Raw genomic sequence first — 57671 nt, 5'->3', positions numbered from 1 at the left:
AACCGGCCTCACCCGAATGCCCGCCAAAACTGAAGGGCATCACTTGGAGTGTGACGTTGGGCTGTTCCGACATTTCGATCAGATGCCGCAATTGCCCGCGCATCACTTCACGGTCGCCGTACGGCCGGCGCAGTGCCGCCTCGTCCAGTACGGCGTGGAAACGGGGCGCGCGTTCGGAGACGAGGACCTTCTGGCGCTCCAGACGAAGCGCCACGCGGCGGTCGATCTCGACGGCGGGCGCGTCGCCCATGCCCCGGGTGACGACCGCGTGCGCATAGGCCTCGGTCTGCAACAGGCCGTGGACGAACTGGACTTCGTACACCCGAATGAGCGATGCCGCGCCCTCCAGGCCGACGTACGTCTGGAACCACCCGGGCAGCACATCTCCGTAACTGTGCCACCAGCCCGCCACGTTGGCCTCGCGGGCCAGGCCGAGCAGAGCGTCGCGCTCCGCCTCGTCCGTGACGCCGTAGAGCGTGAGCAGGTCCTCGACATCCCTGGCCTTGAAGCTCACCCGTCCCAACTCCATGCGGCTGATCTTCGATTCGGAAGCCCGGATGGAGTAGCCGGCCGCCTCACGCGTGATCCCGCGCGAGTCACGCAGCCGCCTGAGCTGCGAGCCCAGCAGGATGCGCCGCACCACCGATCCACTCGACTCTCCTGCCGCCACTGGTCCGGTCCTCCCCAATCGCTTCCTGGACACCGGAGCTCCCCCCTGAACCCCAAGTGCCGGATTCTGCCATCAAAACGCTTCAGCCCGTACTCATTCGATTACGGAAATGAGAAGGCTCCCACAAGGCCAGGAAAATACACACAGGAAGAAATGACCAAGAACCGGCACGGGCTCGGACAGGTCCGGCGCGTGCACGTGCATCTGCCCTTGCATCTGCTCTGCGCATTCGGAAGCATGGCTGTCGCGCACCTGCGTGCTCGTTCGTGTTGTGCCGCTGTACCGCAGTACCGCTACAGCCGCGAATCCCGGGAGTGCCTCGCATGGGGACGAATGGATCGACGATGCTCGAGCCGTTACGGCAGGGCCTTCCTCCCATCGATCCCTCAGCCGCTTCCGGGTCGGCCGTCTGCACTCTGCCCGCCTGTTACGAATCCGTGCGCGGAGCAAGGAAGTTCACCCGAACGACGCTGACCGGCTGGGGACTTGAGGAGCGGTTCGACGACATCGCACTCGTCGTCTCCGAGCTCGTGACCAACGCCCTGCGGCACGCCTTGCCCACGGACATCGCGCCAGGTCCCCACGAACCACCCGTAAGGCTGCACTTGATGCGTTGGAGCTCGCGCCTGGTGTGCGCGGTGCGCGATCCCAGCCAGGAGAGCCCCGTGGCCTCCGAGGCGCCCGACTCGGCGGAATCGGGCCGCGGTCTCTTCCTGGTGGAGTCCTTCAGCGACTCCTGGGGCTGGCACCCCTCCCCCGCTCCGGCGGGGGAGCACCCGAACGCCGCGGCGGCCCCGCGCGGCAAGGTGGTCTGGGCGCTGTTCCGGCTGTCCGACGACGCGTGACCCGGAGGGCAAGCGGCCCGGGTCGGCCGGCGACACGAGCGGCGAGGGCACTGGCCGAGCCGCCGGATGCGTGCCGGCCGAGTCCGTGGACGTGCCGGCCGAGTCCGTGGACGTGCCGGCCGAGTCCGTGGACATGCGCCGACCGGACTGCCGGATGCGCCTCGGCCGAGCCGCCGGTGCGCTCCGGCCGTTGAGGCGCACCGCCGCGGTGGGGCGTCGGCCGGTCGGCCGAGTACCGACTGACCGGTGGAGCACGACCGGGGCAGGCCGCAGCGGCCCGCAGGGCGCGGTCAGCCGCCCGCTATGAGGTGGTCGAACTCCCCGTCCTTCACCCCGAGCAGCAGCGCTTCTATCTCGGCCGGCGTATAGACCAGGGCCGGCCCGTCGGGGTGGCGGGAATTCCGCATCGCCACATCCCCGTCGGGCAGTTTCGCGAACTCCACGCAGGATCCCTGGGAGTTGCTGTATCTGCTCTTCTGCCAGACGACTCCGCGAAGCTCCGTGGCCGCCATGCCGTTGTACACGTGCTGCACAGGACGCTCCCCGAGTTGCAAGGTGCAAATGTCAACTGTCTCGGATCATAGCTCTGTTCAAATATCGATGCATGAGCAGATGCATGGGCGGATGCACGTGCACGCGGGGTGTTCCCGTGATTACAGATCCGCCGTAGGGATAGACGCAGTGCGTGCCCGTTTGGCTGCGTCTACCCGAAGTCGAACAGGCCATCCCGGTCGAACGCGCTGGTAGCTTGGCTCGGTCCTTTGTCAGCAAGGGGGAATCCACGTGCACTACGTCATACGGACCGGCGGTGTCATCATCTCCGGAATCGTGGCCGCCGCGGCACTGACCGGCTGCAGCGGTGACGGCGAGAAGAGCGGCTCGGGCGCCGACTCCGGCGCGGGCGCGTCCAGTCGGGCTCCCGGCGAGGGCGGCAGCGGCAGCGACTCCGGGGCCGATGCCGCGGCGCTGGAGGGGGGCTGGGCCGGCAAGACCGACGGCAAGGCGGTCGTCCTGTCCGTCGCGTCCGGCAAGGCCATCCTCGTCACCGAGCAGCGTGCCTGCACGGGCGTCGTGAAGGACATGGGCGAGGTGAAGCTGACGCTGAAGTGCGCCGACGGCGACACCGACCGCACCGCGGGATCCGTCGTGTCCAACAACGGCAGGACCGTCGTCGTGTCCTGGGACAGCGGGACACGGGACACCCTGGCCAAGACCGCCCCGGGCGCGCTCCCGTCGGGCCTGCCGGACCTCCCGACCCCCTGACGGCCGGACGTCCTCCGACCCGTGCCCACTCGGCCCGTGCCCACTCGGCCCGTGCCGTCTTGGCCCGTGCCCACTCGGCCCGTGCCGTCTTGGCCCGTGCCGTCTTGGCCCGGAGCCGACCTCAAACGGCTTTGCGATGTGCCGAGTTCGTTGCCCCCGAGCCTGTTGCGGCCTCGATTCCCGTCATTCGCCTTCGGCCGCAGGCTGGTTGGGCATTCATCCCCGGCTGCACGCTGGTTGGCTTCGGCACCCATCGATCGTCTTGGGCCGAGGAAGGGTTCGACAGCGACGACCGTCAATCGCCCCGAGCCGGAACAGGGGTCGACAGTCGATATAGGCGCCTTTCAATCGGCGGTGGACGAGGGCGGGTTCGGCTTCGACGCCCCGTCCAGTCCCCGGGCGAATTCCTCCAGGGCTTCGAGGAGGAGGCCGGCCCCGTCCCGTACGAACGGGTCGGCCCCGCCTTCGCCCGCCCGCCGCATCGCATCCCATTGCGCCAGCGCCTCGCGCACCTCCGCCCAGTCCGGCACGCGCCGCTCCCGCACTTCCTTCGCGCCCTGTTCGGTGGCCTGCCGCAGCGCTTCGGCCAGGCGCGCGGCGGCCGGTACGGGCGCCGCGGCGGCGCTCGGGAGATGGGCTTCCAGCAGCATCGCGACGCGGCCGAACTCGGCAAGGGCATGCTGGGTGTCATCGGCGGCTGCGCGGGAGAGGCCACGGTTGCGCACGGGCTCGTGCTGGGCGGTGGCCAGCGCCTCCTGCCAGGCCACGCGGGCCTCACGGGTGTCGAGCAGGGCGGAGCGGACGTCGTCGTGGCCGCGCCCGGCCGGTTCGGCGTACTGGTCGACGACCGAGGCGGCGTACCGCCCGTCCGCCTTGAGCCAGTCGCCGAGCCTGCCGCGGAGCCTCGGGGTCTCCCAGGCCGGGTAGGCGGCGTACGAGATCATCGCGAGGAGCCCTCCGACGAGCGTGAGGACGACGCGTTCGAGTACGGTCTGCGACCAGTTGTCGCCCGCCATGCCGAGCAGGAAGACGACGTACGCGGAGACGCATGCCTGGCCGACGACGTATCCCGTGCGCATCAGCAGGTACATCAACAGGGCGCAGCACACGGAGAGCACCGCCGACGGGGTCACACCGGGGCTGGTGGTCTGGACGATCGCGGTGGCGATCGAGACGCCGACGATCGTGCCGCCGAAGCGGGCCACGGATCGGCCGTACGTCTGGGTGAACTCCGGCCGCATCACCATGACAGCCGCCATGGGCGCCCAGTAGCCGTGACCGAACGGCAGCGCGGTGCCGAGGAGATAGCCGACGGCGACGACGACGGAGACCCTGACGGCGTGCCGCAGGATCGGCGAACCGGGACGGATTTCGGCGCGCATCGCCCGCACGACGACGGGTGCCAGCCGCGGGAGGGTGGTGCGGCGGCGGTGCACGGCGGCGGATGTCTCCTCCGCGGCGGCCTTGATGGCCTCGGCAGCCTCCTCGGCCTCGGCCTGCTCCTCCTTCGTTCCCTCGCCCTCGGCCGTCTCGATGACGTCGGAGAGCAGTGTGCCGAGCCGTTCGGCGGCCCGGCGGGGCGGGCCGGTGAGGAGCGTTCCGGTGTCCGGGGTCTTCAGCACGGCGACGGCGGACGGGGAGAGCTTCACCGGGTCGCCGTGGCGAATCGCGCGGGCCGCCGAGTCGAGCACGGACCCGGCCGCGGCAAGGAGCTCGCGGACCCGGTCCCGCTCCGGCCCCTCGGACGGAACACCCAGCGCCGGATCCGCGAGCGAGGCGAGCACCGGTCTGATCCGTTCGGCGACACCGCGGGAACCACGCAGCTCGGGCGGCCGGCGGCGGGCCTGACGCGGCGTGAGGGCCGCGGCACTGCGGGCCGTCATCAGCGGCACCGGGTCGAAGGGCGCGAGCGGGTCGTGGCGCAGCCGGCGGGCGTAGTCGGCCTCGGCGGCCAGGGCGTCGGCGAGTGCATCGCGCTGGGCACCCCATCTGCGGACCGGGAACAGCACGATCAGCGCGGCCTGCACGACGCCGCCGAAAAGGATCATCATGGCGTGCACGGCCGAGTCCGCGACGGAGGTGGGCAGGGTGACCGTCACCAGCATGATCGCCACGTTGGACGACGCGATGATGCCGCCCGTGGGCCCCGCCGCCCAGGCCAGGCCCGCGAGGAACGTCCAGAGCACCAGCAGGGCGAGAAACAGCGGCATACGGGAACCGGTGAGATAGCCGAGGAACGTCGACACAGCGAGGCTCGCCCCGGAAACCAGCGCGAGCACGGGCCGGGGGCGCCAACTGCGCTGGAACGTGGCGATGGCCGCCTGGAAAGCGCCGAACGCGGAACTCGCGGCGACCACCGGACCGAAGAGCGCGAGCGCGATCCCGAGGACGAGGGCGAGACCGGCCGCACCGCGGATCGCGATGAGCGGTTCGAGACGCCGCCGCTCGATCGTCAGCCCGGAGCGGGCGGTCTCCTTCAGCGCCCGGAGCCAGGTCATGCCCAGAGCCTAGCCCGGAATCACCGATAAGCCCGAGTTGTCGCAATACGGGAGGCGTGCGGGGCTCCCGCGCCGCGCCCGGCGATGCCTCCGGTCACGGCACGGCTACCGGCCCCGGCGCCTTCCATGGATCTCCGGCCCGCTCCCGCCCATCCTCGCCCGGTCCGCGGCAGCCGTTCCGTGCGTCCATCCGTCGAGGTCCGTGGCCCCCCGGACGCGCGTGGTCGTGGTCTCGGGGAACATCCGCTCGGCGGCGTCCGTGACCGCCATGTCGCGAGCGGCGAGCACCGGAAGCAGAGGGGGCACCGCCGCCCGTGCGGCGTCGATGTCGGTGGTGATGTCGCCGTCGGCCTCGACCCCGGCTTCGGCTTCGGCTTCGGCTTCGGCAGCCGCGGTGACACGGGCGGTGTCGGCGGCGAGCCGGCTGCCCAGACGCTGGGCGTACGCCATCAGGAAAGACTGCCGGAACGTCTTGGTCCGCTTGCGCCCGCCGGCCCGCTGGCCGGCCTCCGCCTTCGCCATCGCCACCGTGCCCTGGACCAACAGGGACGTGTACAGCAGTTCCACGGCCTCCAGGTCCGGCTCGAAGCCGACCACCGTGGAGAAGCCGAGGTCGCTGTTCCACACCGCGTGGCAGCGGTTCGCGGAGGCGACCGCGTCGAGCAGGATCGCCTTCGCCGTCTCGTACGGGGCGTCGACCCCGACCCGGCACGCTCCCGGCGCCTCCTTGCTGTGCGTACGGGCGGCGAGCAGGGCCTCGTCGATGGAGTGCCGGGCCATCAGCTCCTGCGCCTTGGTGGTGAGCGCCTCCGCCTCTTCCGGGAATCCGGTCGCCTCCGCCTTGGCGAGCAGGGCCCGGATCCGGGTCAGCATCCGGGGTTCGTCGTGCGCGGGCGGCAGCGGGAGACCGTGCGGGGTGGCGCCGGGCGGCGGGCCGACCGGTTCGATGGCAGGGAGTCGGAGCAGCAGCCGGTAGAGGCCGAGAAGAGCGGAGGCGTAGGAGAACCGGTCGGGCCGGTTCCGGGGTGGTGCGGCGGGGAGGCCGTCGAGCTGGGAGCGCCAGCGGGGCGGCAGCCGTTCGTAACGTCCGGTCTCCGATGCGATCAGCCCTGCGGCGAGACCCGCCGCGGGCTCGTCGAGTTCGCGGCGGACGGTACGCAGGACATCGGCGGGCTGCCAGCCGCGCTCCCAGGCGCGGCGGACGAACTCCTCGCCGCGCCGGTGCAGTTCCGCGTCGGCCGCCGGATCCGCGGCCAGGAGCGAGGCTCCGGTGTCGAGACCGGCGTCGCCCTCTGAGTAGAGGGCTGCCGCGAATGCCTGGTCGATCACCGGTTCCATGAGGTCAGGGTAGGCAGGGTGAGGCGGCGGAGCCGGGTCGCCCCCGCACCGGGGACGGGTCCTGCTCGCCACATCGGGGACGGGCCCGGCTCGCTGCACCGAGGGCGGGCTCGCCGTACGCAAGGGGCTCGCCCGCGATACGCAAGGGACTCGCCCGCCGTACGCGGGAGGAGGCCGCCCTCGGCGCAGGCCGACCGAAGAAAACTCATCCACACCCTGTGGATATCGAATCCCTGCACGACCTCCGGGCGCTCGGCCGGGTCATCCGGGACGAGGAGGCCGCGACGCCCGGGAAGAGGAGCGGCGGAGGGTGGGACCGGGGACAGCCCGCTTGGCCCATCCAGCCCCACCCGCCGACACCGCATCCCCTTTCACCCTTTTTCACCACGTTACGCGTGGTTTCATCTCGCCATGGAGGCGATCAAGTGATGGCTGGAGACGGACAGCAGGACACACAGCAGGAACCGCATCAGGAATCGCGTACCCGGGTGATCACATCGCGGCGAGGCGTACTGGCCGCAGCCGCACTCGCACCGGTGCTCACCGCGGCAGGGCCGGCCACAGCCCGCCCGCTGCCCACCGGGACCAGCGAGACCACCGGGGCGCGACACCACAGGAGGCGGGTCCAGCCGGTGCCGACCCGCCTGGCCGACTGGGCGGGCGTGGCACGGGCACTGGGCCGCACCGGCGACATGCTGCGCGGAACGACCTACCACACCGGCTTCCCCCGGCGGGATCTTCATGTGGTCTCCGAGGGCGTCGTCGTCACACCGGGGCTCGCCCTGGGGACGCACGTGGCCTTCGTCCGATACGCCGACGGCAGCACGATGCTGATGGGCGACGTGGTGATCACCGAGGGCGAACTGCAGCCGGTGAGCGACGCCTGGCAGGCGCACGGAATCGAGCAGACCGCGCTCCACAAGCACCTGCTCGCCCAGACCCCCGACATCTGGTGGACCCACGTCCACGCGCACGGCCACGACGCGGTGGCCATGGCCCGCGGCCTGCGCGCCGGATTCGACCGGACCGGCACGCCGCCCGCCCTGCCGCCCGGCCGGCCCGCCCCGGTCGATCTGGACACCGTCGCGATGGAGAAGGCACTCGGCGCCAAGGGCTCCGTCGAGGACGGGCTCTACAAGGTCGTCTTCGTACGCCGCGAGACCATCGCGGACCGCCATCTGATCCTGCCGCCCGGCCTGGGGTCGACCAGCGCGTTCAACTTCCAGCCCCTCGGGGGCGGTCGAGCCGCGCTCAGCGGTGACTGCGTCATGCTCGCCCATGAGGTCCAGCACGTACTGAAGGCGTTGCGGCGCGGTGGCATCAAACTCGTCGAGCTGCACAACCACCATCTCGCGGAGGACCCCCGCCTGTTCTTCACCCATTTCTGGGCCGTGGGCGACGGGGTCGACCTCGCCCGGGCAGTGCGCCACGCGGTGGACGCCACCAACGTCGTTCCGACCGGCTGAGCCCCTCCGTTCCCGGCCGACGCCGGTGGACCGCCCCGGCCCCGCCGCACCGGCCGGGACGGAATTCCCGGGCCGGCCGGGACGGGGTGCCGCACCGGCCGGGAGCGGAGGTGCGGGACCGATTCCGCCGGTCCAGCGACCCCGGCCGTCGAAACCGTTCTGCATATGGACCAATCGCCCCGGGGTGGCGCGTGCCGGTGCGGATGACCGGGCACCCATGTCCCGTCCGGCCGACCGACCGACCGCACGTCCGTCAGGTCGATCGACCGCACGCCGGGTCGGCCGACCGACCGACTGTCCGACCGAAGACCAACTGTCCGGCCGACCGATTGTCCGCGCCCGCAGATTCCTCGAACCACCCGTCAGACCCCCCTCTGGAGCTCCGCATGGAACCAGCCACCGGCGCCCGGCGCTGCCCGTTCGATTACGCCGATGCCCTCGAATTCGACCCGGTGCTCAGGCACTTGATGACCGAAGAACCCGTCTCCCGCATCCGCCTTCCGCACGGCGAAGGCGAGGCATGGCTCGTCACCGGTTACGACGACGTGCGCACGGTGACCACCGACCGCCGCTTCAGCCGGAGCGCCATCATCGGCCGGGACTTCCCCCGTATGACCCCCGAGCCGATCGTTCAGGACGAAGCGATCAACGTGATGGACCCGCCGGGCAGCAGCCGCCTGCGCAGTCTGATCTCCAAGGGTTTCGCGCCCCAGCACATGGAACGCATGAGGGTGCGCACCCAGCACGTCGTCGACGAGCTGCTGGACCGGATGGAGGAGCACGGCTCCCCTGCCGACCTCTTCGAGCACCTGGCGGCCCCGCTGCCCCTGACCACCATCTGCGAGGTCCTCGACATTCCCGAGGCCGACCGCGACCAACTGCGCCACCATGCCCGGACCATGATGGACACCACCGTCGAGAACCGGGACAACGCGGTGCGGTCCAAGGCCGATCTCCGCGGCTACTTCGAGGAGTTGACGGCCGAGCGGCGCGCGAACCCGGGCGACGACCTGATCAGCGCCCTGGCCACGGCGCGCGACGGGGACGAGATCCTCAACGACCGGGAACTGACCGTGATGGCCATGGTCCTGCTCATCACGGGGCAGGACACCACCACGTACGAGATCGGGAACATCTCGTACACACTGCTCACCAGGCCCGACGAACTCGCCATGCTGCGCGAACGTCCCGACATGCTCCCGCAGGCCATCGACGAGCTCCTGCGCTTCATCCCCTTCCGCAAGGGTGTCGGCATCCCGCGTGTCGCCACCGAGGACACGGAGCTGAGCGGGGTGACGATCCGGGCAGGGGACATCGTGCACGTCTCGTATCTGACGGCCAACCGCGACGGGCGGAAGTTCGACCGGCCGGACGAGCTGGACCTGGAGCGCAACGGCCCGTCCCACATGACCTTCGGCTGGGGCGGACACCACTGTCTCGGATTCCCGCTCGCCACCACGGAACTCCAGGTCGCCATCGGAACCCTGCTGCAGCGCTTCCCTGCCCTGAAACTGGCGACGCCGGCCGAAGAGGTGCGCTGGAACAAGACGTCGATCTGGCGCTACCCCCTCGAACTGCCCGTCACCTGGTGACAGAGGGGCCGGGCGACGCGTCACCCCCGGCGGGCTGGGCGGTCCGGGCGGGCTGGGAGTCGCGCAACTGCTCGGCGATCCGCGCGGGCAGTGTGCGATCGGCGCGGACAGCGACTGCCAATGATGGTGCGTCGCCGCTGGGCGCCCGGCAACCGGAACCGTCCCGGGGCCGGGCGTCCTGCGGTACGGCCCCGGCGCGACAGGGCCCGGCGGGGTACGTCGTCGGGCTGGTAGCTCGGCAGGTACGTCGGCCCGGCAGGTACGTCGGTCCGGCAGGTACGTCCACTCGGCAGGTACGTCGGTCCGGCAGGTACGTCGGCCCGGCAGGCCGTCCCAGTACACCGGCCGAGGGTGCCCGACACCGCGCCGGCTCGGTGTCCGGCACCGGGCGGGCGCGCTGCGCGCCCGCCCGACATGCGGCCTTGATCCGCCTGCCGTAACGTGATGCCGACGGCCACCCGAGCCGTGGCGGACTCGACGTCCGCGCACGAACGGCTAGAACTCAGTCTTCGACGGTCGGCCCGTCCGAGCCCGTTCCAGGGGTGTATCGAACCCCGGCGCCGGAGATTCCACCACTGACCCGTTCCGCGCGGCTCACGCGCGTGCGCCCGTGGTGGCCGCCCCCGCGCCCGTCGAACACGCCGTGACCGGTCCGGGCCCGGACGTGTGGACCAGAAGTCCGCTAGGAGGAGTTCCATGGCGGTTCTCTGCAAGCCGGCAATCGAGGTTCCCGAGTACGTCATCACCAACGAGGACACCCTTGAACTGGCGCGGCGGTTGCACGGCGACCATCCGCAGATCGACCTGGTGCTTCGTCTGATCGAACACACCGGGGTGCAGAAACGGCACCTGATCCAGCCCATCGAAAAGGTGCTTGAGCACCCGGGTCTGGACGCCCGCAGCATCACCTACGAACAACAGACCAAGGCACGGGTGCCGGCAGTCGTACGCCGGGCACTCGACCAGGCCCAACTGGAGCCGCAGCAGATCGACTTGATCGTCTATGTCTCCTGCACCGGCTTCATGATGCCGCCGCCGACCTCGTGGCTCATCGACACGATGGGATTCCGGCCGGAGACACGGCAGCTGCCGATCGCCCAGCTCGGCTGTGCCGCCGGCGGCGCCGCCGTCAACCGGGCCCACGACTTCTGCACGGCGTACCCCGACGCCAATGTGCTGATCGTCGCCTGCGAGTTCTGCTCGCTGTGCTACCAGCCCACCGACCTGGGCGTCGGATCCCTGCTGTCCAACGGCCTGTTCGGTGACGGCATAGCCGCCGTGGCGGTCCGGGGCACCGGTGGCACCGGAGTCCGCCTGGAACACAACGGCTCCTACATCATCCCGGCGACCGAGGACTGGATCTCCTACGCGGTCCGGTCCACCGGATTCCACTTCCAGCTCGACAAGCGGGTACCCGGGACGATGGAACCTCTCGCCCCGGCGCTGAACGCCGTCGCGGAGGAGCACCAGTGGAACGCCGGCAAGCTGGACTTCTACATCATCCACGCCGGTGGCCCGCGCATCCTGGACGACCTGAGCCGCTTCCTCGACGTGCCGCCGGAAGCGTTCCGCTTCAGCCGCGCCACGCTCACCGAGTACGGCAACATCGCGAGCGCGGTGGTACTCGACGCGCTCGGCCGCATGTTCGAAGAGGCCTCGGCGCTCGACGGTCACCGCGGCCTGATGGCCGGATTCGGCCCCGGTATCACCGCCGAGATCTCCCTGGGCACCTGGACCACGGACTCCTCGTAGCATCAGCCCGTCCGGAGTGCGGGGACCGGGGGTTCGGGAGGCCGAGCCCCCGGTGCCCGCACGCCCCGTCCCCGTCCCGTCCCGTCCCCGTCCCGTCCCGTCCCCGTCCCGTCCCCGTCCCGTCCCCGTCCCGTCCCGCTCCGTCCCGCTCCGTCCCGCTCCGTCCCGCTCCGTCCCGCTCTGTTCCGCTCCGTCCCGCTCTGTTCCGCTCCGTCCCGCTCCGTCCCGCTCCGTCCCGTCCCGCTCCGTCCCGTCCCGTCCCGCTCCGCGCCTTGCGCCCCTTGTCAGTGCCGGGTGCCAGACTCGACGCCATGACCGAACGTTGGGCTCTGGCCACCACAGAGTCCGGCGGCGCCCTCCTCGCCCCGCTGGACGCCACCGGTGTGCCCACCGCCCCGGTCCTGACCGAACCCGACCTCGTGGAGGCCGTCCGCTCCCGCCCGGACGTCACCCGCTGGGTCTGGCGGTCCAGCTCCGAGATCTACCCGCGTCTGCTCGCGGCCGGTGTCGCCGTGGCCCGCTGCTACGACATCGAGGTCGCCGAGTCCCTGCTCCTCGCCCACGAGGGCCGGCTCGGCGAGCCCCGTTCCGCAGCCGCCGCCCACGCCCGCCTGCGGAACGCGCCGGTACCGCCCGATCCTCCGCCCCGCTCCGCCGAGCCCGGTTCGCAGTCGCCCCTCTTCGATCCGCAGCCCGGCACGGGCCTTCCCTTCGACGACCTGCTCCGGGTGTACGCCGACCAGCTCCGCCGCCACGGCGCCACCACCCACCCGGGCAGGATGCGCCTGCTGACGGCAGCCGAATCGGCCGGCATGCTGGTCGCCACCGAGTTGCACCGGTCCGGCCTGCCCTGGCGCGCCGACGTGCATCGGGAGGTGCTGCAGACACTGCTCGGCGAGCGCTACGCGGGCGGCGGCGAGCCCCGCAGACTGGCCGAGCTGGCCGACGAGGTGTCGGCCGCCTTCGGCAGACGGGTCCGCCCCGACCTCCCCGCGGACGTGGTGAAGGCGTTCGCGCAGGCCGGCGTCAAGGTGCGCTCCACCCGGCGCTGGGAGCTGGAGGGGCTGGACCATCCTGCGGTGAAACCCCTCATCCAGTACAAGAAGCTGTACCGGATCTGGACGGCGCACGGCTGGAGCTGGCTCCAGGACTGGGTGCGCGACGGGCGCTTCCGCGCCGAGTACCAACCCGGCGGCACGGTCAGCGGACGCTGGACGACCAATGGCGGAGGGGCGCTGCAGATCCCCAAGGTGCTCCGGCAGGCGGTCGTCGCCGACGAGGGCTGGCGCCTCGTCGTCGCGGACGCCGACCAGATGGAGCCCAGGGTGCTGGCCGCGATCTCGCGCGACCGCGGCCTCATGGAGGTGGCGAGCCATGACGGCGATCTCTACACATCGCTGTCGCACCGGGCCTTCCACGGCGACCGGGACCACGCCAAGATCGCTCTGCTCGGTGCGATCTACGGCCAGACCTCGGGCGACGGCCTGAAGAACCTGGCAGCGCTGCGCCGGAGGTTTCCGTCGGCCGTGGCCTATGTCGACGACGCGGCGAAGGCCGGCGAGGAAGGACGCCTCGTACGGACATGGCTGGGCCGGACCAGTCCCCCCGCGGCCGGGAGCGGGGCGGACGAAGAGGCCGGCATTCCGCAGGAGAGCAGCGAGCCGCCCTCTGAAGAAGACGCGTTCACCCCCGGTTACGCATCGTCGAACGCCCGCGCGCGGGGCCGCTTCACCCGAAACTTCGTGGTGCAGGGCAGCGCCGCGGACTGGGCGCTGCTGCTCCTGGCCGCCCTGCGCCAGTCGCTCGTCTCCGCAGGTCTCCGGGCCGAGCTGGTCTTCTTCCAGCATGACGAGGTCATCGTGCACTGTCCGCGCGAGGAGGCCGAGGCGGTCGTGGAGGCGATCCGGGCGGCCGGCGATCTGGCCGGACGCATCGCCTTCGGCGAGACACCGGTGCGCTTCCCGTTCACGACGGCGGTGGTGGAGCGCTACTCGGACGCGAAGTAGTCAGGCACGCACGAATAGTCCGGCACGCGTGCGTAGTCCGGCACGCGTAGTGCGGCACCCGTATCTACCGATGCGCGTAGTACGGGTGCGCGTAGTACGCCCTCTGCGGATCAGTCGGCGGAGCCGGGTGCGGAGGAGCCCGGCTCTCCGGACCGGCCGGGCCCTCTGCTTCCCGGCTGTTCACCCGTGACACGTCCTGGAGTGGGCCCCGGAGTCGATCCCGGAGCGGGTCGCGCGTCCGGTGTCTCACCGAACCCGGCCAACCCGTGGTCGTAATGCGCGGGACTCAGATGCTGATGCCTGTGCCGGGTATTGAGCCGATGAATGACGAACGCCGCGATCCCGATCATCACGAGGACGACCACGACGGTGACCAGGGTTTCCATACGGCAGCGGCCCCCTTCGATGCGCAGGCCGACAGAAGCGGCTCACCGGGAGCCGTACACCTCCAGGCTACTCCGCACCCCGGTTCCCGCCCGCTCGAAACGGTCCCTGACACCCGCCCGCCCCACCGGTCCGCGGACCGGTCCCGCCCGAACACGAAGACGCCTGCTCCCGGAGTCGCCCGCACCCGGAGTCGTCTGCGCACGAAGTCGTCTGCGCACGAAGTCGCCGGACACGGAGAGGCCCGGACGCGGAGATGCCCGGACCGGAAGAACGCTCCGGTCCGGGCACAGCGCGGCACGTACCCCGTGAGGGAGGGTTTCGGGGTACGCCCGCGCAGCGGTGGTGCGCCCGCTCCTGCTGCGTGTCTACCCGCGTTCCCACAGCGCGGGGACATTCGGCGGTTCCCAGCCGACCATGGCTGAGTGCGCCTGCAGACAGCGGTACGCGACCCCGCCGTACGTGACGCGGTCTCCCGCGCTGTAGAGCGTTCCGGCCACCCAGGTGGAGCCGGGCGGGTCGGTCGGAGGATCCGTCGGGTCGGTCGGGTCGGTCGGATCCTGGGCGACGTCGAGAACGAAGTCGAAGGTCCCTTCCCTGGCGGAACCGACGGCTCGGACATTCATCAGGAGCGCCGGGTCGAAGAGGGTGTCCGTGTTGTTGCGCGGCTCGTCGGGAAAGTACAGCTGCGTCGTCAGGATGCCGGAGCCCGGCGCCTGGGCCTTGACGTGGATGTGCCGCGTACGGCCCGGGTACAGCCCCGGCACGATGGTGGTCAGCGTGAAGGCCCCCGACTGATCGGTGAACTGGTGGCCGCGGAAGGCGAAGCCGCTCATGTCGTAGGCGCCGTTGGTGTCGGCCTGCCAGAAGTCGAGAAGCACTCCGGCGATGGGCTTGCAGGCCCGCCCGAAGACGTAGCCGCTGACGGTGAGCGAAACGCCCGGGGTGCCGCTGGTCACCAGGCTCGTACGGAGCGGGGAGTTGGGCTTGAAGTAGGGGCCCTCGATCTGCTCGTGGGTCGGGTCGTCGCCGTCGTCGCAGCTCGGGGTGGGGGCCAGGGGCCGGCCGCCGCTGTCCGCGTCACGGGCCAGCGCGACCCCGCCGCCCGTGAGCAGTGGGACGGCGCCGGCGGCGAGCGCGGCCTTGAGGAGGGTCTTGCGGCTGATCCGGCGGTCGTCACCGGAGCCTTCGGTCACTTCTGGGGTCATGACGGATTCCTCTGGACGGGGAAGGACCAGCAGGGACATCGCCGGAGCCGGCGAGACCGGGCTCGGCCGAACGGCGAGACCGGCCGGATCGACTGAACCGGCTGAACCGGCCGGACTGGCTGAACCGGCCGGACCGGCTAGAGCAACTGCCAGAGAGCCGGTGCGTTCGGCGGCGTCCAGCCGGGCTGCGCCTGGTGACCCTGGAGGCAGCGGTAGCTGTCGGATCCGTACGTCACGATGTCCCCCGCCGCGTAGGTGGTTCCGGCCGCCCAGGTGCCGCCCGGGTCGGTCGGCGGGTCGGTCGGGGGATCGGTCGGGGTGCCGCTGGTGACGAGAGTGAGCCCGTACGCCTGGAGCGCCGGGTTCACCGGCTGGAAGTACGTCGTACCGCCCTGGGTGCAGTTGCCGGAGCCGCCGGAGGTGACGCCCTGCGCCTGACTGCCGGAAAGGAACGAACCGCCGGAGTCACCGGGTTCGGCGCACACATTGGTGCGGGTGACGCCGGAGACGGTGCCCTCCTGGTAGGTGACGCTGGTGTTGCGCTGCTGGACCGTTCCGCAGTGCCAGCCGGTGGTCGAGCCGGAGCGGCAGACCGACGAGCCCTCCAGCGCCTCGGTGGATCCGGTGACGGTCACGTCACCGTTGCCGTACCCGTTCACCAGGGCGCGCGGTGTCCAGCTGGTGTTGGTGGCGACCCAGGAGTAGTCGCGGCCGGGGAAGGTGGAGCCCTGGAAGGAGCCCTGGGCCTGCTGGTTGTAGCCGCTGGTGCTGACCCCTGGCGTGCCGCAGTGGCCGGCACTGACGAAACCGGACTGGCTGCTGCCGCGCTTCACCGGGAAGCCGATGGAGCAGCGGCCCGAACCGTTCATGTAGTACGCGTCACCGCCCCGCAGATCCGCGAACGTGCGGGGCTGCTCGCTCGACCGACGCACCGTCACCACGTCCCGCGGCACCTCCGCGGCGGCGAGGAAGGCATGGGCGGCATCGGTGGCATCTGCGGCCGATGCGCCCGCGGCCTGGACGACCACGCGGTTGGTGGCCACATCGACGTACCAGACAGGTACGCCCTCCGGGGCCCTGCGCAGGGCCACCCGGTCCAACGCGGCCTTGGCTGCGTCGAGTTCGGCCAGGCTGTGCTCGACGACGACCGGCCGGGCGCCGGCCTCCGCGATCCGGGCGGCCTGCCCGGCATCGGTGGTGGCGACGGTCAGCGTGGCGGCATCACCGCTCACCCGGGCTCCGGCGAAGTCCTCGCCGAGGGAGTGCTTCAGCCCGGCGGCGACGACTGCCGCCCGCGACTCATGGCCGATCCTGTCGCGTGCCTCGGCGGCGGTCAGTCCGAGGTCGCGCCGCATGGCCTCCAACAGGCCGGGCGAGAGGCTCGTCCCCGCCGCGGTGGGGGTGGGCAGGTGGGGGGCGGGATCGGCGGACGCGCTGCCGGTCAGACCGGCCAGCGCGAGTACGCCGGCCGCCACGGTGGCCGTACACGCGACCCGGGCGCGTCTACGGAAGACGGTTGTCTCCACGGAACTCTCCTTGGCGTCGGGGGAATTGCCGCCAAGGTAGCCGCGTACACGTCAGTCCCAGGAGATCCCGTTCTCCCCCTCACTTCGCGTTATGGGGCCCGTGACCTGCGCTTTCGGGGGCCTGCCCGGCCCGTGCGCCAGGCAGGCCCTAGGCTCCGCGCATGGCCACGCACGAACGCGAGATCACCGACCCCGTCGACCTGTGCCTGCCGGACGGCCGGCTGAACCCGGCAGCCCGCGGCTGGTCCAGACAGCCGCTGCACCGGTCGAACCTGCGGGGCTGGGGCCGCACGAAGCGTTGGGAGTACTGGTGCGTGACCACACCGACCCACCTCGTGGCACTGACCGTGAGCGACCTCGACTTCCTGGCCCTGAACACGGTGTACGTGCTGGAGTACGGGCCCGGTGGCGCCGAGTTCGAGTGCACCTCGCTCGTCCCCGGTGGCCGCGGCGTCCGTCTCCCGGAGACGCTCGCGGGCGCGGCCGGCTCCGCGGCCGTGGCGGTCGGGCCGCAGCGCCCTTCCGGCAACAAGGTCAGGATCGAAATCGGCCACGAGGACGGGGGCACCCGCCTGCGGGCCCGCTGCCTGGCCCCTTCGTCGCCGAAAGGTCCCGAGCGGGCCGGACGGGTCGGACGGGTCGGACGGGTCGGACGGGTCAAGGAGACCGTGGAGGTCGACCTCTTCGCCGCACTGCCCGACGGCCACGAAACCCTGTCCGTCGTCGTGCCGTGGAGCGAGCGCCGCTTCCAGTACACGTCGAAGCACACAGCCCGTCCCGCCTCCGGAACGGTCCGGATCGGGGACAGGGTCCTGGAGTTCGGCGAGGACGCCTGGGCCGTGCTCGACCACGGCCGGGGCCGCTGGCCGCGCTCGGTCGACTGGAACTGGGGCGCCGCATCGGGCCGTACGGACGGTCACACGGTGGGACTGCAGTTCGGCGGACGCTGGACCCGGGGTACCGGCACCACCGAGAACGCCCTCTGCGTGGACGGCCGGCTCACCAAGATCGGCGAGGAGTTGGAGTGGCGCTGGTCACCGTCCGACTTCATGGCCCCCTGGACCATCACATCGGCGGGTGACGCCCCCGTGGTGGACCTCACCTTCGTGCCCTTCCACAACCGCTCCACCCGCACCGAAGCCGCGCTGATCGCCAACCGCACCGACCAGTGCTTCGGCCACTACACCGGCCGCGTCCGGGACGACGAGGGCCGCGAGATCGCCGTGGACGGGCTGCTCGGCTGGGCCGAGGACGTTCATATGCGCTGGTGACCTCCCCGTACCGCGACCTTGCCCGTACCCCTAGGTTCGTCCCATGCAAATAGGTGAGCTACTGGGTACCGGACGATCAGCCGATGTGTACGCACTCGACGAGAAGTGGGTTCTGCGCCGCTACCGCGACGGCATGGACGCCACCCACGAGTGGACGGTCATGTCCTACCTGAGCGCCCACGGCTACCCGGTCCCCCGGCTCGGCCCCCGCAACGCCGAGACCGGCCCCTGCGAACTGGTGCTGCAACGCCTCACCGGCCCGACGATGCTCCACTCCCTGCTGTCCGGCGGCCTCACCGCGGCCGAGGGGGGCGCCATGCTGGCCGGTCTCCTCGCCGAACTGCACACCGTGCCCGCCCGGCTCTCCCCCCACCCCGAGGACCGGATCCTCCACCTCGACCTGCACCCGGACAACGTGATGCTCACGGACCGGGGCCCCGTGGTGATCGACTGGAGCAACACCAAGGAGGGCGCCCCGGCCGCGGACCGGGCCATGACGTCGCTGATCCTCGCCCAGGTCGCCGTCGATACCCGGTCCCCGGCGTCGGCGGGTGCCCGCGCCCTGTTGGAGGCACTGGTTCCGTTTTTCTCCGCCTCCGGCGGTGTCCCCGCCCGCCACCTCGCCGAAGCCGCCTCGCACCGAGCGGCCAATCCGACGATGAGCCCGCACGAGGTAGCTCTCATCTGCGAAGCGACAGCACTGATCGCCCAGTTGACGGACTGACCACCCTCGACGGTCTCACCACGCTTGACGGACTGAACACGCTTGACGGACTGACCACGCTTGACGATCCGACCACCCGGTCACCGAGGTGACGTGAGGTGATGCGCGGAGCCCCCGACCGCCGTCCGGCCCGGCGCGCCGCACACCGCCCCGCGGGCCGGGCCGACCGGCAGCGCACGGACGGCGCGCTGAGGGCGCGCTGAGGGCGCGCTGAGGGCGCCGGACCGCGCCGGACCGCGCGGGACCGCTGCGAGGAGGACCGACTCAGCTCATGTCGCCGGGGTGGAGGACGACCTTCGTCCAGCCGTCGTCACGGTTGTCGAAGTGCTCGTAACCCCGAGCCGCCTCCGTGAGCGGAAGTTCGTGGGAGACGATCCACGACGGCGTGGCCTTGCCCTGCTGGATGAGGTTGCACAACTGGCGATTGTAGGCCTTGACGTTGGCTTGGCCGGTGCCCATCGACTGGCCCTTGAACCAGTACATGCCGTAGTCGAAGGCGATCTCCCCTTCGTCCTTGTAGAGCTGGTCCGGGCTGCCGGGGTCATGCGGGACGAAGACGCCGACCACGCCGATGGTGCCGGTGAACTTCACCGACTGCACCAGGTTGTTCAGCGTCAGGTTCGGCTGCTCGTGCCCCTGGACATCGTGTGCCTGGTAGCCCACGCACTCACAACCGCAGTCCGCGCCGAGCCCGTTGGTCTGCTCGTTGACCTGATCGATCGGGGATCCCTTCGAGTCGTCGATGGGGATGGCACCGATCTCCTCTGCCAGGCGCAGCCGGTCCGGATGACGGTCGACCACCATCACCTTGGCGGCGCTCTTGAGGTTCGCCGACAGGGCTGCCATCAGTCCGACCGGGCCGGCGCCGTAGATGACCACGTTCTCGCCCGGCCGCACACCGGCGAGTTCGGTGCAGTGCCAGCCGGTCGGGAAGACGTCGGACAGCATCACGTAGTCGGTCTGCTTCTCCCGCGCCTCTTCCGGCAGCACGAGGCAGTTGGAATCCCCGTACGGAACCCGCAGGAATTCCGCCTGGCCGCCGCTGTACGGGCCCATCCCCGCGAAGCCGTACGCGGCGCCCGCCATCCTCGGATCCGTCGGCGTCGTCAGACAGAACGCCGTCAGCCCGTTGTCGCAGTTGCGGCAGAACCCGCAGCTGATGTTGAACGGCAGGCAGACCAGATCCCCCACCCTCACCAGGTCGACGCCGTCACCGACCTCGATCACCTCGCCCAGGTTCTCGTGGCCCAGGACACGTCCCGTCTCCATGTCGGTGCGTCCCTCGTACATGTGCAGGTCCGACCCGCAGATGTTCGTCGAGGTGACCCTGACCAGTACGTCCGTCGGCCGCTCGATCCTCGCGTCCGGCACGTTCTTGACGCTCACCGTGCGCGGACCTTCGTACACCAGCGCCTTCATGGAAATGCCGCCACCTTCCTCATGTCTCGATCGCACCGTCCGCGATTCCTCGATCACGCCGCGCCGTGTCGTCGTGCCCGAAGGTCAGGCGGAATACCGGCCACCCAGGAGGAAGGAACGCACACAGCACTACGGTCTCCGGACCCGGAACCCTGAGGGCTCCAGAACCTCGGGACTCCAAAACCCAAGAACTCCAGAACCCCGATTGACCCGGAACTCCAGTGACCGGATCCGCACAGGCCGACCTGCTTCTGCTGCTCCCGGTGGCCGTCCGATCGCCCCGGCCCACTAGGTCTCGGCGGGACTCGGCGCCTCTTCAACCGTCCCACCAGGCCGCCGCGTGTCAACCGGAGGCCCGTACGGCAACGGCCGAACCGGCCGAACGGGCACAGCCGAGAAAGTCCACGTCACGCAGAGTGGATCCGTATCAGCCGTGCCACCCGGACACCCCGAGCACGCCGGGTACACCGAACAGCCAGGCGCACCCGGCACCCCGGCGCACCGGGCGTCCAGGCACACCGAAGCTTCCGGGCACGTCGGGCACACCGGGCATCCGGGCGCCTGGTTACGCTGCGGACCATGCGAGCGGTGGAGAAGAGCGATCTGACAGGGCGGGCACGGCTGCGGGAAGCAGCGCTGGAACTGTTCGCCGAGCGGGGCTTCGAGGCGACGTCCACGCGCGCGGTGGCTGCGGCCGCAGGGCTGTCACCGGCGCTGGTGACCCGGCACTTCGGGTCGAAGGAGGGGCTGCGCGCCGCGGTCGACGAGTACGTGCTCGGCCGGATCGCCACGGAGCTGTCCGAACTGGACCCGGGCGACGCCGGGTTGATGAAGTCCCTCGGCGAGGTCTCGGCCCGGCTGTTCGGGTCGGACCCGGTACTGCGCGGCTACCTGCGGCACGTCCTGCTGGAGGACAGCGCGGCGAGTGCCGCCCTGTTCGGACGGCTGCTGAGCGGGGCCAGGAAGGAGCTGGACCGACTGTCCGGGGCGCACCGCGAGAACCGGCAGGACCAGGACCGGCCGGACGAGGAGTGGGCGGCGTTCCAGATGCTCTGCCTGATCCTCGGACCGCTCCTGCTGGAGCGCGTGATGCAGCCCCACCTCGACGAGCCCATGTTCGCTCCGGAGGTGCTGGCCCGGCGCAGTACGGCCAACCAACACCTGTTGCTGCACGGCCTCTTCAGCCGACCGGAGGGTTCGCCGGAGGGGGGAGCGGGGGGCTAGCACCAGTGCGGAGTGTACACATGTTGAGCATGCTAAACGGATGCACACACCCACATCCACGCCCGACACTCCTCCGTCCGCCCCGCACCGCCCTCGCCGTCTGGACTGGCTGGACAACCTGCGGATCACGTTGACCGTCCTGGTCGTGGTCCATCACGCCGCCCAGCCCTACGGACCCGCCGACTGGTGGTACGTCGAGGGCCAGTCACGCACTCCCGCGCTCGCCTCCCTCTCCGCTGTCGACGGCACCTTCTTCATGAGCCTGTTCTTCTTCGTCTCGGCGGTCTTCGTGCCCGCATCGTACGAACGGCGGGGCGCCTGGCGCTTCCTGAAAGCCCGTCTGATCCGGCTCGGCATCCCCGTCGTCGTGGGCGCGCTGACGATCGTGCCGGGCCTGATGTACGCCTACTACGTTCATTACCGCGGCTACCCGGCGATACCCTTCGCCCGCTACTTCACCGATGTCTATCTCGGTCTGGGCGAGAAGCCCGCCGACTGGACGGGCCCGTCCTGGCCGGATCTACAGTTCGGGCACCTGTGGTTCATCCAGAACCTGCTCGCCTACTGCGTGTTGTACGTCGCCTGCCGCAAGGCCGGCCAACTGCTGCGACGGCGACACGGAGCCCGGGTGAGCGGCACGCGCCCGGCGCCCGGGCACGCGGCACTGCTGTGGCTGACCGCGGGAATCGCGAGCGCCACCTTCCTCGTGCGGTTGCGTTACCCCCTGGACACGTGGGTGCCGGTACTGGACTTCCTCCAGGTCGAACCCGCGCGGGTGCCGCAGTACGCGGCCTTCTTCACGCTCGGCGTGCTCGCCCACCGCTACGACTGGCTGGACAGGTTCGATGCCCGTACCGGATGGGTGTGGCTGAGCGGGGGTCTCGCCGGCGCGGCGCTGCTGTTCGCGATCGGCGCGGACGCCGACTGCTTCGGTCCGGGCGGCTTCACCGGGCCCGCCGCACTGTGGGCGGCGTACGACAGCGCACTGTGCGTGTCCCTGAGCGTCGGAGTGCTCACACTCTTCCGTGAAGCGGTGACCCGCCGCGGCCGCCTGTCCACGGAGCTGGCGGCGAACTCGTACGGCGTGTACATCATCCACGTGCCCATGGTGGTCACCGTGCAGTACTACCTGGCCGGCCACGGCCTGTCGGCGGCCGGCGCATGGGCGGTGGCCTGCGCGCTCGTAGTACCGACGAGCTTCCTCATAACGGCCGGACTGCGCCGCCTGCCAGGATTCCGGCACGTGCTGTGAACCGGGCCACCGCGCCCGGAAGGGTCGTTGCTCGCGCCCTCGACTCTTTCGAGGGCAGCCACTCGGATCTGTCGTTGACCGCACCGCAAAGGCGAATCCAGACCCCACTGAGACCAGAGCCAAGACCGTCGACACTCGCGCAGCCCGCGCCCGACGCGCCGCCGCATCCAATAAAAGCAAAAGCCCCAGGTCACGGCGAGTGAGTCCTGAGGCTTCCACAGAGCCGCCTTCGGGATTCGAACCCGAGACCTACGCATTACGAGCTCGACAGAGCGCCTCCTTACCCTCTCCTGACTGTCCCCGGATTCACCGTTTTAGCAGGTCAGCGCGCGATGGCCTATTCGGATCTACATGATCGTTCACGGGATTTCACCATTCTTCCGACCCCATCTGGCCCCCACGGGCCCCGCCGTCGGGCAGCCCCGGCTCCAACCGGGCAGACCCCCAGCTCGGGCGCCCCGGGCGAAAGCGCCTCCAGCGCAGCCCCCTGCGAGGCCAAGAGGAGAGGCCGTACCTCGACCCTGCCGTTCTAGTGCAGCCTCGCATTGGCCTGAACGGGCCTGTACCTGCTGTCGGCACTGATGAGGTCCTAAAAAAGCTCATCGATTGCACCTGACGGGCGTGGTCGCGCAACAGCAAGGCGCGACTCCCGCTTCTGCAGGACATCGACCTAGGGATCTGGATGGTCTCCGCCGTGACATTTTGAACCGTAGAAAAGGCATTGGCCCGCGATGGACCCGCCCCAGCCACTGCGCAATGTGCCCTGCTCTGGCATGATCTCGCCATGGCGAATGCGGGTGGGGACCTGAAGGCCTGGCTGACCGGGCTCGACGATGTGCGGCTTCGTGAATTGATGCTGATACCAGGGCCGTTGACCCACCGGGTGGGAGTCCCTCATCGCGGCGGCCTTCCCCGGCTGGGTCGCCGGGAACTGCTTTCCGCCCGCGTCTGGCTGAGCCGCGCCCAGACGCGCGACCTCAAGCAGATTGCCGACGCGGCCGCTGATTTCAGCGGCCACCTGCTGGTGAGCCACGGCAATCTCCAAGCTGACACTCTCCGAGATCCGAACCTGGACACTCTGGAGTCAGCGATCATTTCCCTGCCGCCGGTGCTGGCCCAACTCACCCTTCACTCCATGCTCCTGGGGGACGACACCCCGCGACGGACAGTGGCCGAACAGTACTGGGACCGACTGCTGGAAGCCGCCGAACGCCCAGGCGCCGACTGGGCCTGCGGCGAGGACGGCGGAGACCACATACACGCGGAGGAGGAAGCCGCCGAGCAGGCCGGGAAAGCAAACCTCGACCCGCGGCAGCGGCAAGATGGCATGGGAGAAGCTGTGACGCGCGAGGACGCCGCAGACGTGGCGGTCGCTGTAGGTCCGGCTGAGGCCCTGCGGAAGCTTCGCTCGCGCGCCGCAGAGCTCGTCGGCGCTCTTGAACTGGCAGCCGAGCAGGTGGCGGGCGGATTCGAGCTGCCTCAGGGGCTGCTCGAGCGGGCGGCCACCTGGCCGGTGGAACGCTCCGCCGTGGCGAACCTTATCCGGGAGGCGGGCCGCGATTGGTCCGCCGAGGAGGGATTTAGCGACCTCGAGGCAGCCATCACGCAGTTGCTGGAAGAGGAGGAGCGCGAGACAGCCCACGCCCACCAGCTCGCCATGCTCCAAGAGCAGCGGCAGGCGCTGCTTCCACTGGTGGACAAGGCCGAACAGGGAGGCGGCGGCGCCTACCTCGAATCCCTGCGGGAGACGCTTCGGACACTCGATGAGGAGATCGCCGTCCTGAGCCCCGGCGTCAGAAATCCGTCCCAGGAGAACCCCGTTCCCGCTTCCCACGCGGCGGCCGTTGGCGACACGTCGCAGTCCGAGGAGTTGCCGACGGCGGAGAGCCCGGCGGGGGCGCTCGAGATGGCCACTGCCGAGGCCGGAGGCGGCCCAACCAACGTACCGATCGCCGCCGAACGGGCGGAGGTCTCCCCGGCAGCGGCTGCCTCTCAGTCCGGCGCCCTGGTCGGCGCCGCGACCCGGCCCGACGCGCCGCACCCGGCCGACGGCACTGAGGGTCCTACAGCCTATGAGGCTGAGACGCCTGGGCCGTCTGTTGTGCCCGTCGAGGCCGACGCCGCTGCGGAAACCGAAAGGCCTCAGGAGACCAAGTTTTCCGAACAGACATGTCTCCCCTGGCACGCCTCCGCCGCCGTGGACTCTGCCTGCTTCACGCCCTCCCACGTGGAGCGGTTGGTAGGCACGGGCCGCTTCCAGGAGGCGTACTGGATGACCGTGGGGTCCGGCGAGCCGGTTCACCGTGCGGATTGCCTGGCGTTCGCGGATGCTGCCTTTTCATGCACCACCCCCGAGGACGCCACGTCGGTGATGACCCGGTTCGCCCCGGACCTGGAGAGAGTGCAGAGTGACCGACCGGCGCTGGTCCTGGCCGCGGTCGCCTCCGTCCGCGCCGGACTAGTCGTGGGCTGGCCCAACGACCTGCTGTTGCAGACCGATCCCTGTTCCTTCCTATCCGCTCCCTGGAGCCAACTGCTGGAATGTGCGATTGACGTTCTGCGGCACTACCACCGGGTGGATCCCGCCACCCTGCACCCGGGTGATGATGAGGGTCCGACCCTCACCCGCTCCGGCATCGCCAAAGAGGCTGGCCAACTCAAGGTCGAGCTACCGAAGCGCAAGATCGGCTACGCACGGGCTACCCAGGTGCAGAATCTGTTGATGCACCCCGAGCAGCCCTTGGGCCGTGCCCTGGATGCCGTGCATAACTGGGCTTCCCAGAAGACAGATGCCTCAGTGCTGGACGAGGCGTGGCAGGCGTTCCGCAAGCGCGACTCGTCGGAGCGGATCATCGAAGAGGCCGACGCTTCCATCCGCACCCCTAAGCAGGCCAAGGAGCCAATCGAGGCCAAGGCCAAGCGTTCGTTGCTCAACCGGATCGAGCAGGTGGCCAACCTGCTCTCTCGGGCCCGTGCGCTGGCCGCGCCCGAGGTCGAGGCCCGGAGCGATACGGTGACCGTACTGAGCCACGCTTTGGCCCGGGTGCGCGGTCTAGACGCCCTGCCCGGCGTGGAAGGCGCGGCGCTGCTGTGTCTGCGCCGCTGGCTGGAGGGGGAGCAGCTCGCGCCCGCCTCCCGGACGCTCAGCGTTATAGCCGACGGCAATGCCGACGAGACCGGTATCGAAGCTGACTTCGGCCCGCTCGCCTTCGCCGGTTACGTGCCCGGCCCCGTGGCTCTGCTGGCCGCCCCCGACTTGCCTCGCACCCCCGATGGCGCGCCCGACACAGCCGCTCCCGGCTTCGCACAGGCGGTGGCGTCGCTGCTGGAGCCGGTGGACATTCCCACGGTGCTGACGGCCTACGCCGAGCGTGGCGACCTACATCTAGCCGGCGCACTGGTCGAGGCGCTGGAGCAGGGACTGCTGCCGGCGTCCGCCGTCGGGCCGGAGGAGTTGCCGTCCGGCTGGCGAACCGAGCGGGACGCCCAGTGGGCGCGCTGGTCGAACATCAGGTCCGAGACCCATCGGATCGCCGCTGGCCTGCTGGCAGAACTCCGTACCCAGCAGAGCCTGGACGACCTGGCTGAGCGGCAACTTGTGGGCCGCCTTGCCGAGTTGGAGCAGCCGTTCCCGGAGGGCGCCTTCCGGTCCACCATTGCGGCGATACGCCAGCTCGAAGAGGACCTTCGGGGCCGCGTCGATGCGTATGTGCAGCGGTTGCGGAACCAGTTGGAGACGCTGCCCCTCTCCGAAAAGGACCGCAAGCAGATCACCAGCCTGCTGGAGGCGGGTGACACAGTCACTGCGGAGGAGTGCCTGGCGATCCTGCGCAAGGGGGACGTGCTGCCGGAGTGGAGCGGCGCGGACCGTGGCGAGGACTTGGACCGGTTCGTCGCCAGCCTGGAGGCCGTCGCCCCGGTCAAGGCAGGCCAGCAGGGCTTCTCGGCGCTTCCGTGGGCGGAGCACTATGCGGACGGACAACCACTCACCGAGGGTGCGTTGGCGGGCCTGGAGTCCTGGGACGCGCTCAGCAAGCCTTCCACACGTGGTGCGGAATGGCAGAAGCACGTGCCGACGGTGCTGCGCCTGCTGGGGCTGGAGGGCCGGCCGCCTGGTCGGGACGACAGCCGTCAGGTGCGCGGCATCCTCCGGCTGACCGCCAAGCTCCGCGCCAGCGAGAGCGTTCCCGGCTATGTCGCCGACCTCGGATCGGCAGCCACCACGTACACGGTGCTGGTGGTGTCGGACGAACAACGTGGGCGTAGTCCTCTTGAGTTACTGGATCGCAGCGACAGTGGGCCGTGCATTATCCTCTACCTGTACCCGCTGGGACTGGCGGGCCGTAGGGGCATGGGCTTGCGTGCACGTACCTCCACGTCGCAGGCCTTGGTGGTGGATCCCGTCGTGTTCGGCTGGGTGGCGGCGCGTTCTCCACGTTCGTTCCGCGCCGTGCAGCGGGTGACGCTGCCTTGGACTGGCTTCAACCCGTACACGCCGTTCGTGGCTGGGCTGGTGCCGCCGGAGGTTTTCTACGGTCGGACTCGTGAGATGGCCGCCGTCACCGACCCGCTGGGCGCTCTCTTCCTGTACGGCGGACGCCAGTTGGGTAAGTCGGCGCTGTTGCGCAAAGTTGAGGCCGACTTCCCCTCCTCCCCCGACCGTAAGGCCGTCTACCTGGATCTGAAGGCGCGGGGCGTGGGCGAGGCCGAGCCCGCTGACCGAATCTGGCCGGTGCTCGCGACGGAACTGAAACGCGTCGGCGTCCTGGGGCCGAAGGTGTCCACGGCCGCGCCGCCCGACGTGCTATCGGAGCAGGTGCGCCGCTGGCTGGAGGAGAACCGAGAACGGCGGGTGCTCGTTCTCGCCGATGAAGCGGACGCCTTCCTGACCGCCGACTCGAAGACGGTGCGCGGCAGCGGCGGGGAGGGCACGTTCGCCAACGTGGCGCGGCTCAAAGGGCTGATGGACAGCACCGACCGTCGTTTCAAAGTGGTCTTCGCCGGATTGCACCAGGTGCAGCGGTTCAGCAGGTTGTCCAACGTACCGCTGGCGCACGGCGGCGAGGAGCTGATCGGCCCACTCAAGCCGGCCGAGGCGCAGCGCCTCGTAGTGGAGCCGATGGCGGCGTTCGGTTACCGCTTCGAGCGTCCGGAGCTGGTGTGGCGGGTGCTGGCGGCGACCAACTACCAGGCATGTCTGGTGCAGATCTTCTGCGAGCGCCTGGTCACCGCGCTGCGGGAGAAGCCGCTGGGTTCGGCGCAGTGGCCGATAACCGTTACGGAGGAGGACATACGCGCAGTGGCGGGCTCGGCCGAGGTGCACCGCCACATCGCCGAGCGGCTGCGGTTGACCATCAATCTGGAGGACCGCTACCGGGTTCTCGCTCTGGCGATTGCCCTGCGCAGCCAGGCCGACGGCTTTCACCGCGGCTACGACGCCGACGAACTGCTCAGCGAGGCCAAGCGGAACTGGCCGGAGGGCTTCCGCCGGCTGACCGCCAGCGACGTGAAGATCTACCTGGAGGAGATGGTGGGCCTCGGCCTGCTGATCCAGCAGGCCGACCGCCGTCACTACGCGGTCCGCAGTCCCAACGTGGTGCACATGCTGGGCACTCGCGAGGACCTCGAACTGGAATTGCAGCAGACCGAGTTCAGCCTGCCTTACGACTACAACCCGCGCTTCTCCCGCCGACTGCTCGGCACAGACCGGTCGGGCGTGAGCCGGTACAGCCCGCTTACCGAGCAACAGCTGTACGAGGCGACCGGACCTGGTCTGACCCTGGTTTGTCTGACCAAAGCGCACAGCCCAGAGCTCATCACGCCAGCCATTCGCTCCTACGCCGACGCGCGCGGCTTGGCCGTGCACACCGCTGCCCCGGACACACTGGTGGACGTGCTGACCCGGACGACCCACAGTCGGGAGCCCAGCGTGGTCGTCGCCGACCTGCGCTACTGCGGACTGGACACGCTCCGCCAAGCTTTGGAGCGGCTGCGTCAGCACACGGTTGGTCCTAAGGGGGCGCCGTCGCGTGCGGGGATCGCCCTGGTCGACCCGCGGGCGCAGGAAGTCCTCTGGGACGAGCGGGCCGCCCGGGTGCTGCGGCCGGAGCGGTGGAACGCCGACAGCCTCCGCGCCTGGCCAGAGTGCCCATTCGACACTCCAGACAAACGGGAGCGACTGATGGAAGCGACCGGCGGCTGGCCCGCTCTGGTCGAGCGCACCGTCGACCTCGCCACCCGAGGAGGCGCCACCCTGGAGGCGGCGCTGGAGACGACCCGGGCCCAGTACTCCCGGGAGGGCGTCGCCCGCGACCACCTGGACCGGATCGAACTGGACCGGAGCATGCGGGACCTGCTGGCGGCTTGGGTCCAGTACATCGAGCCCGGCGAGTGTTGCAACCGCGGCGACATCGCCGCAGTCACCGGTCTCGGCCTGGACGAGGTCCGCCGCTTCACCGACCGGCTCGCCGATCACGGCGTGTTGGACGACAGCGAGAAGGGGTACGCGCTGGACCTCGTCACCTTCCGGGTGCTCAACGCCGTAGGGCAGGACTCTTGATCACCGGTACCGCCGCAGAGGTGACCGCTCTGCCTGGGGTCAGAATCTCGCTGGGCCGCTTGCTGACAGACTTGAACTGCGGCCGCAGCTGCCTGTGGCTACTACCACGGAAGCTGCTGGAGGGCCCCGACTGCCCGGCGGAGCGGCTTTTCGACGAATTGCTGCACGAGCTCGCCGACTTCGTGCTGCTGCCGCCGGACGACCCTACCGCGCCGCTGGCTTTCCGGCCCCTGTTACCGGCCCAGCCCCCAGCCCCCACGCGGTGGTCCGGCCTGGCCCCGGTCCTCGACTACGACGACGGTTTGTCGGACTTCTTCTCCGGCACCGTCCCTTCGCCAGCCGAACCGGAGCCCCCGCCCCCTCCCACCCCCGCCGAGGCGCTGGCCTGCCTGCTGGAGCGGCTCGCCAAGGAGCTGGACTCCACCGACCAAACAGAGCCGACCGGCCACGACACTGCTGGCGATGTGCTCGCCCGCCTCACTGGTGGCCGGAGCAGCCCCGTCGAGACGAGGCCCGTGGTCGTGCGGGCCTGGCGCGAACCGGTGCCGTCCGCCGCCACCCACCTACTGCGCCGCCTGGTGGCGACCGGCAAAGAGGCCGGACTCCCGCCCCTGCGGCGGCCGCGTGTCCTGGTCGTAGCGTCCACCGCGGACTTGCCAACGGGGCTACCCGGCCAGTTGGCACGCGAGGACATCGCGGTCCACTGGTGGTGGGGAGCCACAGGGCGCCTGGACACCGCCACGATCGTGGCTCTGGCCCGCCCACCGGTGAATTCCGCGGTGGACCGCCATCACCTGCAGGAATCCGTCACCCAGGCCACCATTACAGAGATCTGTGGCCCGTTCCTCGACGTGGCAGCCGCCCTGGCAGCCCGCTGGAAGGACGGCCGCTTGGAATCGCTGTCGGCCGCGCTCCACGACGTCCTATCGGTGTTCCCTGTACCGGCGGAGGCCATCCCCCCGCGACGGGCCGAAGGAACCCGGATTCCAGGGCAGCGCCCCAACGAAAGCCTTCTCTCCGCCTGGAACGCGGTCGCCGTCGACAGCTGGGACGGTAGGCTCCGCCACCACCCACGCCAGGATCTCGACCACGCACATGTGGTGGCCGCCAGGGTTTGGTTGGCTCAGAACCACGTTCTGCTCCCGCTGCTGGACGACGCCCGGGAACGCTTCGCCGCCATAGTCCGACTACGGGCCCGTGTACCGCTGCCGCGGCTCGCTGAGGAGTACGGCCCCCGACGCGACCCCGACGCCGCCCCTGAGCCTCCCGGCGACCTCGTTGACACCCTGGAGCTCGGCGCCATGTGGGGCGCTTACCGCGACGGCGCCATCGCCCTTACCCCCAGGGAACGCCATCGTCTTCGCACCCTGCGCGACGCCCGCAACCTGCTCGCCCACCGCACCCCGCTCGACGGCGACAATTTGCACCGCCTAATCAAGGAACTGTGCCGCTGACAGTCAGAAGTCAGCCCGCGCCGCCACCGGACCAGACGGCCTTGGAAACCGCTGTAACGACGCTTGCTCCGCGTCCCGACACGGGCGGCCCATGTCTCCGGATGAACGCCGGTCGGCAGACCAGAGGAGCGGTCTGGTACGTTTCCGCCCCCGTTCATCATGTCGCGCACGGAGCGAGGACGAGCTGATCCGGGAGTCGGCTCCTGACGTTGGTCAAAGTGCGAAGGGCATCTCTCAGCGGCTGGACTCTCACTGATCACGCTGGGCATAGACCACCCGACGTCGTAGTGTCTTTAGGGATACTTCGTCGCCATGGACCGAGTCTGTCGTACGCCAGACGTCCCACCCATCGGTAGACAAGGTGGACTCAGGGGTATTGCGGCCTCTGACATGGAGCTTGACCGCTCGTCCGGCAGCCGAGAGCGAGGGGTAGGCCTTTTCCTGGTAGCGGATCTGGCCAGAGGCCAACACGGTTGCGGTGTGCCGTTGCCCCGCCGTTGCCCCATACGCACCATTCCGCCCCGTTGGTCAGCGCAACCCAGTCCACACCCGCGACTGCTGCGTAGCTGATCGTCTGGTTTGCCCAGCGCGGGTCGTCGAGGTTCTCCCCGACCGCCTCCGCTTCGATGAACAGCCGGGGCATGCGCATAAGGATCAGTGCGTAGTCGATGGGGCTGTCGGTGGTCCGCCGTCGGTACTCGCGGTGCACTTCCTCGGGGTCCAGCACGTCCCAACCCAGGGCGGCGATCACTGGCTCAATGAGGCCGGCTTTCGTGTTCTGCTCGCCCACCCTGCGTTCGAGGCTGCGGTAATGGCCCAGCCGATCAACGCACTGCTTCAGTGTGTCCAATAGGTCGTCCGCGCGCTGCTCCCCGCCCTCACGCCCATGCGGCACCTTTGGCAGCCTAGTGCTGTGACCGACAAGGTTCACAGGGTTGGCGTCGCCACCCGGCCCAATTCGGCGCGGCAGTGCGCGACCTGGACACGGCAGGAGCGCGCCTTTTCGCTGGTGGGCCCGGCGGTGCGGGGGAAAGCGTCGACGAGCGCGTCGAACTCGGGCAGAGCCCGGCGGTTTTCGCCGCCCCGGAAGCGAACCGCGGCCCGGTCCATGCGCTGGTCGAGGAGCTCGCCGTTGTCGGAGCCGAGCGCCAGGGCGGTCAGCTCGACAACGTCGCTTCAGCTCCGCTGGGAGCGTGCGCTCGCCGCTGCCAATCACAGGGAGCATGCCGATGCCGCGCACGGCCTCTGGTAGTCAAGACAGTTGCTTGCCGTGGAAGAACAGCGCGGCCTCGACCTCGTCCGGCAGGACGCCCCATCTCCGCGCAAGGCCGTGTACTCCCTCCAGGTACCGCCTGTACTGATCAGTGGTTCAGCCGTTCTCCGGCCAGTCGGCGTTGACCGTTTTCAGGTCTTTGAGAGCTTGCGAGACGACGCTGTCCAGGATGACCGGCCGATAGGGCCCGGCGGGGCTCTCGTGCCCAGCGAAGTACAGGACCTTGGTGAAGAACGCCGCCCCCAGGTAGGGGATGTGCTGGTCATTGTTCAAGGCCCGGTACGCTTCCGTAGCTCCTCGCTCTCGGAGCGCCTCGAGTGCCACGTCGAGTCGCGCGTCGATGTCAGTACCTGGAGAGTGGCGAAAGATTTGCGCGCGCCTGTCTACTGACCGGGCCTTGGTGCCCGTGCCCCAAACCAGCGCCGCGACGAGCAGGTGCCGACGCCGTCGTTGCTGCCGACGTAAACAGTGCCGTCGACAACCGCAGGCGGCAAGTCGACGGCAGCGGCAGTCATGCGGGTCCACCGCTCGGTGCCGGAACCCGAGACCTACGCATTACGTGCACGGGCCCCCACACGCCTGATTCGGAGCCGAATCAGGCGTGTGGTGTAGACCACGAACTGATCGAGGAAAAGCAAAAGCCCCAGGTCACGGCGAGTGAGTCCTGAGGCTTCCACAGAGCCGCCTTCGGGATTCGAACCCGAGACCTACGCATTACGAGTGCGTTGCTCTGGCCAACTGAGCTAAGGCGGCACACCCTGTCGCACTATGGTGCGATCAGCAGCGTCGCCAAGTCTACACAGTTTCCGGGGGTGCTCCGCACCAACCCGGTTCCGGGACGTTTTTCCAGGTCAGCGGCAGGGCGGAGGGATCAGGAGCACGTCGTGCCGTCGGCCGGAGGGGTGCCCTCCAGGAGGTAGGTGTTGATTGCCGTGTCGATGCAGTCGCTGCCGCGGCCGTACGCCGTGTGGCCGTCGCCCCGGTAGGTGAGGAGAGTGCCGGAGGAGAGCTGGCCGGCCAGGGACTCGGCCCACTTGTACGGGGTGGCCGGGTCGCGGGTGGTGCCGACCACGAGGATCGGGTCGGCACCCTTGGCCTCGATGCGATGGGGGGTGCCGGTGGGGCGGACCGGCCAGTCGGCGCAGTTCAGAGCGGACCAGGTGAAGGTCCTGCCGAAGACCGGGGACGCCTTCTCGAAGCGGGGAAGCGCCCGGGCGGCGGCATCGGCGTCCGCGAGGGCGGGCGGCGCGTCCAGGCAGTTCACGGCGGTGTTGGCGAACATCAGGTTCGCGTACGTGCCGTTCGGCTCGCGTTCGTAGTAGCTGTCCGACAGGGACAGCAGGCCGGAGCCGTCGTCCTTCCCGGCGGCCGTGAGGGCGTCGCGGAGTTGGGGCCAGGTCGACTCGTCGTACATGGCGGCGATGACGCCCGTGGTGGCGAGGGACTCGGTGAGCTTGCGGGACGCACCGGTGGGGATCGGTTTGGCGTCGAGGCGCGCGAAGAGCTGCTTCAGGCGGGCGCCCGCGTCGGCGGTGGAGGTGGTGCCGAGCGGGCAGTCCGCCTTCTTCACGCAGTCGGCGGCGAAGGACTGGAACGCCGTGTCGAAACCGGCGGTCTGGTCACGGTTCATCTCGATGGAGGGCAACGACGGGTCCATCGCCCCGTCCAGGACCAGGCGGCCCACCCGGGCGGGGAAGAGCTCCGCGTACGTCGCGCCGAGGAAGGTGCCGTAGGACGCCCCGACGTAGTGCAGCTTCTCGTCGCCGAGCAGGGAACGCAGCATGTCCATGTCGCGGGCCGTCTCGACGGTGGACACATGCGGAAGGATTGTGCCCGAGCGCCGCTCGCAGCCGTTCGCGAACTCCTTGTAGGCGTTGCTCAGTTTGTCGACCTCTGCGGCGTCGTCCGGGGTCTGGTCGACCTGGGTGTAGGCGTCCATCTGCGGACCGGTGAGGCATTCGACGGGCTCACTGCGGGCCACCCCGCGCGGGTCGATGGCGACCATGTCGTAACGGGCCCGGACCTGGGCGGGGTAGCCGATGCCCGCGTAGCTCTGGAGATAGCCGATGGCCGAACCACCGGGGCCGCCCGGATTCACCAGGAGGGAGCCGATCCGCTTGCCCGGTCCGGCCGCCTTGGCGCGGGAGACGGCCAGCTTGATGTCGCCGCCGTCCGGCTTCGCGTAGTCCAAGGGCGCCTTCATCGTCGCGCACTGGAACCCTTCGACGCCGCAGTCACGCCAGTTCAGCTGTTGTGTGTAGTACGGCGTGAGCGAGGCGGGGGCGGTTGGAGCGGACGGCGAGGCGTTCGTCGAACTGCCGCTGCTGCAACCGGAAACGAGGAGGCCGGCAGTGCCGAGTGCGGTGGCGAGGATGCGGAGCGGGCGCCTGGTGTCCATCCCCGGAGCGTAGCCGCCGCGTGACGACTCGCCCGCTTCTCCGCCCGTACGGGTGAAATGCAGCGATAAGCAGTCATTGAGCAGCGGCGGCGGTAACGAACGGAGCCGACCGGCAAGCGACGGTGACGAGCGGCTCAGCCGGCGCGCAGCGCCATCGTCATCGCCTCCACCGCGAGCAGCGGCGCCACATTGCGGTCCAGCGCGCGCCGGCAGGCGATCAGGGCCTCTATCCGGCGCAGGGTGCGCTCGGGCGTGGAGGAGTGGGCGATGCGGTCGAGGGCGTCCTGCGCGTCCGTGTTGGCGATGGCGATGCGCGAACCCAGTTGGATGGCGAGCACGTCGCGGTAGAAGCCGGTCAGATCGGTGAGCGCCAGATCGAGGCTGTCGCGCTGGGTACGGGTTCTGCGGCGCTTCTGTCTGTCCTCCAGCTCCTTGATCACCCCTGCCGTGCCACGCGGCATCCGCCCCCCGCCGACGGCACCGAGGGCGGTCTTCATCTCTTCCGTCTCCTTGGTGTCGACCTCCTCCGACATCTGCTTGGCGTCATCGGTGGCGGTGTCGATCAGCTCCTGGGCGGCCTTGAGGCAGCCTCCGATGTCCTCGACGCGCAGCGGGAGTTTGAGCACGGCGGCACGGCGCGAGCGGGCGTTCTCGTCGGTGGCGAGGCGGCGGGCCCTGTCGATGTGGCCCTGGGTGGCGCGGGCGGCGGATGCGGCCCGCTCCGGATCGATGCCGTCGCGCCGGATCAGGACGTCGGCGACCGCGTCGACCGGAGGCGTGCGCAGCGTGAGATGACGGCAGCGGGAACGGATGGTGGGCAGCACGTCCTCCAGGGAGGGTGCGCAGAGCAGCCATACGGTGCGCGGCGCGGGCTCCTCGACCGCCTTCAGCAGAACGTTCCCCGCGCCTTCGGTGAGCCGGTCGGCGTCCTCCAGGACGATGACCTGCCAGCGGCCGACAGCCGGGGAGAGCTGGGCACGGCGGACCAGCTCGCGGGTCTCCTTCACACCGATGGACAGCAGATCCGTACGGACCACCTCGACATCGGCGTGGGTGCCGATGAGGCTGGTGTGGCAGCCGTCGCAGAAACCGCAGCCCGGTGCTCCGCCCAGGGCGCGATCGGGGCTGGTGCACTGGAGGGCCGCGGCGAAGGCGCGGGCGGCGGTGGAACGCCCGGAGCCCGGCGGTCCGGTGAACAGCCAGGCGTGGGTCATCTTCGACCCCGAGGGCACCGGCGCCCCCTCGGACTGGGCGGTGACCAGCGCGTCGGCGTCCCGGGCGGCGGCGCCGAGCTGTCGCTGCACCCGGTCCTGACCCACCAGGTCGTCCCATACGGTCATGAGTCACCGCCCTTCCTGTGGTGTGCGGCCGCGTGGCTGCCGTGCGATGCGGCCCTGTCGTGCGATGCGGCCACGCGGCTGTGATGTTCCTGCTTGTCGATCCGGCTTTCCCGATCGACTCCCGCTCTTCCGGCTTCCACTGTTCCGAGTCCGATTGTTCCGAGTCCCATTGTGGGGGACGGGTCTGACAAGCCCGGCAGCCCGGCAGTAGAGCGGTACGACAGCCCGCCGGCACCACGAGCCCGGTTGGTCCGGCAGTCCGGCTGCACAGCGGCCCGGCTGCACAGCGGCCCGGCTGCACAGCGGCCCGGCTGCACAGCGGCCCGGCTGCACAGCGGCCCGGCTGCCGGGCGGGCCCGCCCGGCAGCCGTCACGCGTCAGCACTGCGGGTCAGCAGCACGGGTCAGCGCCGCGGGCGGCGTCCCCGGCCCGAGGGGCCCGAGTCCTCGTCGTCGTGGTGATCGCCCAGCAGTTCGTCCGCCAGTGTCGGCAGATCGTCCAACGGGGTCTCCTCCGCCCAGTCGGGACGAGGGCGCCGGGGCCGACGCTGCTGCTCCGCCTGCCCCCTGCTGTCCTGGTGACCCTGGGCCGGGGGGACCGCGTGCGGGTCGCCGAGATGCGGAAGCTCACGCGTGCGCTCGTTCTCGCGCTCCTGGGCGGAGTCCGCCGGGCGCTCGTCCCGGAAGATGCCCCGCGGAACCCGGTCCGCCGGATCGGCGTCCCGAACATGCCGGGCAGCCCCCGCGTCCCGGGCATCCCGGGCGTCGTGCACGTCCCGTACCGGAGGGAGCACCGCCGTCTCATCGGCGGCCCCCGCAGCTCCAGGGTGCCCGGACCAGTCGGCGGACCCGTCGGAGGACCGGTCCGTGGATCCGTCGGAGAACCTGTCGGAGGGCCGGTCGTGGATCTTCGGGATCATCGCCGTCTCGGCGTCGTCGGAGGGCGTGGGCGGGTTGCCCGGCGACGGGACCGGCTGCGTCACGTCATTCGGGCTGACGATCGGTGTCGGCACCGTGATCTCGTTGTCCGGCACGGACGCCGCCGCAGCCGCCTCCGCCCGGGCCGCCTCCGCTGCGGCAGCCGCCTCGGCCTCGGCCTGTCGGCGGGCCTCCTCGGCCCGCAGCAGCGCCTCTTCAGCCTTGCGCTGCTTGTCCAGCCGCCGCGCCTCGGCCTCCTTGCGCAGTCGGGCCTCTTCCTCGGCCTGCCTGCGCAGCCGGGCCTGCTCGGCCTCGCGGGCCGCTTCCTCCGCCGCCAGCCTGGCCCGCTCCTCCTCGGCCAGACGCCGGGCCTCCTCGGCCCGCTGCCGGGCTTCCTCGGCCTGGCGTTCCGCCTCGCGCCGACGTGCCTCCTCCAGTTCGCGGCGCTTGCGCTCCTCCTCCTCGGCGCGGAGCTTGGCGAGCTGTTCCTGCCGCTCACGCTCCAGCCGCTCCTCCTCGGCCTTGCGCGCCGCCTCTTCCTCCGCCTTGCGCCTGGCCTCCTCCTCGGCGGCCTTGCGCGCCGCCTCCTGGGCCTTGATCTCGGCTTCGGAGAGCGGAAGGAGCCGGTCGAGCCGATGGCGTACGACCGTGGTGATCGCTTCCGGTTCCTGGCCCGCGTCCACCACCAGGTAGCGGGTCGGGTCGGCCGCGGCCAGCGTCAGGAACCCGGACCGCACCCGGGCGTGGAACTCGGGAGGCTCGGACTCCAGCCGGTCGGGCGCCTCGGTGAAGCGTTCCCGCGCGGTCTCCGGGTCGACGTCCAGCAGCACCGTCAGATGCGGTACGAGCCCGCTCGTCGCCCAGCGCGAGATCCGGGCGATCTCGGTCGGCGAGAGGTCACGGCCCGCGCCCTGGTAGGCGACGGACGAGTCGATGTAGCGGTCGGAGATGACGATCGCGCCACGCTCCAGCGCCGGGCGGACGACCGAGTCGACGTGCTCGGCGCGGTCGGCGGCGTACAGCAGCGCCTCGGCCCGGTTGGAGAGGCCGGCCGACGACACGTCGAGCAGGATCGAGCGCAGCCGCTTGCCGACCGGGGTCGCGCCCGGCTCGCGGGTGACGACGACCTCGTGGCCCTTGGCGCGGATCCACTCGGCGAGTGCCTCGACCTGGGTCGACTTGCCCGCGCCGTCGCCGCCCTCCAGGGCGAGGAAGAATCCGGTCGCGGCAGGGGCGACGGCCGGGTCACCGCCGCGCAGTGCCTCGCGCAGGTCGCGGCGCAGCGGCACTCCGGAACGGTCGTCCGTCTTCGCGAGGACGATCACGGCGACGGGCAGCAGCAGCGCGCCGATCAGCATCAGGGCGAAGGCCGCTCCGCCGTGGGCGAAGACGAAGTCGCCGGAGGCCAGCCGGTGCTTGCCGATCGCGGCGGCCAGCAGCGGGCCGCCGAGGGCCCCGACCGCGACGAGGACCCGCACGACGGCCTGGAGGTGTTCGGTGGTCCTGGCCCGCCGGGACTCCTCGGTCTCCTGGTCGACCAGGACATGGCCGGTGCCGGCGGCGACTCCCGCCGTGTATCCGGCGAGTACCGCGATCAGCACCACGGTTGCCGTGTCGGGCACGAGCCCCATGGCGAGGAGTGCGATGCCCGTGACGGCGACGGCCAGCGCGAACAGGCGGCGCCGGGACAGCGCGGGCAGCACCTTCCCCGCGGTACGGATGCCGACACACGCGGCGCCGGTCAGGCCGAGGATCAGCAGCGCGAAGGTGGCGGGCCCGCCACCCAGGTCCGCGGCGTGCAGTACGGCGACGGCGGCAGCCGCGGCGACGGCTCCGGCGATCGTGGCGCAGGCGCCGACGAGCAGCGGCACGGAACCGGTCCGGCCCTTGTCGGGTCCGCTGCCGGTCGACGGCCGGCGCAGCCCCTCCAGCGGCGAGCGCGGGCGGGGCGTCGGCGAACCGGGCAGTTCCAGGAAGTACAGGGTGGAGATCGAGGCCGAGAAGAGCCCGGCCGCGACGTACGAGCCGAGGGCCGCCTGGTGGAACGAGAACCACTCCAGGCCCGAGCCCAGCAGGTTGCCGATGAGCGTGGCGATCAGCAGGACGGCCGCGGCGGCCGGAATGGCGACGAAGTCGGTGCGGAGGGAGAGCCGGCGCAGGGCGTCGAGGTGGTCGGGCAGCGGGCGCACCGCGGCCCCCTCGGGGGGCGGGCCGGGCAGCAGGGCGGGGGCGGCGCCGTCCTTGGACACCGTCCACAGGCGTTCGGCCGCGCCGATGACGAAGACGGTGATGAGGATCATCATGAGCGCCTTGTCGGGCATCCAGTCGATCCACAGCGGCGCGACGACGAGCAGCGCGAGCCGCAGCCCGTCCGTCCCGATCATCAGCCACCGCCGGTCCAGCGGTCCGCCGGGCGCGGTGAGCGTCGTCAGCGGCCCCAGGAGTACGGCTCCGAAGAGGAGGGTGGCAAGGATCCGTGCACCGAACACCGCGGCGACGGCGAACGCCGCCCCTCGGTACCCGGCTCCGAATGAGCCCTCCAGGACCGCCGCTTGCAGCGACATCAGCACCAGCACGAGAAGGGCGAGTGCATCGCCGATACTGCCGACGAGCTGGGCGCTCCACAACCGCTTCAGCGGAGGGACACGCAACAGGGCTCGTACGGCGCGCTCGCGTGAGTCTGCGGCAAGTGCGTCGGAGGTGGGGCTCACGACCGTTGGCTGCTCGGCTCGCGTCATCAGCCCAGCCTATCCGGAGCGGTGGGGTGCCCGGGCGCCCCATCCGAACATATGGGCGCTCGGACCCACCGGCCTTCCGGCGGACCAGCGCCATGGCCACCCCTCCGGCGTTCGAAATGCTTCGGAACGCGAGGTCCGGATCGGGGCCGGATCGGGACCGGAACAGAGCCGGAGCAAGGCCGGAGCGGAAGCCGGAGCGGCGCCCCGGTCACCGGAAGGGACAGGCAGAAGAAACCGGCGGAGGCACCCACCCTCGCCGCATCCCTCATGTCTCATCCCGGATCCCGAATCCCGGATCCTTCGCGAGCCCGTTCTCAGAGGGCGGTTCGCGGGAACCGCCCTCTCAGACCCGCAGGAATGCGAGAGCCGGAGGGGCTGGACAACCCGGCCCCTCCGGCGATCGGACTGTTCGCAGGGTCAGTCCTCCACGGACGCCGTGGCGGTCTTCTTCGCCGCAGCCGTCTTCTTGGCGGTCGTCGTCTTCTTCGCAGTCGTCGTCTTCTTCGCCGCGGTCTTCTTGGCCGCCGCGGTGGTCTTCTTGGCGGCGGTCGTCTTCTTCACGGCCGCCTTCTTGGCCGGGGCCTTCTTCGCCGTCTTCTTCTTGGCAGGTCCCTTGGCACGCTTCTCGGCAAGCAGCTCGTAGCCGCGCTCCGGCGTGATGGCCTCGACGCTGTCGTCGGTGCGGAGCGTCGCGTTGGTCTCGCCATCGGTGACGTACGCGCCGAAGCGGCCGTCCTTGACCACGACCGGAGCTCCGCTGACCGGGTCGGTGCCCAGTTCCTTCAGCGGCGGCTTGGCGGCGGCACGGCCGCGCTGCTTGGGCTGCGCGTAGATCGCGAGGGCCTCTTCGAGCGTGATGTCGAAGAGCTGGTCCTCGGAGGTCAGCGAACGCGAGTCCGTGCCCTTCTTCAGATACGGGCCGTAGCGGCCGTTCTGTGCGGTGATCTCGACGCCGTCGGTGTCCTCACCGACCACACGCGGCAGCGACATCAGTTTGAGCGCGTCGGCCAGCGTCACCGTGTCCAGCGACATGGACTTGAAGAGCGAGGCGGTCCGCGGCTTCACCGCGTTCTTGCCGGTCTTCGGGGTGCCCTCGGGCAGCACCTCGGTGACGTACGGGCCGTAACGCCCGTCCTTGGCGATGATCTGGTGCCCGGTGATCGGGTCCGCACCGAGCTCGAAGTCACCGCTCGGCTTGGCCAGCAGCTCCTCCGCGTACTCGACGGACAGCTCGTCGGGCGCCAGGTCCTCCGGCACGTCGGCGCGCTGGTGGCCCTCGGAGTCCTTCTCGCCGCGCTCGATGTACGGACCGTACCGGCCGACCCGGAGCTTGATGTCGTTTCCGACCGGGAAGGAGGAGATCTCACGCGCGTCGATCGCGCCGAGGTCGGTGACAAGCTCCTTCAGGCCGCCGAGGTGGTCGCCGTCGCCGTTGCCCGCGTCGGAGGCCGCCCCCGCTCCGGCCGTGTCGCCGTCCCCCGCACCGAAGTAGAAGCGCTTCAGCCACGGCACGGACTGGGCCTCGCCGCGCGCGATGCGGTCGAGGTCGTCCTCCATCTTCGCGGTGAAGTCGTAGTCGACGAGCCGGCCGAAGTGCTTCTCCAGCAGGTTGACCACGGCGAAGGAGAGGAAGGACGGGACGAGCGCCGTGCCCTTCTTGAAGACGTAGCCGCGGTCCAGGATCGTGCCGATGATCGAGGCATACGTCGAGGGACGGCCGATCTCGCGCTCTTCGAGCTCCTTGACCAGCGAGGCCTCGGTGTAGCGGGCCGGCGGCTTGGTGGCGTGGCCGTCGGCGGAGATCTCCTCGGCGGACAGCGCGTCGCCCTCGGCGACCTGCGGGAGGCGCCGCTCACGGTCGTCGAGCTCGGCGTTCGGGTCGTCGGCACCCTCGACGTACGCCTTCATGAAGCCGTGGAAGGTGATCGTCTTACCGGACGCGGAGAACTCGGCGTCGCGGCCGTCGCTCGCCCGGCCGCCGATCTTGACGGTGACGGAGTTGCCGACCGCGTCCTTCATCTGGGAGGCGACCGTCCGCTTCCAGATCAGCTCGTAGAGCCGGAACTGATCACCGGTGAGGCCGGTCTCGGCAGGGGTACGGAAGCGGTCGCCGGAGGGGCGGATCGCCTCGTGCGCCTCCTGCGCGTTCTTGACCTTCCCGGCGTACGTGCGCGGCTTGTCCGGCAGGTAGTCGGCGCCGTACAACTGCGTGACCTGCGCCCTGGCCGCCGAGATCGCGGTGTCGGAGAGGGTCGTGGAGTCGGTACGCATGTAGGTGATGAAGCCGTTCTCATACAGCTTCTGCGCGACCTGCATGGTGGCCTTGGCCCCGAATCCCAGCTTCCGGCTCGCCTCCTGCTGGAGGGTGGTCGTGCGGAACGGGGCGTAGGGCGAACGACGGTACGGCTTCGACTCGACGGACCGTACGGCGAACGTGGCGTCGGCGAGCGCCGCGGCCAGCGCGCGGGCATTCGTCTCGTCCAGGTGCAGCACCTGGCCCGCGCCGGACTTCAGGCGGCCGTCCGGACCGAAGTCACGGCCCTGGGCGATGCGACGGCCGTCGACCGCGCTGAGCCGGGCGGCGAGGGTCGACGGGTCGGAGGCGTCACCGGTGCGGCCGGTGGCGAAGGTGCCGGTCAGATCCCAGTACTCGGCGGAACGGAAGGCGATCCGCTCGCGCTCCCGCTCGACGACGAGACGGGTCGCCACGGACTGGACGCGGCCGGCCGACAGACGCGGCATGACCTTCTTCCAGAGGACCGGCGAGACCTCGTAGCCGTAGAGACGGTCGAGGATGCGGCGGGTCTCCTGGGCGTCGACCATGCGCTGGTTGAGCTCGCGCGGGTTGGCGACGGCGGCCCGGATCGCGTCCTTGGTGATCTCGTGGAAGACCATCCGGTGGACCGGGACCTTGGGCTTCAGGACTTCCTGGAGGTGCCACGCGATGGCTTCGCCCTCGCGGTCCTCATCGGTGGCGAGGAAAAGCTCGTCGGACTCGGCGAGAAGCTGCTTGAGCTTTCTGACCTGCGCCTTCTTGTCCGCGTTGACGACGTAGACGGGCTGGAAGTCGTGCTCGACGTCGACGCCGAGCCGACGGACCTCGCCGGTGTACTCGTCCGGGACCTCTGCGGCGCCGTTCGGCAGGTCGCGGATGTGCCCGACGCTCGCCTCGACGACGTATCCGGGGCCGAGGTAGCCCTTGATCGTCTTCGCCTTGGCAGGCGACTCGACGATGACGAGTCGGCGGCCGCCCTGTGCGGTCTCGCTGGTCGGGGACAACTTCGCTCTTCTCTCCGGTCGACGCTCTGTGGGGCATCCGGGCAGCGGGATGGCGCTGCCGACGGTGCTGTCGCTGCGGAGTGTGACGGTACAACCCGCCCCCGTGTCAAACGGCAAAAGCCCGCAACGGCCACTCGAACGGTAACCCGACTTCCGCCATTCCTGCCGCCCGGACCGGCCGGTCCGCCATGCGTACGGCTGCTGCCTGCGGGTTTCTGGTCGCCGTGGCAGCGCTACGGGCACCGGCGGTGGAGCGCGGGCGGTCCGGGCGTGTTCCCCGCCACTGGCCACCGCGTCCCGGGCTTCCGGGCCCGGTCCGGCAGGGAGTGGATCAGATGCGGGTGAAGCACCACACACCGAGGACGAGAAAAAGTACGCCGAACACAGTGGCGAGAGCGGCGGAGGCGACGGGGCTCACGCCGTGCGCCACCGGCGCACGATGCAGCACACGCGCCCCCGTCCACAGCAGCAGTGCGGCACCGAACAGCGCGAACGCCGTTCCGGCGAAGATCGCAGGTCCGCTCTCCATGTCCGTACGCCTCCCTGTCCCTGCGCGGCCGGGCTTTGTGCCGTCCGGTCAGGGGAGGGTGCCACCCCAGGGCGACATGAACACGAACCCGGAGTGAATGGCCGGATTCACACAGCCGGGAGGCACCGGATGTGTACCTCCGGGAGGCGTCGGCTTCACGCGCCCGGGAGGCAGGGGCCCGGGCCGCCGCGGGGCGGCACACGGCGGCACGGGGCGGCACAGGGCGGCACAGGGCGGCACAGGGCGGCAGCCAACCGGAATCCGCACCCACCTCGGCCGGCCGTCGGCGGAGCGGGAGAAGACGCTGATGGCAGGCCCCTCCCCTGACCTGCAGCAGGACGCGCCCGCACCGGACCGGAGCCCGCCGACGGAGGCGGAGGCAAAGCAGCACCGGCGACGCAGGCAGCGTCAGCCCCGCCCCTGGACCGGGCGAGGACCGGGACCACGGCCGGGATCCGGACCGGGACCAGGATCAGGAACCGAAGCCGGGGCCAGAAACCGAGGCCCGGACCGAAGCCGGGACCGGGAACCGAGGCCCGGGCCGGGACCGCGGCCGACTCGGGTGACGGCGTCAGTCCGTCGGTGGCACCGGCTCCAGGAACCCTTCCTCCACCAGCAGCCGGATCGCCTGCGGAGTGCGGTCGCGCAACTGCACCGGGTCCTCGTTCATCAACTGGGCGATCGCGTCCAGGATCCGGCCGGCCGGCAGCGTCCCGTCGCACACGCCCGCGAAGCCGGCGCCGACGGCGTCGACCTTCGTCGCCCGTCGCATGCCGCGGTTCTGACGCAGCACCACATGTTCGGGGTCCTCCGCGCCCGGCAGCCCGACCTGCTCCTGCACGACCTCGGCGGCGAGGGTGAAACGACCGGCCAGGAGCGCCGCGTCATCCTGCTCGCGCAGGTAGTCCTGACGGGCGAAATGCGCCTGGACAGCCGGTCCGAGCGGCTGCTCCACCGCGTGCGGCCACTCCTCGATCACGATGGACGGATTCCCGGCAGCAGCTGCGGCGGACTTCCGCAGGATGATCCATCCGAAGCCGACGGCCTTGGTCTTGCGAGCCTCGAACTCGTCCAGCCAGGCGTCGTATCGCGCGGCGTACTCGGCGGGGTCCGTACGGTGGTCGCCGCTGTCGCGCAGCCACAGCTCCGCGTACTGCGTGACGTCCTGGACGTCGCGCTGCACGATCCAGGCGTCGCAGCCGAACGGCACCCAGGAACTCAGCCGGTTCTGCCACTCCTCGCCCTCGACGTGCTGCCAGTTGGCGAGGAAGTGGGCATATCCGCCGTCGTTCAACCGGTCGCCCGACTGCTGCACCAGGGTCCGGCACAGGTCGTCGCCGCCCATCCCGCCGTCGCGGTAGGTGAGACGGGCGCCGGGCGAGATGACGAACGGCGGGTTCGAGACGATCAGGTCGTACGTCTCGGTGCCGACCGGCTCGTACAGGGAGCCCCGCCGCAGCTCGGCCGCGGGGGCACCGGACAGGGCGAGCGTCAGCCGCGTGAAGTCCAGGGCACGCGGGTTGAGGTCGGTTGCCGTGACCCGGGTGGCGTGCAGCGAGGCATGCAGCGCCTGGATGCCGGAGCCCGTACCGACATCGAGCGCGGAGGCGACAGGCGTACGGACGGTGATCCCGGCGAGCGTGGTGGACGCGCCGCCGACCCCGAGGACCACGCCCTCCTCACGCGAGCCGATGCCGCCCGCGCCACCGACCGCACAGCCCAGGTCGGAGACGATGTACCAGTCCTGCCCCTCGGGCCCGCCGTACGGACGTACGTCGACCGTGGCCCGCACCTCGTCGCCGGTGCGGATCACCCAGCCGTCCTCGACGCACTCGGCCAACGGGAGCGCGGCACGGGCCCGCTCGTACGGAACGGGGTGCTGCAGCAGAAAGAGCCGCACCAGCGTTTCGAGCGGGGTGTCCCCCCGGGTGGCGCGCAGCGCCGGAACCGTCTCGCTGCGGGCGAGCGCGGCGTAGGCGGGTGCACCGAGCAGATCGAGAAGCCCATCAGCGGTGAAGGCGGCGGCGAGCATGGCTGCGCGGAGTCGGGGCGAACGGTCGGGCGCGGGGAGACTGGTCGTACTCACCCGCCCATTGTGGCCGCTCCCACTGACAACGGCAGCGGCCCGGCGTCCACCAGGGCCGCCGGGCCGTCCGTAATACCACTGCTTCCGCCGCGTCGACGGTGCTCAGCCGCCCGCTCCGCAGCGTCCGCCCCTCCGCGCCACCACAGCTTCCGCCGTGCGGTCGGCACCCTGCCGCCCGCCCGGCTACGCCTTCTGGCTGGACGAGGCGGACGGGGAGGCAGGCTCTTCGGAAGCGGCATTCGGCGGCACCGAGCCCGTCGGCTTCTGGCAGCCCTTCTGCTTCGCCATCGCGGTGCCGACGTCGCCGGACTGGAGCTTCTTCAGCGCCTCGTCACCACTGCTGCTGATCTTGTTCAGTTCGTCCGCGATGCCCTTGAGGCCGTCGGCGAACTTCGCCTGATCCTTGGTCTCAAGGGCGTCGATCTTCTTCTGCAGGTTCGTGTACGCGACGGAGGAGGAGTTGAGCTCCTTCACGGCCTCCTTCTGCGTGGTCTCGCCGTCGTCGACGGGCGGCGGGCCCGCCGATTCGACGGCCGTGCCCAGCGCCTTGTACGCCTGGGAGATCTGCTGGAAGGCGGCCGAGTCGGTCTTCTGGACGTCGGCGGGCTTGCTGTTGTCGGCGGTCTGCTGCTGAATGGCGGCGTTGGCGTTCGCGATCTTCTGCAGTTGAGGCTGGACCTGGTCGCAGACCTTCTTGGCCCAGTCGTTCACCTTGGCGCTGTTGTCGTCGCTGCTGCAGCCGGACAGCGTCAGTACCAGTACCGCACCGCCGGACAGCGCGGCAGCAAGCTTCTTGTTCACCGAATCGGTCCCTTCCAAGACTCTCGGCCCCGGAACTTACACGTCGAGCGCCCTCCATCCGGATGCCGGGCATCCGATGCATTACCTTTTACAGCCATTTGCACCAAGGGAAATGAGGGAGATACCACTCACCCGCGCAGCCGCAAGCACACACGAACTCCTGCACGAGCAAGCCCACGGACGGGTGTCCCGACACGCATGCTCCGACCGGCGTACGCCCCCTCATCGCTGCGCATGCGACCGGGCGGACGACGCATCAGAGCGCGCCGCCCACCCGGTCATTGAGTCGAGGACGGCTACGCGCCGCCGCCCCGTTCCCCGCTCCGTCTCACGAAACAGCGGCCTGGTCGGACGACTTGGCCGGCCCCCCTCCGCCGCCGTCGGCCGAGTCCCCCTCGTCCCCCACGGCGATTCCGCGCCGTTTGGAGACGTAGACCGCGCCGATGATGACGATGACGGCGAGCGCCGCCACCACGGCCCGCACGCCCGCGCTCGCGTCCTGCCCGTAGCTGAACTGCACCACCGCCGGGGCGATGAGCAGCGCGACCAGGTTCATCACCTTGAGCAAGGGGTTGATCGCCGGTCCTGCCGTGTCCTTGAACGGGTCGCCGACCGTGTCCCCGATGACGGTCGCCGCATGGGCCTCACTGCCCTTGCCGCCGTGATGGCCGTCTTCGACAAGCTTCTTGGCGTTGTCCCACGCACCGCCGGAGTTGGCGAGGAAGACCGCCATCAGCGTGCCGGCACCGATGGCGCCCGCGAGATACGAACCGAGCGCGCCGACGCCGAACGTGAACCCGACGGCGATCGGCGCCAGGACCGCGAGCAGGCCGGGCGTGGCGAGTTCGCGCAAGGCGTCCTTGGTGCAGATGTCGACGACGCGCCCGTACTCCGGTTTCTCGCTGCGGTCCATGATCCCGGGATGCTCGCGGAACTGCCGCCGCACCTCGTAGACCACGGATCCGGCGGACCGGGACACCGCGTTGATCGCCAGCCCGGAGAAGAGGAAGACGACCGCGGCGCCGAGGATGAGGCCCACCAGGTTGTTGGGCTGCGAGATGTCGAGGCTGAGTGTCATCTCCCCGGCCTTGGCCCCCACGTCGTCGACCGCCGTGGCGATCGCGTCGCGGTACGAGCCGAAGAGCGCCGACGCCGCCAGGACGGCGGTGGCGATGGCGATGCCCTTGGTGATGGCCTTGGTGGTGTTGCCGACGGCGTCCAGGTCGGTGAGGACCTGCGCACCGGCGCCCGTGACGTCGCCGGACATCTCGGCGATGCCCTGCGCGTTGTCGGAGACCGGGCCGAAGGTGTCCATGGCGACGATGACACCGACGGTGGTGAGCAACCCGGTCCCTGCCAGGGCCACCGCGAAGAGCGCCAGCATGATCGACGTACCGCCGAGCAGGAACGCCCCGTAGACCGCGAGGCCGATCAACAGCGCCGCGTAGACGGCGGACTCCAGACCGATGGAGATACCGGCGAGCACCACCGTGGCCGGCCCGGTCAGTGAGGACTTGCCGATGTCGCGGACGGGACGCCGGGTGGTCTCGGTGAAGTAGCCGGTCAGCTGCTGGATCAGGGCGGCCAGAACGATGCCGATGGCGACGGCGACCAGGGCGAAGACCCGCGGATCCCCGCTGTGCGAGCGAATCGCGGCATCGGTGACACCATCCAGATCCGCGTAGGAGGACGGCAGGTAGACGAAGACCGCCACTGCCACCAGGACGAGCGAGATCACCGCGGAGAGGAAGAATCCGCGGTTGATGGCGGTCATCCCACTGCGGTCGGCACGCCGCGGGGCGACCGCGAAGATCCCGATCACCGCGGTGATCACGCCGATCGCCGGGACGATCAGCGGGAAGGCCAGCCCGGAGTCCCCGAAGGCGGCCTTGCCGAGGATGAGAGCGGCGACGAGCGTCACGGCGTACGACTCGAAGAGGTCCGCCGCCATGCCCGCGCAGTCGCCGACGTTGTCGCCCACGTTGTCGGCGATGGTGGCGGCGTTGCGCGGATCGTCCTCCGGGATGCCCTGTTCCACCTTGCCGACCAGGTCGGCGCCGACGTCCGCGGCCTTGGTGAAGATGCCGCCGCCGACCCTCATGAACATGGCGATCAATGCGGCGCCGAGACCGAAGCCCTCCAGCACCTTGGGTGCGTCGGCGGCATAGGCGAGGACGACACAGGAAGCGCCGAGCAGCCCGAGGCCCACGGTGATCATGCCGACCACGCCCCCGGTGCGGAAAGCGATCTTCATCGCTTTGTGCGAAACAGCGGTGAGATCTTTTTCCGGTTCACCTTCAGCGGGAGTCGCCTCACGCGCAGCAGCAGCCACACGGACATTACTGCGTACCGCGAGCCTCATCCCGATGTACCCGGTGGTCGCCGAGAAGAGCGCACCCACCAGGAAGAACAATGAACGGCCCGCACGCTGCGACCAGTTGTCGGCCGGAAGCAGCAGAAGCAGGAAGAAGACCACGACGGCAAAGATCCCGACAGTGCGCAACTGTCGGGCCAGATAGGCATTCGCGCCTTCCTGAACGGCCGCAGCGATCTCCTTCATTCGGCTGGTCCCCTCACCGGCCGCCAGCACCTGGCGCACCAGCAGTCGGGCGACAACCAGCGCGGCAACGGCGACAACCGCGACGACGACCACGATGACGCGATTGCTGTCGGTGAGTACCGCAGCCGCGAGGGATGCGGGCCGGCCGGAAGCTGCGGAAAATGCGGAATCTTGTGTCGGTCCTGCCAGTGGGATGTTGAAGAACTCCGCCATACGTCCTCCTTGACGCTCAGCGCTCAAGACGTGGACGGATTGTAGGGAGCGAGAGCCGATCAAAACAGTGCACGGTAAATGCAATTGACCTTCACGGGCGTATCGACAAATGATCGCGCCCGTGGATCGACTCGAATGCAGTAATGGGGCAGACACATTTTCCGTAGATCAATGATCACACAGAAATGAAAAAAGGCCCTGCTCAGCAGGGCCTCAAAAGGCGGATCAAGAAAATGGGCCGAGAGACGGACTCCGGGGGCGGGCTGCCGGCACAGAGCCCGGGAGAACCCTGGACGGCTCCGAGGACGGACCAAGGAAACCGAACCGACTCCGCGCACGGACTCGGGGAGCGAGCCGAGGGAGCCGGGACGGACGCACCGCCCGTGGCGCCTGCGGAGCCCGTGCCCCGCGGAGCCCACGGCGCCTCAGGGAAGCAGCGTCGCGGGCGTCTTCGGCCAGCTCATGCGGATCACTCCGCCGTTGATTCCCGATCTGACTTCCACATCGTCGACAAGGCCACTGATGACCGCGAGACCCATCTCGTCCTCGTCGTCGGCCTCGGTCTCGGATTCCGGTCCGTCGAGTCCCCTGCCGGGCGTGGCGCCGCCCGTCGCGGAGGCACGGTCGGGGGCGTGCTCGGCACCCGGTCCGGGCACCTCGTCGCCGACCTCGATGGAGAAGGACTTCTCCTCCTCGATCAGGACGACGGAGACAGGAGCGGTGATGCCATGGCTGCGGTGCAGCCCGACTGCGCGGCTGCAGGCTTCACCGACGGCGAGTCTGACCTCGTCGAGCACGGCTTCATCGACCCCTGCCCGGCGCGCCACGGCGGCTGCCACAAGGCGGGCCGTCCTGACATGTTCGGGCTGAGCGCTGAAGCGGAGTTCAACGGTGGTCATGCGATCCCCCTCAGACGTACGGGCATGCATCCCAGGGGCGCGGGCGGGCTGCCCGGCACCCTGCTCTTCTTCTGATCTTCATTCGACCCTGCTCCGGTCTTCATCTCGTCCCGTTCCGGTATTCATCCCGTCCCGTTCCGGTGTTCACCCGGCTGGCTGCCTTCAGGAGAACTGCCGAAGCCGCAGGGCCGGCCTTCCCGGTCTCCGGCCGCCTGCCCGCTGAGGGACGCTGCCGACTGGGCGACTGGGCTGCGTACCGACAGACGGCCCACTCTCGGGCGGCCCGGATCCGGATGCCGAACAACCGACCGGCCGACATTTACTGACCAGCAACCGACGAGCGGCCGACGGCTACGCGACCGGCCGCCACGCGACCGGCCGGACACCGACCAGTGGCCCAGCGCTCAGGGCACCGGTGCCCCGGCTCCCGAAACGCTGGCTCGCCGACCGTCCGACTGCCCGACGGACTACCGACCGGCCGGTTGCCTGACACGCTGCCGACCGGGCGATCACCCGGCATGGCAGCCCACTGCCACGCCGCCTGCGGCGCACCGGACACCGATCACGGCTACCGGTGCACCGGCCACGCCGGACCGGCCGTCAGTCGGTGGCCGCTACCGCCTCGTCGACCGTGGTGTGGATCGGGAACACCTTGGTCAGACCAGTGATCCGGAAGATCTTGAGAATGCGCTCCTGGTTGCACACCAGGCGCAATGAGCCCTCATGGGCCCGGACACGCTTCAGGCCGCCCACGAGCACGCCGAGGCCGGTGGAGTCGAGGAAGTCGACGCCTTCCATGTCGACAACCAGGTGGTAGCTGCCGTCATTCACCAACTCGACCAACTGCTCGCGCAGCTTGGGCGCGGTATACACATCAATCTCGCCACCGACCTCGACGACCGTACGGTCGCCACCAGGGCCGGACACATTGCGAGTCGACAAGGACAGGTCCACGGATCCTCCAGCACCTTGCTATCGAGCGGTCGCCCCTCGGTCTCCCCGGCGGAGCCAGGGGACGGATCGCCAGCCGCGATGGCATTCAATCACTTACCAGCAGCCATGCACGACGCCTTGGGACCATTGTCCGTCTCGCCAGTGACACACTCGGTGCCGATGGCCAAGAATCACCGCCCCAGTCGACCACCCGAGAACAGGGACTCCCGCCCCTCTCCCGCCGTGGTCCTCGACCGGCTCGCCGCTGCCGCGGGCCGGTCCGCGCGCATCACTCATACGGAGCACTTGCCCCCGCGTACCGGAACCCATGCCATCTGGCCCGATCGCATCCGGCCGGAAGTGATCGCGGCGATCCAGCAGGCCGGAATCGACCACCCGTGGGCGCACCAGGCCGCTGCCGCGGAGCACGCCCTGGACGGCGATTCCGTGGTCATCGCCACCGGCACCGCGTCCGGAAAGTCGCTCGCCTATCTCGCCCCGGTGCTCACCACCCTGCTCAACGGCTCCGAGGCCCCGAACGGCCGCGGCACGACCGCCCTGTACCTCGCCCCCACGAAGGCCCTGGCCGCCGATCAGAGGCGAGCGGTGAAGGAACTGGCGGCGCCGCTCGGCAATGCCGTCAGGCCGGCGGTCTACGACGGCGACACCCCGGTCGAGGAACGCGAGTGGGTACGCCAGTACGCCAACTACGTCCTGACCAACCCCGACATGCTGCACCGCGGGATACTTCCCTCCCATCCCCGCTGGTCCTCCTTCCTGCGTGCCCTGCGCTTCGTCGTCATCGACGAGTGCCACACCTACCGGGGCGTCTTCGGCTCCCACGTCGCCCAGGTGGTGCGCCGGCTACGCCGCCTGTGCGCCCGCTACGGCGCCGATCCGGTCTTCCTCCTCGCTTCGGCCACCGCGGCGGAGCCCGCCGTCGCGGCGGGCCGCCTCACCGGTCTCCGCGTCAAGGAGGTCGACGACGACGCCTCGCCCCGCGGCGAAATGGTCTTCGCACTGTGGGAGCCGCCGCTGACCGAGCTGCACGGTGAGAAGGGCGCACCCGTGCGCCGTACCGCCACGGCGGAGACCGCCGACCTCCTCACCGATCTGACCGTCCAGGGCATCCGCTCGGTCGCGTTCGTACGCTCCCGGCGCGGCGCCGAACTGATCTCCGTCATCGCCAAGGAACGCCTCGCCGAGGTGGACCGGTCCCTGCCGGCCCGGGTCGCCGCCTACCGCGGGGGTTACCTCCCCGAGGAGCGCCGCGCCCTGGAGCGCGCCCTGCACTCCGGCCAACTGCTCGGTCTGGCAGCCACCACCGCCCTCGAACTCGGCATCGATGTCTCGGGCCTGGATGCCGTCGTCATCGCGGGCTATCCCGGCACCAGGGCGTCGCTGTGGCAGCAGGCGGGCCGCGCCGGGCGCTCCGGCCAGGGCGCCCTGGCCATCCTGGTGGCCCGCGACGACCCGCTGGACACTTTCCTCGTCCACCACCCCGAGGCACTGTTCCAGCAGCCCGTGGAGTCGACCGTGCTCGACCCGGACAACCCGTACGTCCTCGCCCCACACCTGTGTGCCGCCGCTGCGGAGCTTCCGCTCACCCAGCCCGACCTGGAGCTCTTCGGACCGGCCGTGGCCGAGCTGCTGCCGCAGCTGGAGGCCGCGAAGCTGCTGCGCAGACGGGCGACGGGCTGGCACTGGACCCGCCGCGAGCGCGCCGCCGATCTCACCGACATCCGCGGTGAAGGCGGCCGTCCCGTCCAGATCGTCGAGGAGGGCACCGGCCGGCTGCTGGGCACCGTCGACGAATCGGCCGCGCACACCGCCGTCCACGAAGGTGCCGTCCACCTGCACCAGGGCCGCACCTATCTGGTCCGGAAGCTGGATCTGGAGGACTCGGTGGCCCTGGTCGAGGAGGCTGACCCGCCGTACTCGACGACCGCCCGCGACACCACCGCCATCGCCGTCCTGGAAACCGACACCGAGGTTCCGTGGGGTGACGGGCGGCTCTGCTACGGCTCCGTGGAAGTCACCAACCAGGTCGTCTCCTTCCTACGTCGCAAACTGATCACCGGCGAGGTCCTCGGCGAGACCAAGCTGGATCTGCCACCCCGCACCCTGCGCACACGGGCCGTGTGGTGGACGGTCACGCAGGACCAGCTCGACACCGCTCGGATCAACCCGGAGATCCTGGGGGGCGCCCTGCACGCCGCGGAGCACGCGTCGATCGGGATGCTGCCGCTCTTCGCCACCTGCGACCGATGGGACATCGGTGGCGTCTCCGTGCCCTTGCACCCGGACACCCTGCTGCCCACGGTCTTCGTGTACGACGGTCATCCAGGCGGTGCCGGATTCGCCGAGCGGGCCTTTCACACCGCCCGCACCTGGCTCACCTCGACCCGTCAGGCCATCGCGTCCTGCGAATGCGAGGCGGGCTGCCCGTCCTGCATCCAGTCCCCCAAGTGCGGCAACGGCAACGACCCACTGCACAAGCGGGGCGCCGTACGCCTCCTCGGCGAACTCCTCCGGGCCGCACCGCCGGACCCCGCGGAGCCGAGCTCGCCGGAACCTCCGGAAGCGACAGCTCCGGAGGTTCCGGAGAGCCGGGAGCAGCAGCCGGAGGGCCGGCCCGGGATCTGACCGCCGGTCCGTACGGCCCGAACCTCACCCGGGCCGTCACATCGGCGATCTCTCCACGCACCGTGCACCGCACCACCAACGCCCCCTGTGCCGTGGCCACCTCCTCGGCCGCTTCGCACGCCTTCTCGGGCCCGCGCAGAGCCCGGTCGGCCGCGGCCAGGGCCGCCAGGTCCGCCGCACCACCGGCCCGGTGCCGAACGACCACCACCTGTCCCAGCGCCAGTACGACCGCGAACACCGCGCACAACGTGGCCGTGGTCATCGCCACCCACACCGTCGCCAGGCCCGTGTCCCGGTCACGGCCTCGATTCCGACCGCTCTGCCTGCCCCTGTGCAGCCGCGCGAGCACAGTCGTCTCCAGCCGCGCGAGGACGATCGTCTCCAGCCACGCCTTCTCCAGCCGCGCAAGGATGGTCTTCCGGGCATTCCGCCTCCTCCCGGTCACGGCGACACCCCCACCGTGTCCTCGGCCAGTGCTGCCGCCTCCGCGTGGAGCGTCAGGGCCAGCGGGCCGAGTCCGGGTATCGGGGCCACCACCCGGACCCGCCACAGCGCCCCGGTCCGCTTCACCGCGACTTCGGCTCCGTCGGGTGCCGCCGAACGGGTGACCTCCGTCACCTGCGCCTCCGGTTCGGAGCGGGCCACCGCCCTCGCCCCGGCCCTGGCGGCGTCCACGCACCGGATCTGGGCGGAGGCGGCCATCAGCGCCCAGACCAGTGCCAGGGCGAACAGCGCCAGTACCGGAATCGCCACGGCCGCTTCCATCGTCACCGCACCCCGGTCGCCGACCCCGCCCACCGGCCCGGAACGGCCCCCGGCTCCGCCCCTAGAACTTCGCATCGAGCGCGTCCTTCAGCAGAGACTGAAGGGCGGACATGACCGGCTGGCTGGTGACCACCTTGTAGAGCACCGCTGCGAACGCACACGCCGCAATCGTCCCCACCGCGTATTCGGATGTCGTCATTCCGCTGTCCGTCCGGGCGCGGCGCATCATGCTCCGCATCCAGCCCTTGATTCGCTGCACCATTTCAACCCCCGCGAAATGCGTAATTCGGCATGAATGAACATTTGCCTTTACTTTTTGCACTTTTTATCAGCCGGCATGAAGGAGGCCGGTCGCCAGACCGATCACCACCGGCGCCACTCCGACCGCCAGGAAGGCGGGCAGAAAGCAGAGCCCGACCGGTGCGGTGATCAGCACGCCCGCCCGCTGGGCGCGCGCAACGGCCGCACTCGCCCGCTCCGCCCGCATCGCCTCGGCAAGCCGCGCCACGGGTTCCGCCGCCGGGGCACCGGTCGATCCCGCCCGCTCCAGGCACCGGGACAGCGCGTCGGCGCCCGGTATCTCCCCGAGCCGCCCCCAGGCGACCGCGGGCTCGCCACCGAGCCGGATCTCCGCCGCCGTACGCGCCAGACGAACGCCGACCGGTCCGCCCAGCGACTCCCCCACCGCCTCCGCCGCTTCCCGGGGCCCGGCTCCGGCGGAAATGCAGGCTGCCAAGAGATCTGCCGCCAACGGGAGTTGACGTGCCATTTCTGCGGCCTCCACAGCATCTGCCCGCCGTTCGCGGCCGCACCGGGTCCGCTGCCACTTCCAGATGCCGTACGCCCCCACCAGCCCGGCCATGACCCCGGGCACTCCCCCGATCAGAACCACGCCCGTCGCCACAGCGGCCAGCGGCGCAACCCATCCCTTCACCCGGGCACGTGAAACTGTCCACCCACGTCGGCGCGTCCCCGGGCCGATGGCCAGCAGCACGGCACCTCGACGGCGCGTTCGCTTCCGCCGCCGCCCCGCCAGGACATGGGCCAGACACGCGACCGTTCCCAGCACCGCCCACACTGCCGCTGTCCGGTGGACGGCATCGCCGTCGACCCCGCTCATGCCGCCTCGCCCACCCGTACGATCCGGCAGGCCCAGCAGAGACCGGCCGCCTCCAGCAGCCCGCCCACCACCAGACAGACGAGCCCGGCCGGCGAGTGCAGCAGCACTCTCAGCGGATCGGCTCCGAGCGCCGCTCCCAGCCCCAGGCCCAAAACCGGCAGCAGAGCCAGTACGGTCACCGTCGACCAGGCACCTGCCAGTTGGGCCCGCAACTCCTCCCGCCGGCGTCGCTCAGCTCGCAGCGCGCCCTCCAGGCGGTCCAGACCCGCCGCGAGCCCGGCCCCGCCGTCCACCGCCACCCGCCAGCAGGCGGCCACCCCGGCAAGCCCGTCCAACCCCGGCTCGCACGCCGCCTGTCGGAGCGCCCCCGGCACATCGCCACCGAACCGCGCAGCCGCGGACACCCCCGCCTCCGCCGCTCCCAGCACCCCGGCCCCGCCGACAGCCACGAGCAAGGCGCGCCCCGGCTCATGCCCAGCCCGTAACTCGCCCACGACAGCGCCGCACAGCGCTACCACCCCGTCGGCCCGGTGTTCCCGCTCCTTTCTCAGCGCCCGTCCCCGCAGCCACCGCCGGACCAGCGGCATCCCCACCGCACCCGCCAGAAGCGGCAGGAAGGAGTCCCCCAGCACCGCGATGGCCAGCGCCACCGGCAGGCAAAGCCACTCCCGCCGCTCCCGCAATCGCGCCTGGCACCATGTCTGAATCCGCGCCCCGCGCTCACGCAGCGGCGGCTCCATCGCTCCGTCGACGAACATCCCCCGTGCTCGCCGTCGCCCCTTGTCCCGCGCCACCATCAGCCAGGCCGCCACGCCGACGCACAGGACCGCCGCGCAGTTCACGCTCGACAACAGCACCGTCGCGCCGCCGTTCACAGCGCACCCCCGATCAGCGACCGCAGCCGCTCCCAGCCCCGCTCCTGCACAAACCCGGCGACACCCCAGCGCAGCGCCGGCACGGTCACCACCAGCCCGGCCGCGTCCCGCTCCAGGACCTGCACCTCGGCGATCCGCCGCTGTCCGGTCCGGTCCCGTACGAGGTGGACCACCACCGACAGCGCAGCCGCCAGCTGGCTGTGGAGTGCCGTCCGGTCCAGGCCCGCCGCGGTTCCCAGCGCCTCAAGGCGGGCCGGGACGTGCTCGGCAGCGTTGGCATGCACCGTTCCGCAGCCGCCTTCATGTCCGGTGTTCAGCGCGGCAAGCAGTTCGGTGACTTCGGCGCCCCGCACCTCCCCGACCACAAGCCGGTCGGGACGCATCCGCAGCGCCTGCCGCACCAGGTCCCTCAGGGTCACCCGCCCCGCCCCCTCCTGGTTGGCGGGCCGCGACTCCAGGCGCACCACATGCGGGTGGTCCGGCCGCAGCTCCGCCGAGTCCTCGGCGAGCACGATTCGCTCACGCTTCCCGACCACGCCCAGCAGACTCGACAAAAGGGTCGTCTTCCCGGCCCCCGTCCCCCCGCTGATCAAGTACGAGACCCGAGCCCGCACCAATGCCCTCATCACCTCGTCACCGCCCGGCGGCACGGTCCCCGCCGCGACCAGTTCCGTCAGCGAGAAGGCCCTGGGCCGCACCACCCGCAGCGACAGGCACGTGGAGCCGACGGACACCGGCGGCAGCACTGCATGCATACGAGTGCCGTCGGGCAACCGTGCGTCCACCCACGGCCGGGCGTCGTCCAGTCGTCGCCCCGCCACGGCTGCCAGACGTTGCGCCAGCCTGCGCACCGCGGCGGCGTCCCGGAAGGTCACCCCGGTGAGTTCGAGTCCGCCTCCCCGGTCCACCCACACCCGGTCCGGCGCGGAGACCAGGACATCCGTCACAGCCGGGTCGGCCAGCAAGGGTTCCAGCACCCCGGTCCCGATCAGCTCGCCGCGCAACTCATCAGCCGCGCCCAGCACTTCGGCATCGCCGAGCAACCGTCCCTGTGCGCGGAGCGCTGCCGCGACGCCGGCCGGGGTCGGCGCCGCGCCGCTCTGCGCCAGCCGCTGCCGTACGGCATCGAGCAGTGTCTCGGTCATGACGCGCCCCCGCCGTTGCGTCCCCCTGCGCCCTCGGACGCGAGTGCTCGTTCCCAGAACGCCGTACAGAACCTGGCGAGAGGAGCACGCGCACTGCCGCCCGGCGGGGCACCGTCGTCCTGGGCGGCCAGCAGCCCTGCGTCGATCGGGAGTTCACCGACAAGCGGAAGTCCCAGCGCCTGGGCCACCCACTGCTCATCCAGACCGGCCGCGTACGGGCCGCGGACCACCACCCGCAGGTCGTCCAGGACCGTCCCGGCCATCGCCGCCACCCGCTTCGCCGCCGCGACTGCGCGCAGCTCCCCGGGAACCACCAACAACCCGAGATCCAACTGTGCGAGCGCCTCGGCCACCGACTCGTCGACCCTGCGCGGCAAATCGACGACCACCACCCCACCGAGCCTGCGCGCGGCGGCCAGCACGGCCTGTATGGCCTGTGGCGGGATGACCACCCAGTCGTCGCGACTCCAACTGAGCACGCGCAGACCATGCAGCGCAGGCAGGGACTCCTCCAGCGCGCCTCCCCCGACCCGCCCCTTGGAATGGACGAAATCCGGCCACCTCATTCCCTCGACCCGCTCGCCACCGAGCAGCACATCGATGCCCCCGCCGAGCGGATCGCCGTCGATCAGCATGGTCCGCCGTCCGCCCCTGGCAGCGGTCACCGCGAGAGCGCAGGCCAGTGTGGACGCGCCGGAGCCGC

At 70.4% G+C, this 57671-nt stretch carries 39 protein-coding genes, 1 tRNA gene and 3 pseudogenes (2 of these 43 running past the window's edge); 13 read left to right on the top strand and 30 right to left on the bottom strand.

Going from position 1 to position 57671, the window contains the following annotated elements; all coding sequences use genetic code 11:
- Window positions 1-670: the 5' portion of a helix-turn-helix domain-containing protein gene (locus ACFVUT_RS14760; protein ID WP_389648373.1), read on the bottom strand. 194 nt of this gene lie to the left of the window's left edge; 670 of the gene's 864 nt are visible here — the first part of the coding sequence; it begins with the start codon at window positions 668-670; its stop codon lies off the left edge, out of view.
- Between the two features lie 344 nt (window positions 671-1014).
- Here ACFVUT_RS14760 and ACFVUT_RS14755 point away from each other — a divergent pair, with 344 nt between their 5' ends.
- Complete coding sequence (locus tag ACFVUT_RS14755; RefSeq protein ID WP_389648371.1) at window positions 1015-1515, top strand: ATP-binding protein; 501 nt, start codon at window positions 1015-1017, stop codon at window positions 1513-1515.
- A gap of 290 nt (window positions 1516-1805) precedes the next feature.
- Here the strand turns inward: ACFVUT_RS14755 and ACFVUT_RS14750 are convergent, their stop codons facing one another.
- Window positions 1806-2048 carry a DUF397 domain-containing protein gene (locus ACFVUT_RS14750; RefSeq protein ID WP_389648369.1) on the bottom strand — a complete coding sequence of 81 codons (243 nt, stop codon included), beginning with the start codon at window positions 2046-2048 and terminating at the stop codon, window positions 1806-1808.
- A 250-nt stretch (window positions 2049-2298) separates the two neighbouring features.
- On the opposite strand from ACFVUT_RS14750, the gene ACFVUT_RS14745 reads away from it, so the two are divergent.
- Window positions 2299-2778: a hypothetical protein gene (locus ACFVUT_RS14745; protein WP_389648367.1), complete on the top strand. Its 480-nt coding sequence runs from the start codon at window positions 2299-2301 to the stop codon at window positions 2776-2778.
- A gap of 344 nt (window positions 2779-3122) precedes the next feature.
- On the opposite strand, the gene ACFVUT_RS14740 is transcribed toward ACFVUT_RS14745, so the two are convergent.
- Complete coding sequence (locus ACFVUT_RS14740; protein ID WP_389648365.1) at window positions 3123-5276, bottom strand: FUSC family protein; 2154 nt, start codon at window positions 5274-5276, stop codon at window positions 3123-3125.
- Window positions 5277-5381: 105 nt separating this feature from the next.
- Entirely contained in the window at window positions 5382-6614 is a 1233-nt protein-coding gene (locus ACFVUT_RS14735) for a DUF2786 domain-containing protein (RefSeq protein WP_389648362.1), read from the bottom strand.
- A 428-nt stretch (window positions 6615-7042) separates the two neighbouring features.
- Here ACFVUT_RS14735 and ACFVUT_RS14730 point away from each other — a divergent pair, with 428 nt between their 5' ends.
- Together ACFVUT_RS14730 and ACFVUT_RS14725 are read left to right on the top strand one after the other, a co-directional pair.
- Window positions 7043-8080: a DUF1259 domain-containing protein gene (locus tag ACFVUT_RS14730; protein WP_389648359.1), complete on the top strand. Its 1038-nt coding sequence runs from the start codon at window positions 7043-7045 to the stop codon at window positions 8078-8080.
- 386 nt (window positions 8081-8466) lie between these two features.
- Window positions 8467-9672 (top strand): cytochrome P450, encoded by a 1206-nt coding sequence (locus tag ACFVUT_RS14725; RefSeq protein WP_389648356.1) that lies wholly within the window; start codon window positions 8467-8469, stop codon window positions 9670-9672.
- Here the strand turns inward: ACFVUT_RS14725 and ACFVUT_RS14720 are convergent.
- Window positions 9662-9793, bottom strand: coding sequence for a hypothetical protein (locus ACFVUT_RS14720; RefSeq protein WP_389648353.1), 132 nt, complete (start codon window positions 9791-9793; stop codon window positions 9662-9664). The two genes, ACFVUT_RS14725 and ACFVUT_RS14720, sit on opposite strands and share 11 nt — an antisense overlap.
- A 575-nt stretch (window positions 9794-10368) precedes the next feature.
- On the opposite strand from ACFVUT_RS14720, the gene ACFVUT_RS14715 reads away from it, so the two are divergent.
- Both ACFVUT_RS14715 and ACFVUT_RS14710 read left to right on the top strand, forming a co-directional pair.
- Window positions 10369-11424, top strand: a complete 1056-nt coding sequence (locus tag ACFVUT_RS14715; RefSeq protein ID WP_389648350.1) for a type III polyketide synthase — start codon at window positions 10369-10371, stop codon at window positions 11422-11424.
- Window positions 11425-11735: 311 nt separating this feature from the next.
- Window positions 11736-13430 (top strand): bifunctional 3'-5' exonuclease/DNA polymerase, encoded by a 1695-nt coding sequence (locus ACFVUT_RS14710; protein WP_389648347.1) that lies wholly within the window; start codon window positions 11736-11738, stop codon window positions 13428-13430.
- 752 nt (window positions 13431-14182) lie between these two features.
- Here the strand turns inward: ACFVUT_RS14710 and ACFVUT_RS14705 are convergent.
- Window positions 14183-15022 (bottom strand): carbohydrate-binding protein, encoded by an 840-nt coding sequence (locus ACFVUT_RS14705; protein WP_389648344.1) that lies wholly within the window; start codon window positions 15020-15022, stop codon window positions 14183-14185.
- Window positions 15023-15159: 137 nt separating this feature from the next.
- A complete protein-coding gene (locus ACFVUT_RS14700; protein WP_389648341.1) occupies window positions 15160-16548 on the bottom strand; it encodes a carbohydrate-binding protein in 1389 nt (462 codons plus the stop codon).
- 161 nt (window positions 16549-16709) lie between these two features.
- Here ACFVUT_RS14700 and ACFVUT_RS14695 point away from each other — a divergent pair, with 161 nt between their 5' ends.
- Both ACFVUT_RS14695 and ACFVUT_RS14690 read left to right on the top strand, forming a co-directional pair.
- On the top strand, window positions 16710-17819 hold the full coding sequence (locus ACFVUT_RS14695; protein WP_389648338.1) for a DUF2804 domain-containing protein: 1110 nt from the start codon (window positions 16710-16712) through the stop codon (window positions 17817-17819).
- 43 nt (window positions 17820-17862) lie between these two features.
- On the top strand, window positions 17863-18543 hold the full coding sequence (locus ACFVUT_RS14690) for a phosphotransferase (RefSeq protein ID WP_389648335.1): 681 nt from the start codon (window positions 17863-17865) through the stop codon (window positions 18541-18543).
- 264 nt (window positions 18544-18807) lie between these two features.
- On the opposite strand, the gene ACFVUT_RS14685 is transcribed toward ACFVUT_RS14690, so the two are convergent.
- Window positions 18808-19962 carry a glutathione-independent formaldehyde dehydrogenase gene (locus tag ACFVUT_RS14685; RefSeq protein WP_389648332.1) on the bottom strand — a complete coding sequence of 385 codons (1155 nt, stop codon included), beginning with the start codon at window positions 19960-19962 and terminating at the stop codon, window positions 18808-18810.
- 579 nt (window positions 19963-20541) lie between these two features.
- Here ACFVUT_RS14685 and ACFVUT_RS14680 point away from each other — a divergent pair.
- From ACFVUT_RS14680 to ACFVUT_RS14665, 4 genes are all read left to right on the top strand, one after another.
- The gene (locus ACFVUT_RS14680) at window positions 20542-21186 is read left to right on the top strand and encodes a TetR/AcrR family transcriptional regulator (protein ID WP_389648329.1); all 645 of its coding nucleotides are present in this window, start codon (window positions 20542-20544) and stop codon (window positions 21184-21186) included.
- Window positions 21187-21226: 40 nt separating this feature from the next.
- Window positions 21227-22438 (top strand): acyltransferase, encoded by a 1212-nt coding sequence (locus tag ACFVUT_RS14675; protein WP_389648326.1) that lies wholly within the window; start codon window positions 21227-21229, stop codon window positions 22436-22438.
- A gap of 784 nt (window positions 22439-23222) precedes the next feature.
- On the top strand, window positions 23223-28997 hold the full coding sequence (locus ACFVUT_RS14670) for a hypothetical protein (RefSeq protein ID WP_389648323.1): 5775 nt from the start codon (window positions 23223-23225) through the stop codon (window positions 28995-28997).
- A gap of 59 nt (window positions 28998-29056) precedes the next feature.
- The gene (locus ACFVUT_RS14665; protein WP_389648320.1) at window positions 29057-30451 is read left to right on the top strand and encodes a hypothetical protein; all 1395 of its coding nucleotides are present in this window, start codon (window positions 29057-29059) and stop codon (window positions 30449-30451) included.
- 249 nt (window positions 30452-30700) lie between these two features.
- Here ACFVUT_RS14665 and ACFVUT_RS14660 read toward each other — a convergent pair whose 3' ends face one another.
- The 15 genes and pseudogenes from ACFVUT_RS14660 to ACFVUT_RS14590 form a co-directional block, all read right to left on the bottom strand.
- Entirely contained in the window at window positions 30701-30922 is a 222-nt protein-coding gene (locus tag ACFVUT_RS14660) for a hypothetical protein (RefSeq protein ID WP_389648317.1), read from the bottom strand.
- A complete protein-coding gene (locus ACFVUT_RS14655) occupies window positions 30819-31346 on the bottom strand; it encodes a hypothetical protein (RefSeq protein WP_389648618.1) in 528 nt (175 codons plus the stop codon). The genes ACFVUT_RS14660 and ACFVUT_RS14655 overlap by 104 nt, the downstream gene beginning before the upstream one ends.
- A gap of 357 nt (window positions 31347-31703) precedes the next feature.
- Window positions 31704-32174: pseudogene (locus tag ACFVUT_RS14650) on the bottom strand (hypothetical protein); the annotation flags it as partial.
- Window positions 32108-32248: pseudogene (locus ACFVUT_RS14645) on the bottom strand (PQQ-binding-like beta-propeller repeat protein); the annotation flags it as partial. The pseudogenes ACFVUT_RS14650 and ACFVUT_RS14645, both read right to left, overlap by 67 nt.
- Before the next feature lie 155 nt (window positions 32249-32403).
- Window positions 32404-32477, bottom strand: a tRNA-Thr gene (locus ACFVUT_RS14640).
- A gap of 118 nt (window positions 32478-32595) precedes the next feature.
- On the bottom strand, window positions 32596-34122 hold the full coding sequence (locus ACFVUT_RS14635; RefSeq protein WP_389648314.1) for an alpha/beta hydrolase: 1527 nt from the start codon (window positions 34120-34122) through the stop codon (window positions 32596-32598).
- 134 nt (window positions 34123-34256) lie between these two features.
- Window positions 34257-35462, bottom strand: coding sequence for a DNA polymerase III subunit delta' (locus tag ACFVUT_RS14630; RefSeq protein ID WP_389648311.1), 1206 nt, complete (start codon window positions 35460-35462; stop codon window positions 34257-34259).
- Window positions 35463-35865: 403 nt separating this feature from the next.
- Window positions 35866-39117, bottom strand: a complete 3252-nt coding sequence (gene tmk / locus ACFVUT_RS14625) for a dTMP kinase (RefSeq protein ID WP_389648308.1) — start codon at window positions 39115-39117, stop codon at window positions 35866-35868.
- A 417-nt stretch (window positions 39118-39534) separates the two neighbouring features.
- Entirely contained in the window at window positions 39535-42396 is a 2862-nt protein-coding gene (gene topA, locus ACFVUT_RS14620) for a type I DNA topoisomerase (RefSeq protein WP_389648305.1), read from the bottom strand.
- Window positions 42397-42727: 331 nt separating this feature from the next.
- Entirely contained in the window at window positions 42728-42925 is a 198-nt protein-coding gene (locus tag ACFVUT_RS14615; protein ID WP_389648302.1) for a hypothetical protein, read from the bottom strand.
- A 571-nt stretch (window positions 42926-43496) separates the two neighbouring features.
- On the bottom strand, window positions 43497-45011 hold the full coding sequence (locus ACFVUT_RS14610; RefSeq protein ID WP_389648299.1) for a methyltransferase: 1515 nt from the start codon (window positions 45009-45011) through the stop codon (window positions 43497-43499).
- 183 nt (window positions 45012-45194) lie between these two features.
- Entirely contained in the window at window positions 45195-45812 is a 618-nt protein-coding gene (locus ACFVUT_RS14605; protein WP_389648296.1) for a small secreted protein, read from the bottom strand.
- Window positions 45813-46140: 328 nt separating this feature from the next.
- Window positions 46141-48585, bottom strand: coding sequence for a sodium-translocating pyrophosphatase (locus ACFVUT_RS14600; protein ID WP_389648293.1), 2445 nt, complete (start codon window positions 48583-48585; stop codon window positions 46141-46143).
- Window positions 48586-49010: 425 nt separating this feature from the next.
- Complete coding sequence (locus ACFVUT_RS14595; protein ID WP_389648290.1) at window positions 49011-49484, bottom strand: ATP-binding protein; 474 nt, start codon at window positions 49482-49484, stop codon at window positions 49011-49013.
- 600 nt (window positions 49485-50084) lie between these two features.
- Complete coding sequence (locus tag ACFVUT_RS14590; RefSeq protein WP_003967428.1) at window positions 50085-50438, bottom strand: STAS domain-containing protein; 354 nt, start codon at window positions 50436-50438, stop codon at window positions 50085-50087.
- A gap of 78 nt (window positions 50439-50516) precedes the next feature.
- Between ACFVUT_RS14590 and ACFVUT_RS14585 the strand changes: the two genes are divergently transcribed.
- Window positions 50517-53063 carry a DEAD/DEAH box helicase gene (locus ACFVUT_RS14585; RefSeq protein WP_389648287.1) on the top strand — a complete coding sequence of 849 codons (2547 nt, stop codon included), beginning with the start codon at window positions 50517-50519 and terminating at the stop codon, window positions 53061-53063.
- A 70-nt stretch (window positions 53064-53133) separates the two neighbouring features.
- Here the strand turns inward: ACFVUT_RS14585 and ACFVUT_RS14580 are convergent.
- From ACFVUT_RS14580 to ssd, 7 genes and pseudogenes are all read right to left on the bottom strand, one after another.
- A pseudogene (locus ACFVUT_RS14580) lies at window positions 53134-53325 on the bottom strand (Rv3654c family TadE-like protein); the annotation flags it as partial.
- Between the two features lie 179 nt (window positions 53326-53504).
- Window positions 53505-53903: a TadE family type IV pilus minor pilin gene (locus ACFVUT_RS14575; protein ID WP_389648284.1), complete on the bottom strand. Its 399-nt coding sequence runs from the start codon at window positions 53901-53903 to the stop codon at window positions 53505-53507.
- Window positions 53890-54090 (bottom strand): DUF4244 domain-containing protein, encoded by a 201-nt coding sequence (locus tag ACFVUT_RS14570; RefSeq protein WP_389648281.1) that lies wholly within the window; start codon window positions 54088-54090, stop codon window positions 53890-53892. Before ACFVUT_RS14570 ends, ACFVUT_RS14575 begins: the two co-directional genes overlap by 14 nt.
- Before the next feature lie 66 nt (window positions 54091-54156).
- Window positions 54157-54948: a type II secretion system F family protein gene (locus ACFVUT_RS14565; RefSeq protein ID WP_389648278.1), complete on the bottom strand. Its 792-nt coding sequence runs from the start codon at window positions 54946-54948 to the stop codon at window positions 54157-54159.
- Complete coding sequence (locus ACFVUT_RS14560) at window positions 54945-55745, bottom strand: type II secretion system F family protein (protein WP_389648589.1); 801 nt, start codon at window positions 55743-55745, stop codon at window positions 54945-54947. Before ACFVUT_RS14560 ends, ACFVUT_RS14565 begins: the two co-directional genes overlap by 4 nt.
- Window positions 55746-55819: 74 nt before the next feature.
- Window positions 55820-56968, bottom strand: coding sequence for a TadA family conjugal transfer-associated ATPase (locus ACFVUT_RS14555; protein WP_389648274.1), 1149 nt, complete (start codon window positions 56966-56968; stop codon window positions 55820-55822).
- On the bottom strand, window positions 56965-57671 hold the 3' portion of the coding sequence (ssd, locus tag ACFVUT_RS14550; protein ID WP_389648270.1) for a septum site-determining protein Ssd. Its footprint extends 421 nt past the window's final position; the window shows 707 of its 1128 coding nt (coding positions 422-1128); the start codon falls outside the window, past its right edge — the gene reads right to left on this strand; it ends in the stop codon at window positions 56965-56967. Before ssd ends, ACFVUT_RS14555 begins: the two co-directional genes overlap by 4 nt.

Source organism: Streptomyces sp. NPDC058051 (genome assembly GCF_042885475.1).
Taxonomy (GTDB): domain Bacteria; phylum Actinomycetota; class Actinomycetes; order Streptomycetales; family Streptomycetaceae; genus Streptomyces.
This window is presented reverse-complemented; position numbering and strand designations above follow the sequence as displayed.

Excerpts from the sequence above, each read along its gene's own strand:
- ACFVUT_RS14635 (WP_389648314.1), bottom strand. The coding sequence starts at position 34,122 with ATGGACACCAGGCGCCCGCTCCGCATCCTCGCCACCGCACTCGGCACT.
- ACFVUT_RS14725 (WP_389648356.1), top strand. The coding sequence starts at position 8,467 with ATGGAACCAGCCACCGGCGCCCGGCGCTGCCCGTTCGATTACGCCGAT.
- ACFVUT_RS14555 (WP_389648274.1), bottom strand. The coding sequence starts at position 56,968 with ATGACCGAGACACTGCTCGATGCCGTACGGCAGCGGCTGGCGCAGAGC.
- ACFVUT_RS14575 (WP_389648284.1), bottom strand. The coding sequence starts at position 53,903 with ATGCGAAGTTCTAGGGGCGGAGCCGGGGGCCGTTCCGGGCCGGTGGGC.
- tmk (WP_389648308.1), bottom strand. The coding sequence starts at position 39,117 with ATGACGCGAGCCGAGCAGCCAACGGTCGTGAGCCCCACCTCCGACGCA.
- ACFVUT_RS14695 (WP_389648338.1), top strand. The coding sequence starts at position 16,710 with ATGGCCACGCACGAACGCGAGATCACCGACCCCGTCGACCTGTGCCTG.
- ACFVUT_RS14710 (WP_389648347.1), top strand. The coding sequence starts at position 11,736 with ATGACCGAACGTTGGGCTCTGGCCACCACAGAGTCCGGCGGCGCCCTC.
- ACFVUT_RS14565 (WP_389648278.1), bottom strand. The coding sequence starts at position 54,948 with ATGAGCGGGGTCGACGGCGATGCCGTCCACCGGACAGCGGCAGTGTGG.
- ACFVUT_RS14595 (WP_389648290.1), bottom strand. The coding sequence starts at position 49,484 with ATGACCACCGTTGAACTCCGCTTCAGCGCTCAGCCCGAACATGTCAGG.
- ACFVUT_RS14730 (WP_389648359.1), top strand. The coding sequence starts at position 7,043 with ATGGCTGGAGACGGACAGCAGGACACACAGCAGGAACCGCATCAGGAA.
- ACFVUT_RS14690 (WP_389648335.1), top strand. The coding sequence starts at position 17,863 with ATGCAAATAGGTGAGCTACTGGGTACCGGACGATCAGCCGATGTGTAC.
- ACFVUT_RS14685 (WP_389648332.1), bottom strand. The coding sequence starts at position 19,962 with ATGAAGGCGCTGGTGTACGAAGGTCCGCGCACGGTGAGCGTCAAGAAC.
- ACFVUT_RS14600 (WP_389648293.1), bottom strand. The coding sequence starts at position 48,585 with ATGGCGGAGTTCTTCAACATCCCACTGGCAGGACCGACACAAGATTCC.
- ACFVUT_RS14560 (WP_389648589.1), bottom strand. The coding sequence starts at position 55,745 with ATGGTGGCGCGGGACAAGGGGCGACGGCGAGCACGGGGGATGTTCGTC.
- ACFVUT_RS14705 (WP_389648344.1), bottom strand. The coding sequence starts at position 15,022 with ATGACCCCAGAAGTGACCGAAGGCTCCGGTGACGACCGCCGGATCAGC.
- ACFVUT_RS14755 (WP_389648371.1), top strand. The coding sequence starts at position 1,015 with ATGCTCGAGCCGTTACGGCAGGGCCTTCCTCCCATCGATCCCTCAGCC.
- ACFVUT_RS14675 (WP_389648326.1), top strand. The coding sequence starts at position 21,227 with ATGCACACACCCACATCCACGCCCGACACTCCTCCGTCCGCCCCGCAC.
- ACFVUT_RS14680 (WP_389648329.1), top strand. The coding sequence starts at position 20,542 with ATGCGAGCGGTGGAGAAGAGCGATCTGACAGGGCGGGCACGGCTGCGG.
- ACFVUT_RS14735 (WP_389648362.1), bottom strand. The coding sequence starts at position 6,614 with ATGGAACCGGTGATCGACCAGGCATTCGCGGCAGCCCTCTACTCAGAG.
- ACFVUT_RS14670 (WP_389648323.1), top strand. The coding sequence starts at position 23,223 with ATGGCGAATGCGGGTGGGGACCTGAAGGCCTGGCTGACCGGGCTCGAC.
- ACFVUT_RS14630 (WP_389648311.1), bottom strand. The coding sequence starts at position 35,462 with ATGACCGTATGGGACGACCTGGTGGGTCAGGACCGGGTGCAGCGACAG.
- ACFVUT_RS14615 (WP_389648302.1), bottom strand. The coding sequence starts at position 42,925 with ATGGAGAGCGGACCTGCGATCTTCGCCGGAACGGCGTTCGCGCTGTTC.
- ACFVUT_RS14570 (WP_389648281.1), bottom strand. The coding sequence starts at position 54,090 with ATGGTGCAGCGAATCAAGGGCTGGATGCGGAGCATGATGCGCCGCGCC.
- ACFVUT_RS14585 (WP_389648287.1), top strand. The coding sequence starts at position 50,517 with ATGGCATTCAATCACTTACCAGCAGCCATGCACGACGCCTTGGGACCA.
- ACFVUT_RS14715 (WP_389648350.1), top strand. The coding sequence starts at position 10,369 with ATGGCGGTTCTCTGCAAGCCGGCAATCGAGGTTCCCGAGTACGTCATC.
- ACFVUT_RS14740 (WP_389648365.1), bottom strand. The coding sequence starts at position 5,276 with ATGACCTGGCTCCGGGCGCTGAAGGAGACCGCCCGCTCCGGGCTGACG.